The sequence below is a fragment of the Streptomyces sp. NPDC050806 genome, assembly GCF_055586425.1.
The window spans coordinates 303,166-359,815 of sequence record NZ_JBVJIF010000011.1 but is presented as its reverse complement, the minus strand read 5'-3'; the positions used below and the strand labels follow the sequence as shown (position 1 = coordinate 359,815).

Genomic DNA, 56,650 nt, shown 5'->3' with positions numbered 1-56,650 from the left:
GTCGACGGGCATGTTCGACGCCGCTCTGGAGGTCGCCGACCCGGCGCAGGTGGAGAAGGAGCTGTCCGAGGCGCTGCATCCGTACCAGCGCGCGGACGGCACGGTGTGGATGCCGAACGTCTTCCGCTATCTGATCGCCCGTACGCGCTGAGCGCGGCCCTTCCGCAAGGCCGGTGACGCGCCGGGCGCACCCTGTACCCAACGCCGGTTGCTCTGCCGACGCCGGTTGCCCTGCCGCAGCCGCGGAAGGGGGCGGGCGTCGTTCGCCGGGGCCCACGGCACGGCGCCGACGAGCAGCCGGGCCCTGCCCCGCCCTCGCGCGTACGCCACCTTTCCCGCCGCACACACTCGCGCGGGAAAACACCTTGGCAAAATCCAGAATCCTGGTTACTGTCATTTGCGTGAACAGTGTCGACGAGCGGTTCCTCACTCGCAACGGACTGGCTGCCCGGCAGCTCGCGGTCCTGCTGCTCAATCATGACGAGGACACCCGTCTTCCACGCGTCCGCGACTTCGCCGAGGAGCTCGGCGTGGGCAACGGCACGGTCCAGGCCGCCCTCCAGATGCTGGAGGAGGCCGGTGCGATCGAGACCGTCGCCCGCGGGCACCTCGGCACCTTCCTCGTGCGGGCCGACCGCAACATACTGTGGCGCCTGTCCGGACTGGGCACACTGCTCGCCGCCATGCCACTCCCCTATTCACGACGGTACGAGGGTCTGGCCACCGGGCTGCGCACCGCATTCGAAGGCGCCGGCGCCCCGTTCGCCATCACGTTCATGCGCGGTGCGGCCACCCGCGTCGAGGCCCTGCTGGCGAGCAAGGTCGACCTGGTGGTGCTCTCCCGGTTCGCCGCCGACCGGTTCCTCGACGAACTCCCGCTGGAGCTGGTCGCCGATCTCGGCCCGGCCACGTACGTCGGCGCGCACGGCCTGCTCCTGCGGCACGGCGTCGATCCGGAGACGCCGGGACTGCGCGTGGCGGTCGACTCCGCGTCCGAGGATCTCCGGATGCTGGCCGCGCGCGCGTTCGTAGGGCGCGACGACATCCAATGGGTGGAGTCCTCCTACATGCAGCTGCGGGACCTGTTCGCACGCGGCGAGGTGGACGCCACGGTATGGAATCTCGACGAGGCTCAGGACCACCTCGGGCCGGATGTCGACGTACAGCCGCTGGGCGATGAGATCACCCGCGATCTGGCGCTCCGCAACTCCAGCGCCGCACTCATAGGGCGTGCGCAGAGTGCGGGAGCCCTGAGCGCGGTGCGGGACGGGGTGGATCTCTCGCTCGTCACCGATCTGCAGAGGGAGGTACTGCGCGGCGAGCGCATGCCCTCGTACTGACCTCGGAGCGGCGGCACCACGGAGAAAACGGTTGCCGCCACCCCGCATCGGGCGTGGTCTCTGTCACTGCCACGCCCGACACCCACCGAACAAAGCGTCAACCAGAGCGAGCTTCACTCACTCATTCGAAAAAGAGCCCCCACGACTCTCGTCAATATCCAGAATCCTGGTTACTGTCGATAACGCGGACACCTCACGCATCGCGAGGAAAGGACGGCCCATGGAAGACAGACTCGCCCTCCGGATCCAGCTCTTCCGGGAGAGCGGACAGGCGCCTCAGCAGGTGACGCGCTTCGTCGAGGAGGAGCTGACCGCCCTGGCCGCCGAGGGACACACCGTCACCGAGGACACCGCAGGGATGCTGACCAGCCATCTCGTGATGGCCCTCACCCGGCTGCTGAACGGCGAACCCATCGAGCAGTTCCTCACCGACGAGGAGGTGGCGGCGGAGCTCGCCGGGCATCCCGACGCCGTCGAGCGCGCCCGGGCCATCTCCTTCCGCGCAGAGAAGGAGCTGGGTGCCACGCTGCCCGACTCCGAGATCAATTTCCTGGCGATGCATCTCGCCGTACTCCGCAAGAACGCCGTCAGAAGGGACGCGTCATGACGAAGATCCTCACCGGTGGTGTCGGCAAGGCCGACGTCGCCAAGACCGTGAAGCAGCTGGCCCTGGACGGCGTGGACGTCGTCGTCTCCAGCGACATGGACGCGGCGATGAAGCTGCGCGCCGGACAGGCCGACTACTACCTCGGCACCTGCCACACCGGCGCCGGAGCCTCGCTCGGTGTCCTGCTGGGTCTGATGGGCAGCGCCGCCTGCCACACATTCGGACGCTCCGTGCCCACCGAGGACGAGGTGGCGGCGCTCATCGGTGACGGGAAGAAGGTCTTCGGCTTCGGCATGGACCAGATCGACGTCGTCGCTCCCGTCATCGCCCGCGCCATCGCGGCCCACGGCGCCTGAACCGCACCCGGCATTGAGGAGTGAGCCGTGAGTGGGAATCTCGCCGCCGCAGCCGCCGGCAGCACAGACCTCAGCCTGTCTCTGCCGCAGCAGCTGACCGTCATCGTCCTCTGCGCGCTGACGGCCTTCATCTCGCATCTGGCCCTGGCCGTCTTCAATGACGGCGTACGCCCCTTCATGCTGGACTTCATCCAGGGGCGCACGACCCGCAGCGCCACCACGGCCGTGTCGTTCGGGCTCTCCGCGGGCTTCATCTTCGGGCTGGGCGCGCCGATGGCGCTGTCCACCGGGGTGCTGAACCCGTGGCTGGTCTTCCTGCCCACCGACATCCTCGGCATCCTCTCGCCGAAGAAGTGGCTGGCCCCGATCCTCGGCGCGGCCTGGGGCGCGGTCATCGTCTTCGGTCTGAACGGCGCCAACAGCCTCGCGCACGACCTCCCGGTCGACTTCCTCACCGCGATGCAGCAGATGTCGACGCCGATCCTCTTCCTCTTCACGCTCTTTCCGGTGCTGGCCATCACCAAGCAGTTCGGCAGGATGCGCGGCGCCATCGCGGGCGTCGTCGAACTGGTCCTGGTCGTCGCCACGATGAAGCTGTGGCCGAACGTCTTCGCCGGTGCCATCGCCATGGCGGTGGGCGTGCTGATGCTGATCGCGTTCGCCGTCTCGAAGGACCTGCGGGAGCGCAGGGCGGAGCGGGCCGAGCGGATCGCGAACGGCGACGACGCGGCGGAAGCGGTGTCGGGCGACGACGATCCGATGGCCTCGCTGTTCAGCGCGAGCGCGACCCGGCTCCGTAAGCACCTGCCGCTGTTCATGCTGCTGGGTGCCGGGGTCTGCCTGCTGGCCCAGATGCACATCTTCGGCGGCGGCGAGGCGACCAGCTTCCTGATCGCCAAGGGCGACTACAGCGGTGCGGCGCAGGTGGACTTCTACCGTGTCTTCGGCTTCGTTCCGCTGATCGCCACCACGGCGCTGGCCTCGGGCGCGTACGGCATCGCCGGCTTCACCCTGGTCTACCCGATCGGCTATCTCCTGCCGAACCCCTGGCTGGCACTGATATGCGGCGCCGTCGTCTTCGCCGTCGAGGTGCTGGCGCTGTCCTGGATCGGCCGGGTGCTGGGCAGGCTGCCGTCGGTCCGGGACTCCTCGGAGCACCTGCGCGGCGCGATCAGCGACTCCCTTCAGCTGGCCATCCTCTTCGGCTCGCTGATGGCGGCCAACGCCATGGGCGGCGGCCTCGGCATCCTCATCGTCGGCGGCCTCTACCTGCTGAACGAGGCGATGGGCCGGGTCGTGGTCCGCATGGCAGCGGCACCCGCAGCCGTGATCGTCGGCGGCATCGCCCTCAACGTCCTGTACTGGCTGGACCTGTTCACACCCGTCAAGGGCGGCTGACGCGGCCGGCACGCGGCTCGCGGGGGCGGCGGCATACGAGAAACGGGGCGGACCGGTCGTCCGGCCGAGGCCCCGGAGGCCAACGACCGGTCACCGGACCAATGGTCGGCCCTCAGACCAACGGCCAACCCCCAGACCAACGGTCGGCCCTTAGGCCAACGGTCGGTCCCCGCAGCCGGCACTCCGGCAGGAAGGAAGCAAGGCAGCACCATGCACGACATCCGGACCGTCACCGGTCCCCTCTCCCCCGCCGCCGTGCGGGGCCCCGCGCTCGCACACGAGCACCTGGCCCTCGACCTGCGCCGGGACGCCGACCGGGCAGCGGTGCTCGACGACGCCCACGCCGACGCGGTCACGCGCGAACTCACCGGGCTGCGCGAGGAGTACGGCCTCGCGCTGGTCGTCGAGCTGACCTGCCGGGGCATGGGCCGCGACGTGGCGGCACTGACCCGGATCGCCCACGGCTCCGGCGTGCCGGTCGTCGCGGCCACCGGCTGGTACTACGAGCCGTTCCACCCCTCGGAGGTCGGCGGCGCCGGCGTCGAGGAGCTGACCGGCACGCTGGTACGCGAGATCACCGAGGGCATCGGACCGGAGCGGGTGCTGCCCGGCGTCATAGGGGAGGTCGGGAGCCACGGGGAGCGGCCGAGCGAGCCGGAGGTCCGTACGCTCACGGCGGCCGCGCGGGCGGCGGTGTCCACCGGCCTGTCCGTGGTCACGCATGCGCAGCTCGGCCGGGGCGGCCCCGCCCAGCTGGCCCTGCTCACCGCCGAGGGCCTGCCGCCGCACCGCGTCTGCATCGGCCACCAGGATCTGCTGGACGACCCGGGCGTGCACCGGGAGCTGGCCAAGCAGGGCGCGTACGTCGCGTTCGACACGGTGGGCAAGGAGAGCTACCAGAGCGACGCGACCCGGCTGCGGCTGCTGCTCGCGCTGCTGGAGGCCGGGCACGCGGACCGGGCGCTGCTCAGCTGCGACGTCTCCCGCCACGGCTACTTGCGGGCCGAGGGCGGCCAGGGCTACGGCCATCTGTTCCGGTCCTTCCTGCCGCGGCTCAGGGCTGCGGGAGTGGACGACGACACGATCGACCTGATGACCCGCCGCAATCCGCTCCGCTTCCTGGCCGGCGCGCGCACCGAGGAGGTGGCCTGAGATGTCCGTGGAGGAACACCGGTTGCCGGAGACCTTCCCGCTGCCGACCGTGCCGCTGGAGGACGCCGTCGCCCGCCAGTACCGGCTGATGGAGTGCGTCGCGCGGCACTTCGAAGGGGAGCGGCTCTTCGAGGCGGACGCCGGAGTCGTCCCCGGACTCGGCCGGCCGCGTACGACCGCCAGGGTGGAGGCCGTGCTCGCCGACTTCTTCGGCGCCGAGGCCGCCGCCCTCGTGCAGGGCGCGGGCACCGGGGCGATCCGGGCCGCGCTGTCCTCGGTGCTCGGCGCGGGCGACCCGTTGCTCCTGCACAGCGCGCCGGTCTACCGCACCACCGCCGTCACGCTGCGGGGCCTGGGCGTGGCGGTGACCGAGGTGGACTTCAACGACCGTGCGGCGCTGGCGGAGGCGCTGGCGAGCGGGCGGTTCACCTGGGCCTACGTGCAGCACACCCGGCAGCGGCCGGCCGACTCCTACGACCCCGGCGAGGTGCTGGCGGCCTGCCGTGCGGCGGGTGTCCGTACGGTCGTCGACGACAACTACGCGGTCATGCGGGTTCCGCGGAGCGGGGTCGAGCTGGGCGCCGACGCCTCCTGCTTCTCGCTCTTCAAGCTGCACGGCCCGGAGGGCGTCGGGGTGGTGGTGGGCGCCGCCGACCTGGTGGCGCGCGTGCACGCGGACAACTACTCCGGGGGCGGCCAGGTGCAGGGGCACCAGGCACTCGACGCGCTGCGCGCTCTCACCCACGTGCCGGTGATGTGGTCGCTGCAGTCCGCGGTGGGCGCGGAGGTGGCCGAGCGGCTGGCGGCCGGCGAGGTCCCCGGCGTCGCCGAGGTCCGTATCGCCAACGCGCAGGACCGCTGTCTGCTGGTGCGACTGGACCGGCCGGTGGCGCGCGAACTGCCCGCCGTGGCGGCGCGGTACGGGGCGGCGCCCTACCCCGTCGGGTCCAACTCCCGTTACGAGATCGCCCCGTTGTTCTACCGCATGTCGAGCTCGTCCCTGGAGGCCGCGCCGGGGCTCGCGGAGTGGACCGTGCGGATCAATCCCATGCGCGCCGGCGCGGACCTCGTCCTGGACATCCTCCGCCGATCGCTGCACGACCTTCGTGAGACACACGACCTTCGTGAGACAGGGGACTGACCGTGTTCCTCGACGCTGTCCTGCACCGCAACCCCGAACTGGTCGCATTCGCGGCCGAGTTGCACGCATCCGGGGCCATCCCGCCGGACACGTACGTCATGGATCTCGACTCCGTCGAGTCCAACGCCGCGCTGCTGGCACGGGAGGCGGACCGGCTCGGACTGTCACTGTGGTTCGTGGTCAAGCAGATCGGCCGCAACCCGGAGCTGATCGAGGCCATCGCCCGGCACATCCCCCGGTTCGCGGCCATCGATCCACCCGAGGCCCGCATCCTGCACGCGGCGGGAGCCGAGGCCGGCAACCTGGGCCATCTCGTGCAGATCCCGGCGCGCGCGCTGCCCGAGATGCTGGCCTGGCGCCCGGAGACCGTCACGGTCTACGACCTCGCGAACGCCCGCGCCGTCTCGGACGCGGCCACCCGGCTCGGGTTCGTCCAGGACGTACTGATCCGGCTGGAGGGCGCGCCCGGATCCGTATATCCGGGCCAGGAGGGCGGGGTACGCCTGGAGGGCGGCGTGCGGCTGGACAACGGCGTACGGACGGAAGGCGGCGTACGGACGGAAGACGGCGGGCCGCCCGGCGGTGACGGACCTCTGGCCGGCGGTACCGGGCCGGACGGCGGCGGGTCGCTTACCGACGGCGTGCGGCCGGGCGGTGGCGGAGGGGGCGGACCACGCGCCGACGGCATGCGGCCCGATGGGGGCCTCCGGTTCGGCGGTGGCACACAACTCGGCACGGACGTAGGGCTCGACGCGGACGCAGGACTCGGCACGGCCGTAGGGCTCGACTCGGGCGTAGGGGTCGGCGCGAGCGTTGGACCCGGTGGGGATGCAGGGCTCGGCGCGGGCGTGGGGCTGGATGCGTTTCTCGACGAGGCCGAGCGGTTGCCGGGGATCCGGGTGGCCGGTGTGACGGCGTTCCCGTGCGTGCTGTGCGATCCGGAGACCGGGGCGCCGCAGCCGACGCCCAACTTCGCGCTGGCCCGCAGGGCCGTCGAGCGGCTCGCCGCCCGCGGCCATACGGACCTCAAGCTCAGCGCGCCCAGCGCCACGTCGATGGCCACCCTGCCGCTGCTGGCCCGGCTGGGCGCGACGCACGGCGAGCCCGGTCACGCCCTGACCGGCACGACCCCGTTGCACGCGATGGACCACGAGCAGCCGGAGCGGCCCGCGTACGTGTACGTCAGCGAGGTGGCCCACACCCTCGCCGACGGCCGGCCCGCGCTGTACGGAGGCGGCTTCTACGCACGGGGCGGCGCGCGGGAGGCGCTGATCCCGCGTACCGGGGCGCGGTTGCGGGTCGAGGACGCACCCGCGGCGAACATCGACTACTACCGGCTGCTCGCCCCGGGGGACGCGCGGGTGGGCGACACCGCCGTGCTGGCGTTCCGTACGCAGATCTTCGTCACCCGCAGCACCGTCGCGGTCGTCTCCGGACTGTCCTCGGGCAGGCCGAAGCTCAGCGGCCTCTACGACCCCCTGGGGAGGCCCTACTGACCGATCACCGGCACCGGCACCGAGATCGGGATCGACACCGGCAACGCCATCGCCAACACGACCGACACGACAGACAGCGGCACCGTCGGCGCCGTGACCGGCCGTCGGGCAGTCCGCTCGCTGCGACCGATCGCCTCGACCGGTCCGCTCCCCTCCCCGCCTGCCCATACAAGGCCCGTACAAGGCCCGTACAAGACTCTTCCCTCTCGGACGCCAGGAACCGCCATGAGCAAGATCGTCATCCTCGTCGTCGACGGCTTCGGCATCGGCGCGATGCCGGATGCCGGAGCGCTGCGCCCCGGCGACGCCGAAGCAGACACCCTCGGCCACCTCCTCGACCACCACCGTGCGGCGACCGGCCGCCCCCTGGAGCTGCCCTCGTTCGGTGCCCTCGGGCTGGGCACCGTCCATCCGCATCCGGACCTCGCGCCGCGCCCCTCGCTGCCGGTCGCGGCCGGCCGGGCGGCGCTGGGTTACCCGGGCGCGGACACGTACGCCGGGCATCAGACGATGATGGGCGCCGACTTCAGCCGGGTGACGGTGGCGCGGCTCGCCGAGCATCTGCCGGAGGTCACCGCTGCCCTGCGGGCCGCCGGGCACCGTACGGAACTGCTCGACGGCAAGCCGTTGGTCGTGGTCGACGGGCGGGTGCTGGTGCACGACAACCTGGAGGCCGACCCGGGCATCAACTGGAACGCCTCGGCGCGGCTGACGGAGGCGCCGTTCGCGCAGGTACTGGACGTGGCGCGCGTGGTCAGGACGGTCGCGCCGGTGGCGCGGGTGATCGCGGTGGGCGGGCACGCCGACGGGCCGCTGGCCGGGTTCGTACGGCACGGGGAGGCCGGCACGGTCGGGCTGGACACCCCCGCCAGCGGCTTCTACCGCAACGGCGGGCTGGAGGTGCAGCACCTCGGCGCGCCGCTGGACCACACCCGCCAGCTGCCGGAGGCCGCGGCCCGTGCGGGCGTCCCCGTCACCCTCGTCGGCAAGGCGGCCGACCTCCTCTCCTGCGAGGCGGCGGTACGGCGGCCGGCTGTGGACACCGGGGAGGTGCTGCGGCACACGGTGGACGCGGTCCGGGCGGCGGCCGGGCGGGACGGCGGATCCGGGCAGGACGGCGGACCCGGACAGGAGGGGGCGGTGCTGGTGGTCAGCAACGTGCAGGAGACCGACCTGGCCGGCCATGAGCAGGATCCGGAGCGTTACGCGGCGGTGCTGCGGCAGGTGGACAAGGGGATCGCGGAGCTGCTGCCGCTGCTCACCGCGCCCGGGGACCGGCTGATCGTCACCGGCGACCACGGCAACGACCCCACGATCGGGCACGCCTTCCACACGCGGGAGTACGTACCGGTGCTGATCCACCGTCCCGGCGCCGAAGCCGCCGAGCGCCTCCCGGACGCCGCGTCGCTGGCGGACGTGGGCGCCACCGCGGCCGTCGCGCTGGGGCTGAGCCCGGCCGGGCTCGCCAGCGGCGCACCGCTCCACGCGGAGCGGCCTATACGTGGCGCTGCCGCCTTCCCCTCCCCGCACGCCGCGCACTGACCGGGGCGCCCGCGGCGCGAAGCGCCCGCCCCGGGTACGTACACCACCCCGAGTACGTACACCGCTCCGTGGACGCGCATCGCTCCGGGTACGTACACCGCTCCGGGTACGCCGACGGCCCCGGCCGGAGGGTTCCGGACGGGGCCGTGGGGGTGGGAAGCCACTGTCTGCGGGCGTGCACCAGCCGCCTCAGCTGCGACAGCCCGATCGGCTGCCTCGGCTGCCTCGGCTGCCTCAGCCCATGAACTTCTTGAACTCCTCCGGGAGTTCGAAGTTCTTCGGGTCGTCCTGGCCGCCCTGCGGGAGGCCGAGCGGGTTGCCGTTCTGGGCGGCCTCGCGGCGCGCCGCAGCGGCTTCCTCATCGGCCTTGCGCTTCATGGGGTTGCCGCTGCGCTGCTTGCCCTTGGCCTTCTTCTGCTGCTTCTTCTTCTTGGCGCCGCCGCCCATGCCAGGCATCCCGGGCATGCCCGGCATCCCCGGCATGCCGCCGCCCTGGGCCATCTTCGACATCATCTTGCGGGCGTCGAAGAAGCGCTCCACCAGGCTCTTCACGGCGCTGACGTCGACACCCGAACCGCGCGCGATACGGGCGCGGCGGGAGCCGTTGATGATCGTCGGGTCCTGGCGCTCGCCCGGGGTCATCGACTTGATGATCGCGGCGGTGCGGTCGACGTCCCGCTCGTCCAGGTTGTTGATCTGGTCCTTCATCTGCGCCATGCCGGGCAGCATGCCGAGCAGCTTGGAGATGGAGCCCATCTTGCGGACCTGCTCCATCTGGGCCAGGAAGTCGTCGAGCGTGAACTCCTTCGGGCCCTTCTGCAGCTTGGCCGCCATCTTCTCGGCCTCGGCCTGGCTGAAGGTCTGCTCGGCCTTCTCGATGAGCGACAGCATGTCACCCATGCCGAGGATGCGGGACGCCATGCGGTCCGGGTGGAACGCGTCAAAGTCGTCCAGCTTCTCGCCGTTGGAGGCGAACATGATCTGCTTGCCGGTGACGTGCGCGATGGAGAGCGCGGCACCACCGCGGGCGTCGCCGTCGAGCTTGGAGAGCACGACGCCGTCGAAGCCGACGCCGTCGCGGAACGCCTCGGCGGTGTTGACCGCGTCCTGGCCGATCATGGCGTCGACGACGAAGAGGACCTCGTCGGGCTTGACCGCGTCCCGGATGTCCGCGGCCTGCTGCATCAGCTCCTGGTCGATGCCCAGGCGGCCGGCGGTGTCGACGAGCACGACGTCGTGCTGCTTGGCACGGGCGAACTCGATCGAGTCCTGGGCGACCTTGACCGGGTCGCCGACGCCGTTGCCCGGCTCCGGGGCGAAGATCGCGACGCCGGCGCGCTCGGCGACGACGGTGAGCTGGTTCACGGCGTTCGGACGCTGGAGGTCACAGGCGACCAGCAGCGGGGCGTGGCCCTGTGCCTTGAGCCAGCGGCCGAGCTTGCCGGCCAGCGTGGTCTTACCGGCACCCTGCAGACCGGCGAGCATGATGACCGTCGGCGGCTGCTTGGCGAAGCGCAGGCGACGGGTCTCGCCGCCGAGGATGCCGATGAGCTCCTCGTTGACGATCTTGATGACCTGCTGGGCGGGGTTCAGCGCCTGGGAGACCTCGGCGCCCAGCGCACGCTCCTTCACCTGCTTGATGAAGGCGCGGACGACGGGGAGCGCGACATCCGCTTCGAGCAGGGCGATACGGATCTCACGCGCGGTGGCGTCGATGTCCGCCTCGGAGAGGCGCCCCTTGCCCCGGAGATTTTTGAAAGTACTCGCCAGGCGGTCGGAAAGCGTATCGAACACGGCGGTCGTCGATCCTCGGGGTCGGGGGTGGAGTCAATCGGCTTCTAGAGTATCCGCCCCACGGTACAGAACGTCCCGGCCTACCCGAAGAGGCGGACGGGGGCGGTATCCGCAGGTGCGCGGGGTGCACCACGGCAGGCTTGCGGCGCCCGACGCGTCCGTCGTGCCTGACGCGTCCGTCGCGCCCACCCCATCCGTCGGGCCCGACGCGTCCGTCGCGCCCACCGCGTCCGTGGGGTCCCCGTCATGCCCTTCCTGCCCGGCCTGTCCGGCCTGTCCGGCCGCTGGAGCGGGCAGGGCGATCCGGTCACTTCAAGGCGCGCTCCACGGCCTGGGCCACCTCCGTCGCGGTGGCCGGCGGAAGGGGGGAGCCGTCGGCGTCGGTGACGTAGAAGGCGTCCACGGCGTTGGCACCCAGGGTGCTGACGTGGGCACTGCGCACGGTGACGCCGGCGTCCTCCAGGGCGCGGCCGATCCGGTACAGCAGGCCCTGGGCGTCCTGGGCGCGTACCTCGATCACGGTGGCGGACCGCGAGCCGCCGGGGGCCACCGTCACCCTGGGCGGCGGCGCCTGGAGGCCCCGCGAGCGCCGCGCGTAGGCCCGTTCGCGCTCGGCCAGGCGGGCGGGGATGTCGAGCGTGCCGTCCAGGGCCCGTACGAGGTCGGCGCGGAGCCGGACCGCCTGCGGCAGCGAGCCGTACTCGGCCGCCACCCGCCAGCTGAGAAGCAGCATCGGACGGCGGGTGACGGCACGCGGGGCGCCGGCCGCCACGCTGCCCCCCGTGCGGTCCTCCGCGGTGTCCCCCGCGCTGCCCTTCGCGCTGTCCTCCGTGCCGTACAAGCTCTCCGGCAGTGGCATGACGCGCAGGTCGGCGGCGCGGACGGTGAGGCGGTGCACGGCGAGTACGCCTGCCGTGGCGGGGAGGATGCCGGGTCTGTCCGGTACGGCGAGCAGGAGCTCGACGCCGACCGGTTCCGGATCTCCGGCGGTCTCCCGGCCCTCCCCGAGGCCCGGGTCTTCCGGAGAGGCGGGAGAAGCCGGAGAGCCCGGAGAGTCCGGGAAGGCCGAGGAGCCCCGAGAGGCCGGAGAGTTCGGGGAACCCGGGGTGGTCGCGGGCTGTGGGGCGGGGTGGGGCGGTTCGGCCCGGGTGTGCAGGGCCAGTACGGGTTCGCCCGTGCGCCAGGCCTCGACGGCGAGGCGTTCCTGTTCCGCGGTGGGCTCCCACGGAGTGGTCGTGGTCGCGTCCGGCTCCCCCGCGAGCAGTCCGCCGACCCGTCGGACCAGGTCGGCGACCAGCCCCTCGCGCCAGCGGCTCCAGGCGGCGGGCCCGGTGGCCAGGGCGTCGGCCTCGGTGAGCGCGTGCAGCAATTCCAGCGTGCCGGCCGTACCGACCGCTCGGGCGACCGAGGCGATCGTGGCCGGATCGTCCAGGTCGCGGCGGGTGGCGGTCTCGATGAGGAGGAGGTGGTGGCGGACCAGGGTGGCGACGACGTCCGTGTCCTTGGCGTCGAAGCCGAGACGGGCGGTCACGTCGCGGGCGATGGTCTCGCCGGAGACCGAGTGGTCGCCGGGCCAGCCCTTGCCGATGTCGTGCAGCAACGCGGCCATCAGGAGCAGGTCGGGGCGGTGGACGCGCCGGGTCAGGGCGGAGGCGCGTACGGCCGTCTCGACGAGGTGCCGGTCGACCGTCCAGCGGTGCACGGCGTTGCGCTGCGGCCGGCAGCGCACCCGCTCCCAGTCCGGCAGCAGCCGGGTGATGATCCCCTCGGCCTCCAGCGCCTCCCAGACGGGCACCGTGCGCGCACCCGCGCCCAGCAGGGTCAGCAGCTCCTCACGGGCCTCGGCGGGCCACGGCACCGGCAGCGGCCGGGCCGCCGATGCCAGCCGGCGCACGGCGTGCGGGGAGAGCGGCAGGCCGGCCTGGGCGGCGGCCGCCGCGGCTCTCAGCGGCAGGACGGCGTCGCGCTCGGGGCGGGCGGTGCGGGCCAGCACGACCTCGCCCTCGTGCTCGACGACGCCCTCTGCCAGCGGCGAGCGCTCGCCCCGGCCCGCTGTCCGCCCGCTCCGTCCACTCCGTCCGCTGATCAGCCCGCGCAGTGACGGCCGTACGGAGCGGGAGCGGAGCACCCTGCCGACCTCGCGCCAGGTGACGTCGCCGGCGTACGAGATCGTGCGGGCCGACTCGTAGACCTGGCGCAGCAGGGCGTCGGCGTCCAGGAGGCCGAGGGCCGCCGCGACCTGGTCCTGCTCCTGGAGCGCGAGCCGGTCGGTGGCCCGTCCGGTCACCAGGTGCAGGGCGTCGCGTACGTCCAGCAGGCGGCCGCGGGCCTCTTCCAGGCCGGCCCGGGGCGCGTCGGCGAGCCAGGACGCGGCGACCGCGCGCAGGGCCGTGACGTCGCGGAGGCCGCCTCTGGCCTCCTTGAGGTCGGGTTCGAGGAGGTACTGCAGTTCGCCCTGGCGGTCGGCCCGGTCCAGGCAGAGCGCGTGGAGTTCGGGGAGGCGTTTGGGGGCCGACTCGCGCCAGTCGGCGAAACTCGCGGTGCGCAGGGCGGCGGTGAGATCGGCGCTGCCCGCGAGGTGGCGGGCGTCGAGCAGGCCGAGCTGTGCCTTGAGGTCGTCGCGGGCGGTGCGGCGGGCCTCGGCGAGGGTGCGGACGGAGTGGTCCAGGTCCAGACCGAGGTCCCAGAGCGGGTACCAGAGGCGGTCGGCGAGGGCCGCGACCTCCTGGGCCGAGGCCTTGCCGTCGTGGAGGAGGAGCAGGTCGAGGTCGCTGCGGGGGGAGAGTTCGCCGCGGCCGTAGCCGCCGACGGCGACGAGCGCGGCACCGCCGACGCCGCTTCGCGCGGCGGCGCTCTCGAAGAGGTCGGCCAGCCACCGGTCGGTCAGCCGGGCGAGGGCGGTACGGCGGTCCGCACCCGTCACCGCGGCGTCCTGGAGCAACCGCAGCCGTGCGGCGGCGTAGCCGCCCTCGTCGGCGACCTCGCGGGAATCGGCCATGGCGTCATCGGACGTGGCCCCGTCACCGTCCGGCTCGGCCCTGTCGCGGCGGGACTTGGTTCCGTCTTCGTGGGCCTCACCCCCGTCGTCGTGGGGCTCACCCCCGTTGTCACGGGGGTCGGCCGCGTCACCGTGGGGCGTCGGCCCGGCAGCCGTAGCCTGCGCGCCGGCTACGGCTGGTGCCCGGCCGGACGCCGGGCCCTGGATGATCGTCAGTGCCTCACCGGACACCGGATTCCCGGTCGCGATCGGCGCCTCGCCGGAGACCGGACCCTCGGCCGCCGCCGGCGCCTCCTCGGACGTCGGACCCCCGGCCACCGTCCGTGCTTCATCGGCGGCCGGGCGCCCGGCCGCCGTCCCCGATGCGCCCGGGGCCGTGCCCGGCCCGCCGGGCGTCGCCGCTTCCTCCACGCTGTCCGTCACCTCAGGCGCTCCTCGGTCGTCTCGGTACTGCCCCCGGTGGTCGTGTCCGCCCCTCGTCCGGACAAGCTGCCCGCTTCCCGCCGGGACGGCCACGCGCCGCCCGCCCCTCACCCGTACGGGCCGGACGCTGCCCGCCGGTCGCCCGTACGCCGGCTCCGCCGCCCGGATCGCCGACGGCCGCCCACCGCAGCCACCGGTCACCGGCCGACGGTCGACGACCCACCCGAGCCCGCCCGACCCCGCCCGGCCCCCGCCGAACCGACCACTGTCCGCCGGAGATCCGGAGAGCGCGAGATCCGGAGAGCCGAAGATCCGGAGCACCGGCCGGCAGCCGACGCCGGGGCAGCCGAGCCACCCCTCACCAGCCACCCACCGCCGCCAGTCCCCCGGCCGCCCCAGCCACCGGCCGACCAGGCCACCCGGCCACCCGGCCACCCGGCCACCCGGCCACCCGGCCACCCAAAGCCTCAGCCCGGGCCGACCTTTCCCGACCCGGCCCGCCCCGCCCCACGAGCCCGCGTCCGCTCGCCCTCGTCCCCCGGGGCCGCGTACCGAGTCGAGAGACGGAGACAGCTCCCCAAGCCCCTCTCCAAGCGCGCCCGGCCCCGCCTCTCTCGAAGCGCGTCCGGCCCCGCTCCCCCTCAAAGCGCGTCCGGGCCCCGCTCCCCCGTCCGTACGCGGACCGCTTCTTCCACCGGGACGCTCCAGACCTTGCCGTCGCCGATCTTGCCGGTGCGGGCGGCCTTGACGACGACCTCGACCAGTTGTTCGGCGTCGGCGTCCTCGACCAGGACCTCGATGCGGATCTTGGGGACGAGGTCCACGGTGTACTCCGCGCCGCGGTACACCTCCGTGTGGCCGCGCTGCCGGCCGTAGCCGCTGGCCTCGGTGACGGTCAGGCCGTGCACGCCGAACGACTGCAGGGCCTCCTTCACCTCGTCCAGCCGGTGCGGCTTGATTACTGCCGTGATGAGCTTCACGCTTCCACCTTCTTCGCCTTGCCCGGAGTCCCGCCCTGGGCCCGATCCGATGATCCTGTCTGCGAGGCCGAGGCCGTGCCACCGGCCGCGCCGGAGGCCGGGGCGTCACCGGAAGCAGGCGCCGGTGCCGTCGTACGGGCCAGAGCCGAGCCGCCGCCGGTGCCGCCGTAGTCGTACGCCGTCTCCGCGTGGGCGGCCTGGTCCACGCCCGCCAGCTCCTCGTCCTCGCTGACCCGGAAGCCCATCACCAGGTCGATGACCTTGGCAAGGACGAACGAGACGACGAGGGAGTAGAGCAGCACGCTCACCACACCGACGGACTGCTTGCCGAGCTGGGCCAGGCCACCGCCGTAGAACAGGCCCTTGGCGTCGCTCTGCACGCCGCCGGTGGCGAAGAAGCCGATGAGCAGCGAGCCGACGACACCGCCGACCAGGTGGACGCCGACGACGTCGAGGGAGTCGTCGTAGCCGAACTTGTACTTCAGGCCGACGGCCATGGCGCACAGGACACCGGCGATCACGCCGATCGCGATGGCGCCGAGGGGGCTGACCGAGCCGCAGGCCGGGGTGATCGCGACCAGTCCCGCGACCGCGCCGGACGCGGCGCCCAGGGTGGTGAACGAGCCGTGCCGCAGCTTCTCGTAGGCGAGCCAGCCGAGCATCGCCGCTCCGGTGGCGACCTGCGTGTTCAGGAAGGCCACCGCGCCCACGCCGTCACCGTTGCCCAGCCAGGAGCCGGCGTTGAAGCCGAACCAGCCGAACCACAGCAGGCCGGCGCCGAGCATGACGAGCGGCAGGCTGTGCGGCCGCATGGGGTCCTTCTTGAAGCCGATCCGCTTGCCCACGACGAAGATCACGCCCAGCGCCGCGGCACCGGCGTTGATGTGGACGGCCGTACCGCCCGCGAAGTCGATCACGCCGAGTTCGAAGAGCCAGCCGCCGGCGCCCCAGACCCAGTGGGCCACCGGGAAGTACACGATCGTCGCCCACAGGACGACGAACAGCGCCCAGGCGGTGAACTTCACCCGGTCCGCGAGCGCACCGCTGATCAGGGCGGGGGTGAGGATGGCGAACATCAGCTGGAAGGCCGCGAAGACGTAGACCGGGATGGTGTAGCCGTCCCACAGCTCGGTGAGCCCGATGCCGCTGAGTCCTACGTAGTCGCCGCTGAAGCCGATGACGGAGCCGTGGTCGGTGCCGAAGGCGAGGCTGAAGCCGTACAGCACCCACAGCACGGTCACCAGGCCGAGGCTGATGAAGCTCATCATCAGCATGTTCAGAACGCTCTTCACGCGGACCATGCCGCCGTAGAAGAACGCGAGCGCGGGGGTCATCACCATCACCAGGGCGGTGGCGATCAGCATGAATCCGGTGTCGGCCGGGCTCAGCTCGGCCTTGTCTGCTGCGAGCGTCAGGATGCCTGGGGGCATCGGCGTCTCCTCGTCGTCGATGCGGCCCGTGCGGGGGTGGTGCTGATGGGCCGACTTTCGCCACGAGATTGACGCAGCGCCGTTTCCGGTGGAGCGCCCCGGTGTTTCGCCGCCGTGACGAAGGCGACGGCGGTGTTACGCCCGGATGAACGCCTGCGGAGGCCACGGAAACCGCGGACCGGCCGCGACCACTGCCCTCAGACCTGGCGATGGGGGAGCCGAGTCGGACTGTACGGGGCGTGGTCGCGGCCGGGGTCTTCGGCGGTACCGGCCGTGCGCGGGAGATGCCGCGTGGGCCGGGCCGCTGGGCGGCCTCCGTGCGGGGCCGGGCCTCTCTAGACGGCCTCCGCGGCGGTCTCCGGCAGATGGTGCTGCAGTTCCTCGGTGAGCTGAATGACCTCGGCGACGTCGGAGAACTCCCGGGCCGCGGTGTCGACGGTCTTGCGCAGCCGGGTGTTGACCCGCTCCGAGCGCACCTGCTTCGCGAACGGTATGGCCTTCTGGGCCATGTCCGCGCACTGCTCGGGCTCGCGCTGCAGCAGGTGGACCGTGGCCATGCCGATGAGGTTGAGGGCGTACGAGCGCTGGTGCTCCTGGTCCTTGCCGAACAGCTCGACGGCGCGCTCCATCACCGGGTGCGCCAGCGAGGCGTACGTGGGACTGCGCCCGGCGACGTAGGCGAGGTCACGGTAGGAATGGGCGTTCTCGGCGTTCAGCTCGGCCTCGGAGAAGAAGCGGATCCAGTCCGGTTCGAGCTGCGCGCCGGGCTCGACGTCGGCGTAGGTGTCCTCGGCCATCCGCACGGCCCGCTTGACCTTGCTGGGGTGGCCGATGCCGGCGTACGCGCGGGCCTCCATCGCATACAGCATGGCCTGCGTGCGCGGGGTGGCCATTTCCCGGCTGCCGTACTGCGCGAGGTGGATCAGCTCCAGGGCGTCCTCGGGGCGCCCGAGGTGGATCATCTGGCGGCTCATGCTGGAGAGGATGTAGGAGCCCAGGGGCTTGTCGCCGGCCTCCTTGGACGCGTGCAGCGCGAGGACGAAGTACTTCTGCGCCGTGGGCTGCAGACCGATGTCGTAGCTCATCCAGCCCGCCAGCTCGGCCAGTTCGGCGGCGACCTTGAAGAGCCGCTTGGAGACCGCTTCGGGATGCGACTCCTGGAGCAGGTCGGTGACTTCGTGGAGCTGCCCGACGACGGCCTTGCGGCGGAGCCCGCCGCCGCACTGGGCGTCCCACTGCCGGAACATCATGGTGGTGGACTCCAGCAGCTCCAGCTCGGGCTGCGAGAGCCGGCGTCCGCGGCGGCGTCCGCCGCCGTCGGATCCGGCCTCGCCCGCACCGCCGGCGGGCGTGGGGACCAGCCAGCGCTGCATGGGCTCGATGAGGGCGGGCCCGGCGGCCAGCGCCAGCGAGGTCCCGAGGAAGCCGCGCCGCGCCAGCATGAGGTCGCTGCGCGAGAACTCGCTGATGAGCGAGACCGTCTGGGGTCCGGCCCAGGGAAGGTCGACGCCGGAGACGGACGGGGACTGGTGAGCGCTGCGCAGGCCCAGGTCCTCGATGCCCACGACGCACCCGAAGCGCTCGGAGAACAGCTCGGAGAGGATCCGGGGGATCGGCTCGCGCGGCTGCTCGCCGTCCAGCCAGCGGCGGACCCGCGAGGTGTCGGTACTGATGTGGTGCGCGCCCAGCTGCCGGGCGCGGCGGTTGACCTGGCGGGCGAGTTCGCCCTTGGACCAGCCGCTGCGCACGAACCACGAGCCCAGTTGCTCGTTCGGGCGCTTGTCAGCGCACGTGCCGCCGTTGCCGCCCAACTCGAACGCCCCCATCCGGATCTGCCGCTCTGTCACGAACCTCCGACAGGATGCCGCTCCTTCGCGACGCCTGTCCTGGAGTGACCCCAGCCGACCACGGATTCCGGCCGCCGGAAAGCCGCCGGACGGTCACTCTCTTGCCTTTGGCATACCCGCTTGGCGGATACCCCTCCCGGTTCGTGCACCGAAAGTAATCCTACGATCACGCCTCCCGCGAGGCCGAGCCGGGAAACGCCACCATTCGCCACCCCTTCGAATGAACTCCTCCGCGGCTCATCGCGATTGACTTGACACAGGTCGCAAAGGGTTGGGCGGAGAGAAGCACTCAAGGGCGCGCGTGCCGTGCCGCACAACCCGAAGCACTACGTCACACCATCGACGGTGACGACTGTCGACGGAGCGTTACGGCAAAACTCCGGCACGTAACCACTGGCATGCAGGACCCGTTGGAGGGGGCATGGGCTTCACGATCGGCGGCATCCGGGAGTTCCGCGACATCCGCCATGGCACCAAGAGGCGCGCCCGCTCGGCCGAGGGCACCGCGGTGGCGGAGTACACCGGGCTCTGGGGCTGGGACGTGGTCCCCGGCGCCCGCGCGGCGCGGGGCGGCGACGGCCGCACGGCCTGCTCGTGCGGGACGGCGGACTGCGCGGCGCCCGGTGCGCACCCCCTCGCCTTCGCGGACGCCCTGCCCGCCGGCACCACGCTGGAGAAGGCGGCGGAGGTCTGGGCGGAGACGCCGGGCGCCGCCGTGCTGCTGCCGGTCGGCCGCACCTTCGACGTCCTGGACGTACCGGTCGCGGCGGGCCGCACGGCCCTGGTCCGGCTCGAACGGATGGGCCTGCCCCTGGGCCCGGTGGCCGCCGCCCCGACCGGGCGGGCGCTGTTCTTCGTGGCGCCGGGCGCCGCCGCCGGGCTGCCGACCCTGCTGTACCGCATGGGCTGGGACGACGCCTCGCTCGACCTGCGCTGCCTGGGCCCCGGCGATCACGTCGTCGCGCCGCCGTGCGACCTCGCGGGCCTGGGGCCGATGCGCTGGCTGCGGCCGCCGACGCTGGACAGCGCGGGCCATCCCCCGGAGGCGAAGCTGCTGCTGGGCACCCTGGCGTACGTCTGTCACCGGCTTTGCGCCTAAGCCGGCGCCGCTCTCGCGGAGGTGGTGGGGCGCCGTGGGGGTTGCTCAATTGATGGGTGCGGTCCGGGTGGGAAAACGATGCGGCGGGCGCGCCGTACGCATCCGCCCCCGGCCCGGCCTCGATTCAGCCGCCCCGGTTCAGCCGCCCCGGCTTCCCGGCGCCGCGTTCCGGCCGTCCGAGCGTGCCGCTCCCTCGCGCACCCGCCCGAAAACCATCGCCCCGCGTCCGGTCGCCGGGCGCGTCATCCCCGCGCTGCGCCGCCGGGCGCACGCACCGAGCCCCGCCGCACTTCGTGTGCGGCGGGGCTCGGTGTATCCGTATCGGTGCGGGTGCCCGGGTTAACCCGTTCACGCTCCGGTCAGTCGCCGATCAGGGCGTCGACGAACGCCTCGGGCTCGAACGGCGCCAGGTCGTCGGCGCCCTCGCCCAGGCCCACCAGCTTGACCGGGACGCCCAGTTCGCGCTGGACGGCGACGATGATGCCGCCCTTGGCCGTGCCGTCCAGCTTGGTGAGCACCACGCCGGTGATGTCCACGACCTCGGCGAAGACCCGGGCCTGGACCAGGCCGTTCTGGCCGGTGGTGGCGTCCAGGACGAGCAGCACCTCGCCGACCGGGCCGTGCTTCTCCACGACCCGCTTGACCTTGCCCAGCTCGTCCATGAGGCCGGTCTTGGTGTGCAGCCGGCCCGCGGTGTCGATCAGAACGACGTCCGCGCCCTCGGAGATACCTTCCTTCACCGAGTCGAAGGCGACCGAGGCGGGGTCGCCGGCCTCGGGGCCGCGCACGGTGCGGGCGCCGACCCGCTCGCCCCAGGTCTGGAGCTGGTCGGCGGCGGCGGCACGGAAGGTGTCGGCCGCGCCCAGTACGACGGACTTGCCGTCGGCGACCAGCACGCGGGCGAGCTTGCCGGTGGTCGTGGTCTTGCCGGTGCCGTTGACGCCGACGACCATGACGACGCCGGGGATCTCCTGGCCGTTGGTGCCCAGGCCGTTCGCGGTGTTCACGGCGCGGTCGGCCTCGGTACCGATGAGGTGGAGCAGCTCCTCGCGGAGCAGGCCGCGCAGCTCGTCGGGGGTGCGGGTGCCGAGCACCTTCACGCGCTCGCGCAGCCGCTCGACCAGCTCCTGCGTGGGCTGCACACCGACGTCGGCGGTGAGCAGGGTGTCCTCGATCTCCTCCCAGGTGTCCTCGTCCAGGTGTTCCCGGGAGAGCAGCGTGAGCAGGCCCTGACCCAGGGAGTTCTGCGAGCGGGAGAGCCGGGCGCGCAGCCGGACGAGCCGGCCGGCGGTCGGCTCCGGCACCTCGACCGCGGGCGCCGCGGGCGCCTCGGGCTCGGCGACGGGCGGTTCCTCGACGAGGGTGGCGCCGGAGTCCGGCAGACCGACCTCTTCGATGGTGCGACGTTCCTCGTCGCGGGGGGTCTCGGCGTCCTCACCGACCTGCGGTTCCGCAGGGGGCGCGGTGACGGACGGGGTGGTCGGCGGGGGCGGCGGCAGCTTCTTCTTCTTGCGGCTGCTGACGACGAGCCCGCTGATCGCGCCGAGCGCGACCACAGCGATGACTACAGCAAGGATGACGATTTCCATAACTCCCTCAGTATCGGGCACGCGGCGCCCGCGGGGTCGCACGCCACAGATTGCGAAGGCGTACCGCCCCGCGCCTCTATCCGGATGCGGACTGTCCAGGTTCTAATCCGGATGTGTACTATCCGGATTCACCCCCGCGGAACGCGCCACGGGGGCACTCGGAAGGAGAACCTGGATGTCGGACATCCTGATTGTGGGCGGCGGTTTCGCCGGGACGTGGGCCGCCGCCGGCGCCGCCCGCCTGCTGCGCGCCCATGACGCCTCCGCCACGGTCACGCTGCTCGCCCCGGGGCCCGATCTGGTGATCCGCCCCCGGCTCTACGAGGCGGACCCGGCGGCGTACCGGGTCCCGCTGGACCGCGTCCTCGGCCCCGTCGGCGTACGCCGCGTCGCGGCGACGGCGACCGGCATCGACACCGGCCGCCGGACCGTCACCGCCGAGGGCGCCGACGGCCGCACCAAGCACCGGTACGAGCGGCTGGTACTGGCCACCGGCAGCGCGCTGGTCCGCCCGCGCCTCCCCGGCGCCGAGCTGCTGCACGACGTCGACACGATGGCCGCCGCCGTCGGCCTGGAGGAGCACCTGCGGCTGCTGCCCGAGGCGCCCGAGGGGCCCGGGCGGTTCACGGCGGTGGTGGTCGGCGCCGGGTTCACCGGGGTGGAGATCGCGGCCGAGCTGGTGGGCCGGCTGCGGGCGGTCGCCGCGCCGCACGGCCTGGCGGACGAGGTCGAGGTCGTGCTGGTGGAGCGGGACGAAGTGGTCGGGCGCGGGCTCGGCGAGCCCGCGCGGCCGGTGATCGAGCGGGCGCTGGACGAGCTGGGAGTGGTGCGGCGGCTCGGCGTCACGGTCGAGCGCGTCGACGAGCGGGCCGTCCACCTCTCCGACGGCAGCGCGGTCCCGGCCCGTACGGCCGTCTGGACGGCCGGGGTACGGGCCGACGGCCTCACCGCGCAGATTCCCGCCGCGCGCGACGAGCTGGGGCGGCTGGCGGTCGACGAGTGGCTGCGGGTGCGCGGGGTGCCGGAGGTGTACGCGGCGGGCGACACCGCGGCCGCGCCCGCCGAGGACGGCCACACCGTGACGCAGTCCTGCCAGCACGCGACGCCGCAGGGAAAGTTCGCCGGGCACAACGCGGCGGCCGACCTGCTGGGGCTGGCGCCGGAGCCGTTCACCACCGACCCGTACGTCACCTGCCTCGACCTCGGCGGGGCGGGCGCGGTGCTGACCAAGGGCTTCGACCGGGCGCTGAACGACATCCCGGTCACCGAGGCCAAGGCCCGGAAGCGCGCGATCAACGAGACCTGGATCTATCCGCCGGTGGATGACGCGGAGGAGATCCTGTGCGCCGCCGACCACCGGGTGAGCCAGCGCGGGCCGGTGTCGGCACCGACCGGCTGACCAGGGCACCCGCCCGCCGGTTGGCCCCTCCGACGAGAAGTGTGACGCGCCCGACTCGTCGGAGGGTCCAATGGGGCTTACGGCGGGAAGTTGGTGCAAAGTACGATGGTGGATGGCCGCGCAACGCGCGTAGAGTCCTCGTCGGCCACCGCGCCGCCCCGCAGCCAGGCACCACCGCCGCTGCCGACTGCCCCCTGTGGGGGTGCCCTTGCCCCAGCGCACGAGAGACACCTGCACCATGGACACCACGGCCTCCTCCCCCGAGACCGAAGGCACCGTCGAGACCCGAGGCATCGAGCCTGTCCCCGACGACGAACGCCACGGCCGGGTCCGCGAGCTCTTCCCCACCTGGGTCGCCGCCAACATCAGCGTGCTGCTCCTGACCATGGGCGCTGCCCTGGTCGTCTTCAACGGCCTGAACTTCTGGCAGGTCCTCGTCGTCGCGCTGATCGCCGCGGCGGTCTCCTTCGGCCTCACCGGCCTGCTGTCGGTCACCGGCAAGTGGGGCGGCGCGCCCGGCCTGATGCTCTCGCGCGCCACCTTCGGCGTACGGGGCAACTACTTCCCCGGCATGATCTTGTGGGTCGCCCGCTTCGGCTGGGAGACGATCAACGCGGTCACCGGCGCGTTCGCGCTGCTCACGGTGTTGAAGCTGCTCTTCGGCATCGAGAGCAACAACTTCCTGACCGTGCTCACCCTGTTCGCCTTCGTGGCGACCACGTTCCTGGTCTCCGGCCTCGGCCGGAAGGCGCTGAACGTCTGCAACAAGTGGTCGACGTACCTCTTCGGCATCTTCAGCGTGCTGGTGCTCGTCTACCTGATCGCCAAGATGGACTGGCAGCAGGTCTTCTCCCAGAAGGCCGGCGACACGGCGATGATGATCGCGGGCATCGGCACCATAGCCGCCGGCGGCATCAGCTGGATCCCCTCGGGCCCGGACTTCACCCGGTACCTCCCGCACGCCGCGTCCGGCAGGAAGATCGTCGCCACCACCGTCTCGGGCGCCGGCCTGGTCATGGTGCCGATGGTGCTCATGGGCGCCGTGATGTCCTCCCGCACGCCCGACCTGGCCAAGGCGAGCGACCCGGTCGCGTTCCTCGGCGACGTCCTGCCGACCTGGCTGGCCGTGCCGTACCTGATCACCGCGCTGGTCGGCATGCTGCTGATCAACAGCCTGTCGATGTACTCCGCCGGCTTCACCGCGCAGACCATGGGCGTGAAGCTGCCCCGCCCGCTGGCGGTCAGCATCAACGCCGCCATCAGCCTGGTCGGCGGCGCGTTCATGATGCTGGTGGCGACCAGCTTCATCAGCCAGTTCATCGCCTTCCTGACGCTGCTCGCGGTCTCCTTCTCGGCCTGGGTCGGGGTGTACGCGATCGACATGCTGCGGCGCTCCCGGCGCACCGTCCGGTACGACGCCGAGGGCCTGATGGACACCTCGCGCACCGGCCGCTACTGGTACGCGGGCGGCTTCTGCTGGCAGGCGCTGACCGCCTGGGGCGTGGCCCTGGCCATCGGCCTGTGCCTGACCAAGGTCGAGTGGTTCGCGGGCCCGCTGGCCGGCACCTGGCTCGGCACCCACGGCCTGGGCTGGGCCGTCACGATCGTGATCGCCGCCGTGGTCTTCGCGGTGCTGCCCACGCCGCGCGAGAACGTCCCCGCGGAGGGCGGCGCGGCGCCGGAGCCGATACCGGCCGGGCGGTAGCGGACCCGGGCGGCCGCCCCGTACGCCCCCTCCACAACTGACGCAGCATCAGATAACGTCCCCTTCGCCACCTCCCGGCGAAGGGGACGCTGTCATGCCCGTCACGGTCCTGCGGTTCAACCTGGTCGATCCCGAGCCCACTCCGGAGGGCCTGGCGGCGCGCTATCAGGCGGCCGTCGCGATGGCCCGGTACGCCGACGACATGGGCCTCACGACGGTGCAGACCGAGGAGCACCACGCCACCGACAACGGCTGGATGCCCTCGCCGCTCGCCTTCGCCGGTGCCGTGCTCGGCGCCACCCGGCGGATCACCGTCACCGTCTCCGCGCTGATCACCCCGCTGCACGACCCGCTGCGGCTGGCCGAGGACCTGGCGGTACTGGACCTGCTCGGCGGCGGCCGGCTGGTGACCGTCGCGGGCCTGGGCTACCGGCCCGAGGAGTACGCGGCCCACGGCAAGGACTGGGAAGGGCGCGGCGCGCTCCAGGACGAGGTGCTGGAAACGCTGCTGCGCGCCTGGACCGGCGAGCCCTTCGAGTACCGGGGGCGCACGGTCCGCGTCACGCCTCGCCCGGCGACCCGGCCGCATCCGCTCCTGCTCGTGGGCGGCGCCTCGCGGCCCGCCGCGCGCCGGGCGGCCCGGCTCGGCCTGCCGCTCTTCCCCAGCGCCCACCTGCCGGACCTCACCGCGTACTACCACCAGCAGTGCGCCGAGCGGGGCCACGAGGGCTGGGTGATGGAGCCGCCGGCAAGCACGGCGCTGCTGCACGTCGCGGAGGACCCGGACCTGGCCTGGGACCGGTACGGGAAGCACTTCCTCTACGAGGCGCGGACGTACGCGGGCTGGCAGGCGGGGGCCGGCACGCACTCGGCCGTCCGCTCGGCGGCCAGGGACGTGGCGGCGCTGCGCGAGGAAGGGGTGTACCGGGTGCTGACGCCGGAGGAGTGCGTGGCGTACGCGGGCAAGGCGGAGGCGTCGGACTCGCTGATCCTGCACCCGCTGTGCGGCGGGATGCCGGTGGACGAGGCGTGGCGGTCGCTGCACCTCTTCGCCGAGCGGGTGCTGCCGCAATTGGCGTCTTGAGGACGCAGGTCGGGCCGGGCCGGATTGTCAGTGGCCCCCGGTACTGTGCTGAGCAGGGGGCCTGCGTCCCCCCATGGGGGGAGGGGGGGCGAAACGGTACGCCGGCCATGGGGGAAGAGGGGGCGAACGGTACGCCGGGCCCGGACATGCGGCTGCCCCGGCTCCATCGGGGAGCCGGGGCAGTTCCGTGGTGAGGAGAGAGGCTGGCGGGGGGGTTAGCCCATCTCCTCCAACGCCTTGCCCTTCGTCTCCTTCACGTACTTGAGCACGAAGGGGATCGAGAGCAGGGCGAAGATCGTGTAGATCACGTACGTGCCGGAGAGGTTCCAGTCCGACAGGCTCGGGAAGCTGGCCGTGATCGCCCAGTTGGCGATCCACTGGGCCGAGGCGGCGACGCCCAGGGCCGCGGCACGGATCTTGTTCGGGAACATCTCGCCGAGGAAGACCCAGACCACCACGCCCCAGGAGAGGGCGAAGAAGAGCACGAAGCCGTGGGCCGCGATCAGGGCCACGGTGCCTTCGGTGCTCGGCAGCGCGCCGCTCGCGGTCTTCGCGGAAAAGGCCCAGGCCTCCAGCGCGAGGGCGACGGCCATACCGGCGGAGCCGATCAGGGCCAGCGGACGGCGGCCGATCTTGTCCACGAAGATCATCGCGATCACGGTGCCGATGATGTTGATGATCGAGGTGGTGAAGCTGTAGAAGAACGAGCTGCTCGGGTCGATGCCGACGGACTGCCACAGCGTCGACGAGTAGTAGAACGCGACGTTGATGCCGACCAGCTGCTGGAAGACCGAGAGGCCGATGCCGACCCAGACGATCGGCAGGAAGCCCATCTTGCCGCCGAGCAGGTCCTTGAAGCTGGACTTGTGCTCGCGGTGCATCGCCTGCTCGATCTCGTCGACCCGCACATCCAGGTCCACGTTCTGGCCCTCGACCTCGGCGAGCACCTCCCTGGCCTTGTCGTGGCGGCCGACGCTGATCAGGAAGCGGGGCGACTCGGGGATGGCGAAGGAGAGCAGGCCGTAGAGGACGGCCGGGACGACCATGACGCCGAGCATCCACTGCCAGGCCTCCAGGCCGGCGAGCTCGCCGCGCTGGTCGCCGTCGGCGAGGTTCAGGATGCCCCAGTTGACCAGCTGGGAGACGGCGATGCCGATGACGATCGCGCCCTGCTGGAAGGAGCCGAGCCGGCCCCGGTACGCGGGCGGCGCGACCTCGGCGATGTAGGCGGGGCCGATGACCGAGGCCATGCCGATGCCGAAGCCGCCGACGATGCGCCAGATGGCCAGGTCCCAGATCGCGAACGGCAGCGCGGAGCCGATGGCGCTGACCGTGAACAGCACGGCCGCGATCTGCATGACGCGGATACGGCCGATGCGGTCGGCGATCCGGCCCGCGGTGGCGGCACCGATGGCGCAGCCGATCAGGGCGATCGCGATCACCTGGGCGAGGCCGGCGGAGCCGACGTCGTAGCGGTGCCGGATGGCCTCGACAGCACCGTTGATCACAGAGCTGTCGTAACCGAACAGGAAGCCGCCCATCGCGGCAGCCGCGGTGATGAAGATGACATGGCCGAGGTGGTCCGGATGGGCCTTGCGGCCTTCCGTCCCCGCCGGCTGCGCGGTGCTGGTCAACGTGTACTCCAGTGGCCCGGCTGCGCTGCCGGGCGTAGGGGGCTGGCTCTTCCAGTGGCGCATACGAACACGGCACCCACCACTTGAAGGTAAAAGCAACGTTGCAGAGACTATGCCTTCAAGTTTCTAAGTCAATAGGGGGTACTGAATTGATTCGAGCCGTCACTTACCGCAGCTGCGTTCAGGTTATGAACAATGCAGGTCGCTGCCTTGATCGCCTACGCGGTCGTCGCCTCAGTGCAGACGCTGGCTGATGACCTTGGATACCCCGTCGCCCTGCATCGACACGCCGTACAGCGCGTCGGCGACCTCCATCGTGCGCTTCTGGTGCGTGATCACGATGAGCTGCGAGCTCTCCTGCAGCTCCTCCATGATCCGGATCAGCCGCTGCAGGTTGGTGTCGTCCAGCGCCGCCTCGACCTCGTCCATCACGTAGAACGGGCTCGGCCGCGCCTTGAAGATCGAGACCAGCAGGGCCACCGCGGTCAGCGACCGCTCGCCGCCCGAGAGCAGCGAGAGCCGCTTGACCTTCTTGCCCGGCGGCCGCGCCTCCACGTCCACGCCGGTCGTCAGCATGTTGTCCGGGTCGGTGAGCACGAGACGGCCCTCGCCGCCCGGGAAGAGCCGCGAGAACACCCCCTCGAACTCCCGCGCCGTGTCCCAGTACGCCTCGGTGAAGACCTGCTCGACCCGCTCGTCGACCTCCTTGACGACCTGGAGGAGGTCCGCACGGGTCTTCTTCAAGTCTTCAAGCTGCTCGCTGAGGAACTTGTGCCGCTCCTCCAGCGCCGCGAACTCCTCCAGCGCCAGCGGGTTCACCTTCCCGAGCTGCTGATACGCCCGCTCGGCCGCCTTGAGCCGCTTCTCCTGCTCGGCCCGTACGAACGGCACCGGCTGGTTGCGCGGATGCTCCGGGTCGGCCGGCAACTCCTCGCCCTCGGCGGGCGGCGACGGAGGCACGAGCTGGTCCGGGCCGTACTCGGCGGCCAGCCCGGCCGGCTCCACGCCCAGCTCCTCCAGCGCCTTGGTCTCCAGCTGCTCGATCTTCATGCGCTTCTCGGCGCCCAGCACCTCGCCCCGGTGCACCGAGTCGGTCAGCTTGTCCAGCGCGTCCTTCAGCTCGCGGTCCCGCTCCCGCTCGGCGGCCAGCGCCTGTTCCCGCTCGGCCTTCGCCTGCTCGGCGGCGGCCCGTTCCTCCTCGGCGCGCACGAGCGAGACCTCGATGTGCGCGAGCAGCTGCCGCGCGCCCTCCGAGACCGCCGAAGCGACCCGCGCCTCGTGGCGCAGCCGGGCACGCCGCTGCTCGGCCCGCGCCCGCGCCTCACGCTCGGCTCGCGCCGCCCGGTCCAGCCCGTCCGCCCGCCCCGCGAGCCCCTTGACGCGCTCCTCGTGCGTACGGACCTGGAGGCGCGCCTCCATCTCGGTCTGCCGCGCGTTGGCCCCGTCGGCGGCGAGCCGGTCCCGTACGGAGGTGTCCGGCTCCTCCGAGCCCCCCTCACCCGACGTGGCTTCCTCCTCCGCCACCGCGAGACGTTCCGCCAGCTCCTCGGCCTCCTCGGTCGCGCGGGCCAGCGCCGCCTCGGCCTTGGCGACCGCGGCCGCCGACCGCTCCGCCTCGCCGACGGCGCCTCGCGCCTGTCCGCCGAGCCGCCCCAGCGCCTGCGCGACCTGCGACTTCTCGCGATCGGCCGCCCGCCGGCGCTCGCCCAGCTCCTCGACCGCCGCGGCCCGTTCGGCCCGCCGCTCGGTGGCCAGCCGCTGTTCCTCGGTCAGCTCCTCGCACCGTGCGGCCAGTTCCTCCAGCTCCGCCGCCGCCTCGTCGACGGAGGCCTGCACCTCCAGCAGGCTCGGCGCTCCGGCCGAGCCGCCCTGCGCGAAGTGCGCCCCCAGCAGGTCGCCCTCGGCGGTCACGGCGGTCACCCCGGGCCATGTGGCCACCAGGTCCTCGGCGTCCTCCAACGTGCTCACCACGACCACGTCCCGCAGCAGCCGCCGCACGGCCGGCAGCAACTCGGCGGGCCCGTCGACCAGTTCCGCGGCGGCGGGCGGGCCACCGGGCGTACGGGCAGCGGGCACCGACCCGAACGGCGCGCCACCGGCGTCCCCTTCCGCCCCGTCCGCCGCCCCGGGCCCACTGCGTGCACCGGGGATCGCGGGACCGTCGGCGGAGGAGCGGCCGCCCTCGGGGGTGGCGTCGCGGGCGGCGCCGCCCGGTACGCCGACGTCTTGGCCGGTACGGCCGGTACCCGGGGTCCCGTCCGCGCCGGGGGATCCGGCCGCTCCGCCGGCGTACGACACTTCGTCAGAACGCGCGGCCGCACCGGGACCCGACGCTCCGTCAGCACGCACGGTCCCACCGGTTCCCGACGCTCCGTCAGCACCTGCCCCGCCGCCGGCGCCCTCGGCGCCCGCCGTCGCCGTCCCGTCGTGCGGCACCGTCCCGGCGAGGGAACGTTCCCCCGCGGCGCCCGTCAGGGGATGTTCCGCCGGGGTCGCCGGGAGCATGACCGCGCGGCCCGCGTCCTGCTTGCGCAGCAGGCGGATGGCCTCCGCCGCCGTCGCGGGGTCCGCGACCGCGATCGCGTCGGCCGCCGCGCCCAGCGCCGCCGCGACCGGCACCTCGTACCCCGGCTGCACGGTCAGCAGCTCGGCGGCCGGGCCGAGCAGTCCGCCCAGCCGGTCGGCGGCGGCCAGCAGCGCACCCGTACCGTCCTTGCGGCGCAGCCCCAGCGCCAGCGCGTCGTGGCGCGCCGCGGTCGCCGCGCGCTTGCGTTCCGCCGCCGTCAGCGCCTCGCGGGCCGCGGTCAGCGCGCGCTCCGCGCCGGCCAGCTCCTCCTTGGCCCGCTCGTGCTGCTCCGCCAGCTCCTCGTCGCCCGCGTCCAGCCCGTCGACCTCGGCCTTGAGCTGCTCGTACTCCCGCTGAGCCGCCTCGGCGCGCTGCTGCGCCCCGTCCCGTGACTCGGTCAGCCGGTCGATCTCGGCCTGGGCGGAGGCGGCCCTGCCGTGCGCGGCGGTGACCTGCCCGTGCAGTCGGGCCAGGCCCTCGCGGCGGTCCGCGATGGCCCGTGCGGCGTCCCTTATGCGCCGCTCCTCGTCCTGCAGCTGCCGCTCCAGCCCCGAGCGGTGCTCGACCATGTCGTCCAGCGCCCGGGTCGCCGCCTCCAGCGCGGCCTCCAGCTCCGCCTCCTGCTCGCGGATCCGGGCCGCCTCGCGCTCCATCTCCTCGGGGTCGCGCCCGCGCCGCTCCTCGGGGGGCGCGGCCTGCGCGCTCTTCACCCGGGCGTCGGCCAGCGAGATCGTGCCGCGTACCCGCTCCGCCAGCTGCGACAGCTCGTACCAGGTCTGCTGGGCGCGCTGGAGCCGCGGCGCGAGCGTCCGCACCTCTTCCTCCAGCGCCGCCTCGCGCCGCAGCGCCTCCTTCAGCTGGGCCTCGGTGGCCTCCCTGCGCTGCTTGAGCGCGGCCTCGTCGGCGATCTCCGTACGGAGCGCCTCGCGCAGCGTCACGAGGTCGTCGGCGAGCAGCCGGAGCCGGGCGTCCCGCAGGTCGGCCTGGATGACGGCGGCCCGGCGGGCGACGGCGGCCTGCCGTCCGAGCGGCTTGAGCTGGCGGCGCAGCTCGTCGGTGAGGTCCTGGACTCGGGCGAGGTTGGCCTGCATCGCGTCCAGCTTCCGCAGCGCCTTCTCCTTGCGCTTGCGGTGCTTCAGGACGCCGGCCGCCTCCTCGATGAAGGCCCGGCGGCCCATCGGGTCGGCGTGCAGTACGCCGTCGAGCTGCCCCTGACCGACGATGACGTGCATCTCGCGGCCGATGCCGGAGTCCGACAGCAGCTCCTGGATGTCCAGCAGCCGGCAGGTGTCACCGTTGAGCTGGTACTCGCTGCCGCCGTTGCGGAACATGATCCGCGTGATGGTGACCTCGGCGTAGTCGATGGGCAGCGCGCCGTCGGAGTTGTCGATGGTGAGCGAGACCTCGGCGCGGCCCAGGGGCGGGCGGCCCGTGGTGCCGGCGAAGATGACGTCCTCCATCTTGCCGCCGCGCAGCGACTTCGCGCCCTGCTCGCCCATGACCCACGAGAGGGCGTCCACCACATTGGACTTGCCCGAGCCGTTGGGGCCCACGACGCAGGTGATGCCGGGCTCGAAGCGCAGCGTGGTGGCGGACGCGAAGGACTTGAATCCTCGCAGGGTCAGGCTCTTGAGGTGCACGCCGTTGGACTCTACCTTTCGAGTGCCTATGACCGTGCTCGTCCCGACCGGTCCTGGCGCGCCGCGGCGCCGCGCTCCGGCGGCGCCCGGTCACCGGCCCGCTGTCGTGTCCGGACCTTTTCGGTTTCGCCGCGGAACGTGCAGGGCACATCATGCGGTAAGAAGTCGCCGGGAAGCGGAGGCGTGAACGACGAAGGGACGCCGAAGCGTCCCTTGAATCTTCATAGAGCGGTGCCTCAAGTGGCTGTCGTTTCAGCCCGACCGGCCCTTGGGGCGATGGTCAGGTGAGCGCCGGCTCCGCCTGGGATACGTCGATGCTGTCGAGCAGCGAGTCGCCGTGACGTGCGGCAGCGGACAGAGCGTCGTTCTCGGCCTGAATCCTGATGATCTCGGATTCGAGGTCCTGGACGCGCTGCTGAAGCCGTCGCATCTCGGCGAGGACTCGGGGGTCGGAGCCGCCGACGTAACCGAGAAGCGCCTTTGCCATGATGGATGGTCCTCCACACTGAGTGACCGACCGAAGCGGTGGTGGGTCGTGAGGGAATCGCACCCGCGGTGTCTGTCATTCTCTGGTGTACGCAATGCCAAACAGCTAAGGTGCGCGGGGATTCCAGAGTCTCACCAAATGGATTGACGGTCAACACGATCACACCCCGTATCCGAGGGCTCGTGTGCGCGCACGGCGGCAGAAGGCTCGCGGCGACGCTCCGGAAACGAACCCGGGGGCGTGGAGATCATCCTTACTGCGGCAGCCTTCCACGGGTCGACGGAAATGGCAACCACCAGGCGATTTCTGCTCCCCGCCGGTGCCAGCGGCATGCCATGAGGCGGGTCGCCGGCGGCCCGGAAGGCCGGTCGGCGGCCCTTCGTCAGCGGATCGCGAAGCCCTCGTACCCGCCCCGCGGCGTGTCCCAAATCTCACTCACCCCGTCGACCCGCCCGGGCGTGTCCCCGGTCCGCAGCCACTCCAGGAGCTCCTCGCACCGCTCGCGGGGCCCCTCGGCCACCACCTGGACGCGCCCGTCCTCCCGGTTGATGGCGAAGCCGACGAGCCCTCCGATGCGCAGCGCGTTGGCCCGGGTGAACCAGCGGAAGCCGACACCTTGCACACGGCCCCGGACCCAGGCCGTCAGACGGACATCTTCGTTCATGCGTGCACGTTAACCGGCCAATTGCTTGCCGAGCACTTCGGCTCCGCACCCCGTGCCGTACAGTCACGCGACATCAGTGGTCACCCGTACGGGTGATTCAGATGTGGCGTTCGTGGACGCGAGTCCATGACGGTCGTGGACGGAAGGAAGTCACCGGATGGGCCGCCATCGACGCACCGCTCCCGTTGCCCCCGGAGCGCCGCCCGCCGACGCCACCACGGGCCGCCACCGCGGCGTCCGCCCCGCGGGAACCGCACGCCCCACCGCCCCCACCCGCACCGACAGCACCGCCGGCCCCCACGGGGCGCCGCGCCCCAACGCCCCCGCCCGCCCGGGCGGCTTCCTGCGGACCGCCCCCGTACGCACCGGCCTGCTCGGCGTGTCGGCGGCGCTGGCGATGGGGGCCGTGGCCGTCTCGGCGGGGCTGCTGCCGGGCACCGGCACGTACGAGCCCGGGGGCGCGGACGGCTCCGGAGGACGCGTCCGCACCGGCGCGCTGCCGGAGGTGACCAGCACCCAGGGCGCGCGCTCGCCGCTCCCCGCGGACCGCGGCACACCCCCGGCCGACCGCGGCGCCGCCCGCCCGGACGCGCCCGGCGCGAGCTCCTCGGCGGCCGACCGTTCCGCCGGCGACCGGGGCGGCAGGACCGGCGACAGCGGTACCGGGGACGACAGGCCGGGCAACGGCACCTCCGGCGACGGCCGCACGGGCTCCTCGTCCGACCGCGCCGGCGGCTCCGGTACTTCCGACGGCGCGTCCACCCCCGCCCCGGCCGACACCCGCGCGGCGGAACCGGCCCCCGCCGCCGGGGACGCCTCCGCCGCCGCCCGGGTCCTCACCCTGGTCAACAAGGAACGTGTCACCGCCGGCTGCGCCCCGCTCACCGCCGACGGCGGCCTCGCCGACCTCGCACAGGACTTCAGCGAGGACATGGCCCGCCGCGACTTCTTCGACCACACCGACCCGGACGGCGCCACCCCCTGGGACCGCGCGAAGACCGCCGGCATCGCCGACCTCGGCGGCGAGAACATCGCCCGCGGCCAGACCACCCCCGAAGCGGTCATGGACTCCTGGATGAACAGCCCCGGCCACCGCGCCAACATCCTCAACTGCGACTACCGCACCCTCGGCGTGGGCCTCCACCGCTCCCCCGGCGGCCCTTGGTGGACGCAGGACTTCGGCTTCTGACGTCCCTGTCGTCTCTGCCGCCTCCCTCGTCTCGCAGGACGAGCGCACCGCTTGCGGCACGCGCTCCCCGCACAGCTGTCGCGCCTCGCGCTGCGCACCGCTGCGCCCCTGACAGCGCCCTCCCGCCCGGCACGCGTCCGAGCTGACCCTCCGGTGCATGGGGGATGACAGCAGCATGTGCCAGAGCTGCCGCACGGCAGGTCCTGACGTGCAGGCACGCGAACTTGCCGGTCGTCGCGGCCTGCTCTGCGATACCTGCATGAAGTGGCCGGCCAACGTTCTCGCCGCTCTGGACGGCGCCACGGCCGCTCCGCCGGACGGGGCTGCTCCCCCGCTGGAGTGCGACTGCGGTGCCCCGCTCGTACCCATCCGCACGGACTACGGCCGCTGGGTGTATCTCACGGAAGGGGACCGCCCCGCAGAGCGGGTACGTGACCAGCGCTGGCGAGTGGTGACGCACCCGATCCACGGCCGGGTGGCCGTGCGCGTCTTCGACCCCCGCCCCGGGGAGCTCCTGCGCACGACGCACGAGGCCGTGTGTCCGCTTTCCGAAGCCGATCCGATCGGCTAGCGCGCCCGCGGCACCCGCTGGCACCTGGGGCAGTAATAGCTCGACCGGTTCATCCAGGAGCGGCGGCGGATCGGGGTGGTGCAGCGGCGGCAGGGTTCGTCCTCGCGGCCGTAGGCGTCCAGGGAGCGTTCGAAGTAGCCGGACTCGCCGTTGACGTTGACGTAGAGGCTGTCGAAGCTGGTGCCGCCGACGGCGAGCGCGGCGGTCATCACGTCGCGGACGTGGCCCAGCAGCTCGGTGGTGCGGGGGCGCGTGAGGGTGGCGGTGGGGCGGTCGTAGTGCAGCCGGCTGCGCCACAGCGCCTCGTCGGCGTAGATGTTGCCGACGCCGCTGATCAGGGACTGGTCCAGGAGCGCGCGCTTGATCGTCGTACGGCGGCGGCGCAGCGCCGCGTGGAACGCCGCGTCGTCGAAGTCCGCGTCGAGCGGGTCGCGGGCGATGTGGGCGATCACGTCGGGGAGACCGTCGGGGTCGCCGGGGACGGTGGGGTGGAGCGAGAGTCCGCCGAAGGTGCGCTGGTCGACGAAGCGGAGCTCGGTGCCGACCGTGTCCGCGGGGAGGTCGGCGGCGGGCGCGACACCGGGCGCCGCGGGCGCCGCGTCCGGGACGCTCGCCGCGTCCGTGAAGCGGATCCGGATGCGCAGGTGCTTCTCGTCCGGCGCGTCCTGCGGCTGGACCAGGAGCTGGCCGCTCATGCCGAGGTGCGCGAGGACGGAGAGGTCGTCGGAGAGCGGCAGCCAGAGGTACTTGCCGCGCCGGCGGGCCTCGCCCACGCGGTGGCCGGCCAGCCGCGCCGCGAAGTCCGCGCCGCCCGCGGTGTGGCGGCGCACCGACCGCGGGTGCAGGACGTCCACCGTGTCGATGGTCCGGCCGCTGACCCAGCGCTCCAGACCGCGCCGTACGACCTCGACCTCGGGCAGCTCGGGCAAGGGATCTCCTCGGGGAGGCGGATGGGTGCCGTGGGGGCGCCGTGGCGGAGCGGGTACCGGGCGCGGGGCGGAGGAAACCCCGTCCGGTGCCGGGGACGCGCCCCGGGCGCCGGAACGAGGAAACCCCGCCCGTCCCGCCCCGGTGAAGGGGCGGCCGGGCGGGGGCCGCGTGCGCGGGGCACGCGGGAAGGGCTCAGCTCGCGGGGCCGGTGGTGGCTTCCGTGGCGGCCTTGGCCGCCGCGTCCGCCGCCGCGCGGATCTCCCGCCAGGCGGACTCGGCCGCCTGCTGCTCGGCTTCCTTCTTGCTGCGGCCGGTGCCGGTGCCGTACGAGACACCACCGACGCGGGCGGCAGCAGTGAAGGTCTTCTCGTGGTCCGGACCGGTCTCGGTGACCAGGTACTCGGGGACCCCGAGTCCTTCTGTTGCGGTCAGTTCCTGGAGGCTGGTCTTCCAGTCCAGGCCGGCGCCCAGGCTGGAGGACTTCTCGATCAGCGGGTCGAACAGGCGGTGCACCAGTTCGGAGGCCGCGTCGAGGCCCTGGTCCAGGTAGACGGCGCCGATGACGGCTTCGAGCGTGTCGGCGAGGATGGACGCCTTGTCCCGGCCGCCCGTGCCTTCCTCGCCCCGGCCGAGCCGGATGAACGCACCGAGGTCGAGACCCCGGCCCACCTCGGCGAGCGCACGCGAGTTGACCACCGCGGCCCGCAGCTTGGCCAGCTGGCCTTCGGGCAGGTCGGGGTGGGTGCGGTACAGCGTGTCGGTGACCACCAGGCCCAGCACGGAGTCCCCGAGGAACTCCAGGCGCTCGTTGGTGGGCAGACCGCCGTTCTCGTATGCGTAACTGCGGTGCGTCAGCGCACGCACCAGAAGGGCGGACTCGAGCTGGTACCCGAGCCGCCCTTCCAGAAGCGTGTGGGACGAGGCCGTGTCCGCAGACGGAGTCTTCGAGGAGTTCTTCGACGAATCAGCGTCTGACATAGAGCCTGTCACCAGCCGATCAGACCTCGAGGACCTGGCGCTTGTTGTAGGTGCCGCAAGCGGGGCACGCGATGTGCTGCTGCTTGGGCTCGTGGCAGCGCTCGCACGCCACCAGGGTGGGGACCGCAGCCTTCCACTGCGACCGGCGGTGGCGCGTGTTGCTGCGCGACATCTTCCGCTTCGGAACAGCCACGGCTACTTCTCCTGCTTCTCGTCGACGCCCGCATCGGCGCCGCCCATGTTGTCCTTCTCGCCGTCCTGGATGGATTCAGCGAGTCCCTGCAGTGCCGCCCAACGGATGTCGACGGCATCGTGGTGGTGGTCCGGGTCGTCAGCGAGCCGGGCTCCGCACTCGGAGCACAGGCCCGGACAGTCGTCCTGGCACACCGGCTGCATCGGCAGTGCGAGCACCACCGCATCACGCAGCACGGGTTCGAGGTCGAACATGTCGTCCTCGAGGAAGAGGGTGTCCTCCTCGTCCTCGGCGTCGTCGTCCTGATCCGCTTCACGGACCCGGGCGTCGGCGTCGGGGTAGGAGAACATCTCCTGGAAGTCCGCTTCGAGCTCATGCCCGACCGGCTCCAGACACCTTACGCACTCCCCCTTCACGGATGCACGGGCGGTGCCTGTGACAAGCACCCCGTCCATGACCGACTCCAGGCGGAGGTCGAGCTCCGTCGGCGCGCCCTCGGGCACTCCGATGACCTCGTTGCCGAGGCTCGCGGGGGCCTCGACGGAGCGGGAGACCTTCTTCATCGCACCGGGACGCCGGCCCAGCTCGCGTGTGTCGAACACGAGAGGGGAGCGGTGGTCGAGGCGGGCGTTGATGGCTTCCTGCTTTCTACGGCGGTACGGTCCGCCCGCGCCGCCGTAGCGGCTGCCGGGCAGCACAGATCGCGGACGTATGCGCGACCGAACAGCCAGGATACTGGACGCGCCGCGATTGACCCAATCCGCGGCCGTCGCCCCCCGGGGAGGCGCGCCGACGGCCCTCGCGGGTCCCCGCCGGCGCCCCTGACCGTACGGTCAGCGCCCCTGCTCGTACTGCTGCTCGTACTGCCGCAGCTGGTCCAGGTCGATCATGCTGGTGTCGAAGAGGCTGGTCTCGTCCAGGGCGGCGGGCTGCTGGCCGTGGTGCTGCTGCGGCTCCTGGCCGGGCGGCATCTGCTGGGGCTGCGGGGGGAGGTACCCGCCGGCGTCGTACCCCTGCTGGGCGTGCTGCCCCTGCTGCCAGCCGTAGCCGTACGGGTCCTGCTGCTGAGCGTACTGCTGCGGCTGCTGATAGCCGTACGCGTCCTGGGTGTACCCCGCCGCGGCGTAGTAGTCCTGCTGCTGCGCGGCGGCCGCGGGCTGCACGTCCGGCGGCATGAGGGGCTGCGGCGGAAGCTCCGTACCGGGCTGCGCGACCGGCTGCGGGGCCGCCGCCTGCTGCTGGGCCGTGGCGAGGTCGGCGAGGTACTCGGCGTCGCCGGACTGCGGCAGCCCCGTCGCGGGGTCGGTGTGCGCCGCGAACTGCGCGCCCAGCTCGTCCGTGGGCTGCGCGCCCAGGAGCTTCTGGCGGCCGCGGCCGACCGCCTCCAGGGTCTTGGACAGCACGGCCTCGAAGGCACCGAACTTGGCGTCGACGTACGCGTCGGCCCGCTGCCGCAGCGTCTCCGGGTCCGCGCTGCGCTCGGGCGCCTCGGTGTCCGCGTACCCGTCCTGGTCCAGGCCCGGGCCGCGGCCGAGCAGCTTCTCGCGGCCGCGGTCCACGGAGCCGATGGTCTTGGTCAGCACGACCTCGAAGTTGGCGAGCTTGCTGTCGACGTAGTCGTCGGCCTCGGCGCGGATCTCCTCGGCCTCCCGGCGGGCCTCGGCCAGGATGCGGTCGGCCTCCTCCTGGGACTGCCGGGCGATCTGCGTCTCGGAGAGCAGCGAGCCGCGCTGGGCGTGCGCGCTCTCGATGATCCGCTCCGCCTCCGCGCGGGCCTCCTCGACCAGCTGCTCGCGCCCGCCGAGCAGCTCCTGCGCCTGCGCGAGGGACCCCGGGAGCGCGGCCCGCACCTCTTCGAGAAGTGCCAGCAGCTCGGCGCGGTTGACCACGCAGGAGGCCGACATGGGCATGGACCGGGCATGGCCGACGGTCTCGACGATCTCGTCGAGCTTCTTCTGCACGTCCACTGGGGGCTCGCCACTCTCTGGGGGATGAAACGACGGAACGGGACCGACTGTACGGCCACTCGCCCACGCGCCGACACCCACTGACGCCCCGTCAGCCGGACGGCCCTCCGCCGCTTCCGGCGTCACTTCTCCCCGAGACGCTCCGTGAGGGCTTCGAAGACGAAGTCCGGCACCAGGTGCGAGACATCGCCGCCCCAGGCCGCGACCTCCTTGACCAGGCTGGACGAGAGGAAGCTGTAGGTCGGGTTGGTCGGGACGAAGAGCGTCTCGACGCCGGAGAGGCCGTTGTTCATCTGGGCCATCTGCAGCTCGTAGTCGAAGTCGCTGACCGCGCGCAGGCCCTTCACGATGGCCGGAATGTCACGCTGCTTGCAGAAGTCGACGAGCAGGCCGTGGAACGCCTCGACCTCGACGTTCCCGTACTCGGCGGTCGCCCGGCGGATCAGGTCGATCCGCTCCTCGACCGTGAACAGGCCCTGCTTGGACTTGTTGATCATCACGGCGACGTGGACCACGTCGTAGAGCTTGGAGGCCCGGGCGATGATGTCCAGGTGCCCATTGGTGACGGGGTCGAACGACCCCGGACAGACGGCACGGCGCACTTCAGGTTCCTCGCTCTCCGATCCGGTCATGACTCGCTTGCCGACGTGGCGGGCCGCTCGTCCTTCTCGTCGTCCTCGCACGTCGAAGCGGCGCGACCGTACCAAAGCGTGGCCTCGCCGTAGCGGCGGGAACGCAGGCCCTCGAATCCCTCGGGCCAGCGGAACTCTCCGCCTCGGGTGCTGCGCTCCACGGTGGCGAGCGCGTCGCCCGTGATCCAGCCCTGCGAGCGGAGTGTGAGGAGTATCTCCCGAAGATCGTCGTCGCTCACCGCGTACGGCGGGTCCAGGAAGACGATGTCGTACGGCTCTCCGGAGACCGGCCCCGCGGCGACCTGTTCGGCCTTCGCGGCACGGAACTCGGCGCCCGGCAGCCCCAGGCTGCGGATGTTCTCCCGGATCGTCCGGGCGGCCCTCGCGTCGGCCTCGGCCAGCAGCACCGCGGCGGCGCCCCGGGAGAGCGCCTCCAGGCCGACCGCGCCGGACCCGCCGTACAGATCCAGCACCCGGGCCCCGGCCAGCGGGCCGTCCAGCGCCTCCCAGGTGGAGAACAGGCCCTCGCGCGCCCGGTCGGAGGTCGGGCGGGTGCCCGTGCCGGGCGGCACGGCCAGGCGCCGGCCGCCGGCCGTGCCGGCGATCACGCGGGTCATACGATCTTCGTCCTCGTCCTGTGCTGCCCATGCGGCCCATGGGCGGGGCGGGGCCGGGAACGGTCCCGCACCCCCACGATATGGCGTGCGCGCCTCACCTGCCGTCGGTCTCCTCGGCGCCGCCCACCAGCGCCGGTGAGGCGTACCGCGACCAGGACAGGCAGCCGTCCGGCGGGCAGTACTCCGGGCGGCGCGGGTCGTGGCCCAGCTCGCGGAGCTTCGTCCGTACCGAATCGGGCGTGCGGCCGAAGCGGGCGGCGATCCGCGCGATGGTCTCGCCCGCGTGGAACCGGCGGGTCAGGTCCTCCTCGTGCTGCGGCACCCAGGGGGCGCCGTGCCCGGGGAACAGCTCGCGCAGCACGTCCCGGTCCGGTATCGGCTCGGCCACGTCGGCCACCAGCGCGAGGGCGCGCAGGGCACGGTTCAGCGCGATCCGCAGGGCCGGTACCTCGGTCAGGGGCAGGGTGAGGGCGCCGGAGGCGAGGAGCGTCTCGGGCGCGTCCTCGTGCCAGCCGGTGAGGGTGAGGGTGACGGTCGCGTCGTCGTCGCTGGCGAGCTCGATGCGGAAGACCTTGTCGCCGAGCGGCAGTTCGTTCAGATGCCGGAATGCCATGAGAGGCCCCCCTGGTCCGCGCACGGCCGGCCACCGGAGAGAGAAGATCAGGACCGGCTCGTACGGAATTCAGTCTCCCAGGGGGCTCTGACAATCGGCCCGTACCGCCGGCGGCGGGGCCGGCACAACGGAGGCACGGCCGCCCCGGACCGGCGCCTCACCCCTTGTCCAGATAGCTCTCCCGCTCGGTGTCCAGCAGGGCGTCCAACGCGACCCGCAGCTCGGGGAGTCCGGCCAGCTCCGGGTCGTTCGCCACCGTCACCGTCGCCTCCTCGCGGGCCGCCTCGATGACGTCCTCGTCCTCGATGACCGCGAGCATCCGCAGGCTGGAACGCACCCCGGACTGCGCCTGCCCCAGCACGTCGCCCTCGCGCCGCTGCTCCAGGTCGATCCGGGACAGCTCGAAGCCGTCCAGGGTGCTCGCGACGGCGCCGAGCCGGGCCCGCGCCGGGCTTGCCTCGGACATCTCCGTCACCAGCAGGCACAGGCCGGGCGCCGAGCCACGGCCGACCCGGCCGCGCAGCTGGTGCAGCTGCGAGACGCCGAACCGGTCCGCGTCCATGATCACCATGGCGGTGGCGTTCGGGACGTTCACCCCGACCTCGATGACGGTCGTCGCGACCAGGACGTCCACCTCACCGGCGGCGAACCGGCGCATCACGTCGTCCTTGTCGTCCGGCTGCATCCGGCCGTGCAGCACCTCCACGCGAAGCCCGGACAGGGGGCCCTTCGCCAGCTGCTCGGCAACCTCCAGCACCGCCAGCGGCGGCCGCTTCTCCGCCTCCTCCGCCGCGGCCTCCTCCTCGGCGTCCCTGCCCTTCTTCTTCGCGCCCTTCGGCTCCTCCTCGTCCCCGATCCGCGGACACACCACATACGCCTGATGCCCGCCCTCGACCTCCTCGCGCACCCGATCCCAGGCGCGCGCGAGGAAGTGCGGCTTGTCCTTGGCCGGCACCACATGGCTCGCGATCGGCGACCGCCCGGCCGGCAACTGGTCCAGTACGGAGGTCTCCAGATCGCCGAAGACCGTCATCGCGACCGTGCGCGGGATCGGCGTGGCGGTCATCACCAGGAGGTGCGGCGGCTGCTTCCCCTTGGAACGCAGCGCGTCCCGCTGCTCCACCCCGAACCGGTGCTGCTCGTCGACCACGACCAGGCCCAGATCGAGGAACTGCACCTTGTCCTCGATCAGCGCATGCGTACCGATCACGATCCCGGCCTCACCCGTGACGAGATCCAGCAGCGCCTGCTTCCGCGCGGCAACCCCCATGGACCCGGTCAACAGCACGACCTTCGTCCCGTGCTCCGCTCCCCCGAGCATGCCCCCCTCGGCCAGCTCCCCCATCATCTCCGTGACCGACCGATGATGCTGCTGAGCCAGCACCTCCGTGGGCGCCAGCATGGCCGCCTGCCCGCCGCTGTCGACCACGGAGAGCATGGCGCGCAGGGCGACCATCGTTTTCCCGGAACCAACTTCTCCCTGCAGCAGCCGGTGCATCGGGTGGTCCGTGGCGAGGTCGTCGAAGATCTCGCGGCTGACCTTCTGCTGGCCGTCGGTGAGGGTGAAGGGGAGGCGGGCGTCGAAGGCGTCCAGGAGGCCGTTCTCGGTCAACGGGCGGGGGACGGCGGGGAGCTGGGTCTCGGCGAAGCGGCGGCGGGCCAGCGCGACCTGGAGGACGAAGGCCTCGTCCCACTTCAGGCGGGCCCGGGCGTCCTCGATGTCGGCCCGGGTGGCGGGGCGGTGGATCTTGAGCAGTGCCTCGGGCAGCGGGACCAGGCCGCGGCCCTCGCGGAGCGCGGGCGGGAGCGGGTCGACCGCGTCGCGGGCGTTGGGCAGGACGGCGTCGACGGCCTTGGCGACCTTCCAGGACGGCATCTTCTGGGCCGCCGGATAGATCGGCAGGAGCTGGTTGGCGAACGCGTCCACGGCCTCCTCGCCGCCCTCGCCCGCGAGGAGTTCGTACTCGGGGTGGGCGAGCTGGAGCTTGCGGTTGAAGACCGAGACCTTGCCCGCGAACATCGCGCGGCGGCCCGGGAGCAGGTCGTGCCGCGGCTTGTGGATGCCCTTGCCGAAGAAGACCAGCTGGAGCCGGCCGCTGCCGTCGGTGAGGGTGACCTCCAGGCGCTGGCCCCGGCCGTGGTTGAAGGTGTGCACGCGGGCGTCCGCGACCCGGGCGACGACCGTGACGTGCTCGTCCAGCGGGAGGTCGGCGAGGGTGGTCAGCTCGCCGCGCTCGGCGTACCGGCGGGGGTAGTGGTGCAGCAGATCGCCGACCGTGTGCAGGCCGAGGTGCTCGGCCAGCACCTTCGCGGTGGTGCCGCCGAGGATCTTCTTCAGGGGTTCATCCAGCACGGGTCCATTGCACACCACGCCACTGACAAGCGGCGGGAGGACCGGGATTCGAGTGGCGCGAAGGGGCGCGGGACGCCGGCCGGGGCCGGCTACTCCACGCCGATCAGCAGCAGCGGGGCCTGCCGGCCGCCCTCGTACACGACCGTGTCCACGGCCAGGTGGCGCTCGCGTACGTGGCGTTCGAGCCGGTCGGCCAGGTTCTGGGGGAAGCCCTCGCCCAGCACGAGGGTGACCATCTCGCCGCCCGCCGACAGCATCCGGTCCAGTACGTCGGCCGCGACGGCGACCGGGTCCGCGCCGATCACCGCGACGTCGCCGTCCACCAGCCCCAGCACGTCACCGGCCTGGCAGACCCCGGCCATGGTCCAGGACTGGCGTTCGGCGACGGCCAGCTCGCCGTACCGGGTGGCGCCCGCGGCCGAGGTCATGGCCACCACGTCCTCGTCGAACGAGCGGCCGGGCTCGTGGACGGCCAGCGCCGCGATGCCCTGGACCGCGGCGCGGGTGGGGATCACGGCGACCCGTACGCCCTCGGTACGGGCCTGCCCGGCCGCCGCGGCGGCCGTGTGCCGCAGCTCGGCGTCGTTCGGCAGCAGCACCACCTCGCGGGCGTGCGCCTGCCGGATCGCCTGGACCAGCTCGCCGCTGGCGGGCGGCTCACCGGGCCGTACGGAGACCACGCACGCGCCGGCCTCCGTGCACAGCCCGGCCAGCCCGTCCCCGGCCACCACCGCGACCACGGCCCGCTCCACCCGCTCGGGGGCCGGCCCCCGGGCGGAGCCGGAGCTCCCGAAGTGTGTGACACGGATCCGGTACGGGCGGCCCGCCTCGATACCGGCCTCGACGGCCGCGCCCGCGTCGTCCACGTGCACATGGACGTGGAACAGTCCGTCCCCGCCGACCACGACCAGGGAGTCACCGAGCCCGTCCAGGCGGGTGCGGAGCCGGGCCACGGCGTCGTCGGCGGCCTCCAGGAGGTAGATCACCTCGAAGGCGGGCCCGTCGGCGGCGGCGTGCTCGTCGGCGCCGCAGCCGCCCGCGTCGGCGACGACCGCGACGGGATCGGTGCCGGCCCTTACTGCGGGCGCGCCCACCGCGATACGTACGCCGCCGGCCGCGGCCGTGCGCTCTCCGGAGAGCGCGTCGGCGAGCGCCCCGAGGACGGCGACCAGGCCGCAGCCGCCCGCGTCGACCACACCGGCCCTGCCGAGCACGGCGAGCTGTCCCGGGGTGGCCTCCAGCGCCTTCCCCGCGCCTTCGTGGGCCGCGCGCGCCACGGCCACCACGTCGCCGTCCGGCGCCACGCCCGCGGCGGCGTCCGCCGCCGCGGTCGCCACGGTGAGGACCGTGCCCTCCACGGGGTGCGCCACCGCTTCGTACGTGGACGCGGCGGCCCGCCGCAGCGCTCTTCCGAGGGCGTCGGCCGTACCGTGCTCCGCGTCACACCCCTGCGCCGTACCGGGGGCCGCCGCCAGCACCTCCGTCATGCCGCGCAGGAGCTGCGCGAGGATCGTGCCGGAGTTGCCGCGGGCCCCGATGAGCGCGCCGTGCGCCATGGCGCCGATGGCGTCGGCGAGGCCGGGGGCCGTGCCGGAGGCCGCGTGCCCTTCGAAGGCGGCGTCGACGGCGCGGGCCGCGGACTCCATGGTCAGGTAGAGGTTGGTGCCGGTGTCACCGTCCGCGACGGGATAGACGTTGATCGCGTCGATCCGCTCGCGGTCCCGGCCGAGCGCCTCCAGGGCCAGCCCGCACCATGCGTGTACCGCGGCGGCGTCGAGCGTGTGGGGCACGGATGTCCTCCTCGGTCGGGGCCGTGCACCGCAGGGTAGCCGCGGACGGAGCGGGTGCTCGGGGCGGGGCCCCGCGCGGTCATGGTAGTTTCGTAGGGCGGGAGCGGTCGTTGTATGCTGCTCCGGTTGCCCGATGCGAATCGGGCCATTCCCCCTCCCGGCACCGCTTGTCGTTCAATGCACTCGGCGCGCTGGGAATTACCGTAAGTGCATCTGAAGTCTTTGGAGTGACCCGTGGCTGCCAACTGCGACGTCTGCGGCAAGGGGCCGGGCTTCGGCAAGAGCGTTTCTCACTCGCACCGCCGCACCAACCGTCGTTGGAACCCCAACATCCAGACGGTGCGCGCTGTGATCGGGCGCACGCCGAAGCGGCTCAACGTCTGCACCTCGTGCATCAAGGCCGGCAAGGTCGCGCGCTGACGTTACGTCGTGGCGCAGCCTGCCGGTTGCCTTGAAGCCGGTCCACCTCAGGGTGGGCCGGCTTTTTTGCTGTTCCGGGGGTGCCCGCACCGGGGTGCGGCCGCCCCCGGCATGCCTCAGCGCAGCCGCCAGCCGTGATCGACCGGGCCGATGCCCTCGCCCAGCCGGAAGCCGTGCGCGATCGCGCCCGTGACGTACTCCTTCGCCGCCGCCACGGCCTCCGGAACGGTGTCGCCGTGCGCCAGCCGCGCGGCGATCGCGCCGGCGAGCGTGCAGCCCGTGCCGTGCGTGTGGCGGTTGTCGTGGCGCGGGGCGCGCAGCCAGTGCTCCCGGTCGCCGTCGGTGAGCAGGTCCGCGGCGTCGCCCGGCAGGTGCCCGCCCTTGATCAGGGCCCAGCGCGGGCCGAACTCCAGGACGGCCGCTGCGGCCCGCCGCATGTCGCCCTCCTCGTGCACCTGTACGCCCGTGAGCTGGGCGACCTCGTCGAGGTTGGGGGTGGCGACGGTCGCCGTCGGCAGCAGCTTCGTACGGACCGCGTCCAGGGCCGTGGCGGCGAGCAGCGCGTCGCCGTGCTTGGAGACGCCCACCGGGTCGACGACCACGGGGGCGGTGACCTCGGCGAGCAGGGCGGCGACGGTCTCGACGAGTTCGGGTGAGGAGAGCATCCCGGTCTTGACGGCCTGGACGCCGATGTCGTCCACGACGCTGCGGAACTGGGCGCGTACGGCCTCGGCGGGCAGCTCCCACGCGCCCTGCACGCCCAGGGAGTTCTGGGCGGTGACGGCGGTCAGCACGCTCATGCCGTGCGTACCGAGCGCGAGCATCGTCTTCAGGTCCGCCTGGATCCCCGCGCCGCCGCCGGAGTCGGAGCCGGCGACGGTCAGGACGCGTGGTGGTGTGTACATGCTCCGAATCTAAACGACGCCGGCCGGGTCCGGTCGGGGCCGGTCGGCCGGCCCCGGTCGACGCAGGTCAGCCGACCACGTCGTCGTCCCCGAAGTGGTCCCAGCCGCCCTTGGTCCAGGGCGCGCCGTCCACCGTGACCTGGGGCAGCGCGGAGGGGTTGAGGACCTCACCGATGACCTTCCAGCGGGCCGGCAGCTTCACGTCCGGCGGGAAGGTCGCCACGATGGCGTGGTCCTCACCGCCGCTGAGCACCCACTGCAGCGGGTCCACGCCGCAGGCGGTACCGATGTCGGCCATCTGCGAGGGCACGTCGATCTTCTGGGACTGCAGGTCGATGCGGACCTTGCTGGCCTCGGCGATGTGCCCGAGGTCGGCGACCAGGCCGTCGCTGACGTCGGTCATCGCGGTGGCGCCGAGCCCGGCGGCCGCGGGGCCCGCGTGGTACGGCGGCTCCGGCCTGCGGTGCGCCTCCACGAAGGCGCGCGGGGAGCGGAAGCCGCGGGTGAGGACGGCGTGCCCGGCGGCGGACCAGCCGAGCCAGCCGGTGACCGCGACGACGTCGCCGGGCTGGGCTCCGCCGCGGGTGACCGGCTCGACGTTGCGCAGGTCGCCGAGGGCGGTGATGGCGACGGTGATGATCTCGCCGCGCACGACGTCGCCGCCGACCACGGCGGCGCCGGCGACCTGGCACTCGTCCCGCAGTCCGTCCATCAGCTCGGTGACCCAGGTGGCGGGGAGTTCGGCGGGGACCACGAGGCCGAGCAGGATGGCGGTGGGGACCGCGCCCATGGCGGCGATGTCGGCGAGGTTCTGGGCGGCGGCCTTCCGGCCGACGTCGTAGGCGGTGGACCAGTCGCGGCGGAAGTGCCGCCCTTCGAGGAGTACGTCGGTACTGGCCACGACCCGGCGGTCCGGCGCGGTGACCACGGCGGCGTCGTCGCCGGGGCCGATGCGTACGGCCGGGGTGGAGGTGAGCCGCGAGGTCAGCTCTCTGATGAGGCCGAACTCCCCCAACTCGCCCACGGTGCCCTTCATGCTGTTGCCCTTCCCATGCGTACGGACCTTCCGTACTCCACTGACGCGTCGCGCACGGCCGGCGCCGCCCTCCCGGACGGCCGCGCTCCGGGTGACGCGATCCGCGCCGGCCGCCGCGAACTGTTGGCCGCGTCGGCCGCGCGGGTCTCCCCGCTCCGCTCGGCGACGCGGTACCGTGGCGTCCCTTCTTCCCACATGATCCTCGAAGCCGCCCTGGAGGTCCCGTGGTACAGGCCTACATCCTGATCCAGACCGAGGTCGGCAAGGCCTCCGCGGTCGCCGAAGTGATCGCCAAGCTGCCCGGCGTGGTCCAGGCCGAGGACGTGACCGGTCCCTACGACGTGATCGTGCGTGCCCAGGCTGACACGGTCGATGATCTGGGCCGCATGGTGGTCGCCAAAGTCCAGCAGGTGGACGGGATCACGCGCACCCTGACCTGCCCCGTCGTCCATATCTAGCCCCCCGTATGCTCGGCCGGGTGAAATTCTCGCCCCGCCGGTCGCTCCCTCTGCCCCTGCTCGCCGTGCTGATCACCGCGGTGGGCTGTGCCCCGTCCGACGATTCGGCGAGCGTGGCGGTTCCCGCCCCGAAGGGTGAGGCCGCCCGGCTCTGCCGGGCACTGCACGGGGAACTGCCCGGCACGGTGGACGGTCTGAAGCGGCGGACCGCCGATCCCGTCTCCGACTTCACCGCCGTATGGGGGTCGCCCGCCGTGCGCCTGCGGTGCGGCGTGCCGAAGCCCGAGGTGCTGCAGCGCGGTAATGAACATTACAACCCGCTGCAGGACGCCGCGAAAATCAACGGCGTCGAGTGGGTCTTCGAGAAGCAGGACGACGGCTACCGCTTCACGACCGTGCTGCGCAGGGCGTACGTCGAGGTGACGGTGCCGGGGAAGTACGCACCCGAGGTCGACGTGCTCACCGACCTGGCGTCGGCCGTACGGAAGACCGTTCCGGTCGGGGTCGTGTAGGCACGCAAGACCGTTCCGGTCGGGGTCGCGCAGGAGCGTAAGGCCGTTCCGGTCGGGGTCGTGCGGGGCACGCCCCGACCGGGGACGCCGCGGGCTCAGCGCAGGCCCGTGGAGCGGTGCAGCGCCGCCTGGATGAGCCGGTCGACCAGCTCGGCGTAGCTCACGCCGGACTCCTGCCACATCCGCGGGTACATCGAGATGGGCGTGAAGCCGGGCAGGGTGTTGATCTCGTTGATGACGAACTCGCCGTTGTCCTGCAGGAAGAAGTCGGCCCGCACCAGGCCCTCGCAGGACGCCGCCTCGAAGGCCTGCACGGCCAGTTCCTGGACGCGCGCGGTCTGCTCCTCGGTGAGCGGCGCGGGCACCAGTCCGGTGGCCGAGTCGATGTACTTGGCCTCGAAGTCGTAGAAGTCGTGGGCGGTGACCGGGGGGATCTCGGCAGGCACGCTGGCCCGCGGACCGTCCTCGAACTCCAGTACGCCGCACTCGATCTCGCGGCCGCTCAGCAGCGCCTCAACGATGATCTTCGGGTCGTGGCGGCGGGCCTCCTCGACGGCCTCGTCCAGCCCGGCGAGGCCGTCCACCTTGGAGATGCCCATGGAGGAGCCGGCCCGGGCGGGCTTCACGAACAGCGGCCAGCCGTGCTCGGCGGCGAAGTCCACGATCTTCTTGCGGGCGGCGGAAGGATCCTGCTCCCACTCGCGCGGGCGGATGACCTCGTACGGGCCGACCGGCAGCCCGAAGGAGGCGAACACCCGCTTCATGTAGTCCTTGTCCTGGCCGACGGCCGAGGCGAGCACGCCGGAGCCCACGTAGGGCACCCCGGACAGCTCCAGGAGGCCCTGGAGGGTGCCGTCCTCGCCGTACGGGCCGTGCAGCACGGGGAAGACCACGTCGACGTCGCCGAGCGCCTTCGGGACCTGGCCGGGCTCGCTGTAGACGACCTCACGGCTGGTGGGGTCGACCGGCAGGACGACGGCGCCGTCCGCGGACTCGGCCAGCTCCGCGACGCTCGGCAGCTTCCGGTCCGTGATGGCCATCCGCTCCGGGGCGTCGGCGGTCAGCGCCCAGCGGCCGTCCGACGTGATGCCGATCGGCAGCACGTCGTACTTCTCGCGGTCGATGGCGCTCAGGACGGCGCCCGCGGTGACCACCGAGATGGCGTGCTCGGAGCTGCGCCCGCCGAACACGACGGCGACGCGGGGCTTCTGGGAGGAGGTCTCGCTGCTCATATCGGACCGAGACTACCTGTTGGTACGGCCGATGCGAATGTCCTGGGCGGCGTGGGGTGCTTCTATGGGCCATGTCCCCCGCTCCGTGGCAGGGCCCCTCCCTCTCCCCGGTCCAGCGGGCTCTCCCCAGTCCAACAGAAGACCCCCCGTCCCCATGGCCAAGGCCCCTCCCCCACCTCCACCACGCACAAGGCGAAGTTAGCCCGCACGCCCCGCGGCCGTGAGGGCCTGTGGACAACGGCTCATGGCAGGCGGGACGGCCTGTGGACAACCACCGGCTCAGTGCCGCTCCGACTTGGCCGACCGCGACATCAGTTCCTTCAGCGCCACCAGCGGCGGCTTGGCGTCGTGGACGATGTTCACCACCGTTTCGGTGATGGGCATCTCCACACCGTGCCGGCGGGACAGATCCAGCACCGATTCGCAGGACTTCACGCCCTCCGCGGTCTGCTTGGTGACGGCGATGGTCTCTTCGAGGGTCATGCCGCGGCCGAGGTTGGTGCCGAAGGTGTGGTTGCGGGAGAGCGGCGAGGAGCAGGTGGCGACCAGGTCGCCCATGCCCGCCAGCCCCGCGAACGTGGCCGGGTCCGCCCCCAGCGCGAGGCCCAGCCGGCTGGTCTCGGCGAGGCCCCGGGTGATCAGGGACGCCTTGGCGTTGTCGCCCAGGCCCATGCCGTCCGCGATGCCCACCGCGAGCCCGATGACGTTCTTCACCGCGCCGCCCAGCTCCGCGCCGACCACGTCGGTGTTGGTGTACGGGCGGAAGTACGGGGTGTGGCAGGCGGCCTGCAGGCGGGTGGCGACGGCCTCGTCGGCGCAGGCGACGACCGCGGCGGCGGGCTGCCGGGCGGCGATCTCCTTGGCGAGGTTCGGGCCGCTGAGCACGGCCACCTGCTCGGAGGGCACCTTCGCGACCTCTTCGATGACCTCGCTCATCCGCTTGGCCGTACCGAGCTCGATGCCCTTCATCAGGGACACCAGGACGGTGTCGGCGGGCAGCAGCGGCGCCCATTCGGCGAGGTTGGCGCGGAGCGTCTGGGAGGGCACGGCCAGGACGGTGAACTCCGCGCCCTCGGCGGCCTCGGCGGGGTCGGTGGTGGCCCGTACGGTCTGCGGCAGCTCCACGCCCGGGAGGTAGTCGGGGTTGGTGCGGGTCGTGTTGATGGCCTCGGCGAGCTCCGCGCGGCGGCCCCACAGGGTCACCTCGCAGCCCGCGTCGGCCAGCACCATCGCGAATGCGGTGCCCCACGACCCCGTGCCGTAGACGGCGCAGCGCGTCACTTGCCTTCATCCTCCTGAGTGCGGCCGGACGCCTCGTCCTGCCGTCGCATCTGCTGGGTCTTCCGGCGCTGTTCGGCGCGGGCCTTGCGGTGGTCGTACGGCTCGGCGGGCGCGGGCTCGTCGCGGACCTCGGCCAGGATCGCGGTCACTGCCGTCATGATGCGGTCGGTGACGGCGCGCAGCACCTCGGCGGTGGGCTCCTGGCCGTAGAACTCGTCCAGGTCGACGGGCGGGCCCGCCTTCACGCGCAGGGTCTTGCGCGGGAAGAGGTTGAGCTTCTTGTCCTTGGCGTACGGCGGCATCGCCTCGTTGGCGCCCCACTGGGCGACGGGGATGACGGGTGCCTTGGTGAGCAGGGCGACGCGGGCCGCTCCGGTCTTGCCCTGCATGGGCCACATGTCGGGGTCCCTGGTGAGGGTGCCTTCGGGGTAGAAGGCGACGCATTCGCCCCTGTTGATGGCGTCCACTGCGGCCCGGAATGCGGTGGCCGCGTCGGTGGACTCGCGGTAGACCGGGATCTGTCCTGTGCCGCGCATGACCGCGCCGACGAAGCCGCCCTTGAAGAGGCCGGCCTTGGCGAGGAATCGCGGGACCCGTCCGCTGTTGTACTGATAGTGCGCGTAGGAGAGCGGGTCGAGATACGAGTTGTGGTTGACCGCGGTGATGAATCCGCCCTCGGCCGGAATGTTCTCCATTCCCTGCCAGTCCCGCTTGAACAGCACCACGAGCGGCGGTTTTGCGATGACCGCTGCGAGGCGGTACCAGAAGCCGATTCTGTGGCGGGACACTCGGACACCCTCCTTGTGGGACCTGCTGAGCTGCGGCGACCCGGCAGCCGCACAAGTGTCGCCCCCGGTACCCGGTCTGTCGAGGACACCGTATCCCCGCGCCCTGCTGCGGGCGGCGGCAGCGGGTGACAATGCTGCCGATGCGAGAGGAAGGAGCGGTCGCGGTGTGGAGCCTGGTGGTGCCCCTGAAACCGCTGGTGCGGGCCAAGAGCAGGCTGTCGGCCGCGGCGGATGCCCGGTTCCGGCCCCGGTTGGCACTGGCGTTCGCACTGGACACCGTGGCCGCGGTACTGGCGTGCCCGGTGGTACGGGATGTGGCGGTTGTCACGGATGATCCGCTGGCCGGTGAGGGGCTCGCGGCCCTGGGTGCGCGCATTGTGGCCGACACTCCGGCGGCCGGGCTGAATCCGGCGATCGCGTACGGCGCGGAGGCCGTACGGGCGTGCCGTCCCGATGCCGCGGTGGCGGCGTTGAACGCGGATCTTCCCGCGCTGCGCCCGGCGGAACTGGAACGGGTGCTCTCGGCTGCCGCGCAATTTCCGCGTGCATTTCTCGCGGATGCGGCGGAAATCGGTACGACGCTGCTGACCGCGGCGCCGGGGGTGGAATTGGCGCCGGCTTTCGGCGGCGCCTCGCGTGCCCGGCACAGGGCGTCGGGGGCGCGGGAGATCGCGCTGTCCGGTGTGCGGTCGGTGCGGCAGGACGTGGACACCCCGGAGGACCTCAGGGCGGCGCTGGAGCTGGGTGTGGGGGCGCGGACGGCCCGGCACACGGCGGCCATTTCGGCGCGTATCGCGGCGCTGGGGGTCCAGGGGGCCTGAGGGAGCCGGGGGTGGCCCGCAGGGCGTCCGGAGGGTGGTTCAGAACGTCTGGAGCGTGATGAGGGTGATCCGGCGGTTCTCGCCGTCGCCCGTCACGTCGATGCGGACGCGCTGGCCGGGCCGGAGGAGCCGCAGGGCGCCGGCGTCGAAGGCGGCGGCGTCGAAGGGCAGCGGGGTGCCGTCGTCGAGCAGCACGCTGCCGGTGCGGCTGTCGGCGTCGTAGGTGTATGCGGTGGCCTGCATGGTCAGAGCCTAATCGGGTGGGGCGCGGACAACACACCGCGGGCCGGGCTCCTCAGGGGAGCCCGGCCCGTCGCGAGGGTCCGCAGGAAGGTCAGCGCTTGCGCGCGGTGGTCTTCTTGGCGGTGGTCTTGCGGGCGGTGGTCTTCTTGGCCGGGGCCTTCTTCGCCGTGGTCTTCTTGGCCGGGGCGGTCTTCTTGGCGGTGGCGGTCTTCTTCGCCGGGGTCGCCTTCTTGGCGGTGGTGGCCTTCTTGGCCGTGGTGGCCTTCTTCGCCGGGGTCGCCTTCTTGGCGGTGGTGGCCTTCTTCGCCGCGGTCTTCTTCGCCGGCGTCGCCTTCTTCGCGGCGGTGGCCTTCTTCGCGGCCGTGGTGGTCTTCTTCGCCGCCGACTTCTTGGCGGTGGCCTTCTTGGCCGCGGCCTTGGCGGTCGTACGGGTGGAAGAGCCGCCGGAAAGGCTGCCCTTCGGGGCCTTCTTGACGGCCACGTCGTTCTTGGGGAGCTTCTTGGAGCCGCTGACCAGGTCCTTGAAGCCCTGTCCGGCGCGGAATCGCGGCACGGAGGTCTTCTTCACCCGCACTCGCTCACCCGTCTGCGGGTTGCGGGCGTAGCGAGCCGGGCGGTCGACCTTCTCGAACGAGCCGAATCCGGTGACCGAAACGCGGTCGCCGCCGACCACGGCACGGACGATGGCGTCCAGGACCGCGTCGACCGCGTCTGCGGCGTTCTGACGTCCGCCGAGCTTGTCGGCAATGGCTTCTACGAGCTGCGCCTTGTTCACGTCTTCCCCTTCGGAGACATTGCTGGAACGAATGTGTTCAAGCTTTTTCGCACGTTAGGCAGATATATACCGCAAATCAAACACGAAACGGGCTAATCACCCTTGTGCCGCAACGAACTCGACCGTCACGGAGTTCCGTCGGCATCCACATCTTCGGGATAACGGCCTTCGTCGAGGTCGTTCATGAACCGCTCCAGACGCCGTGCCGCGCCGGCGAGATCGTGTTTTGCCGCAGCCGTGATGACGAGCAGCTTCCGGGTCAGCGCCATCCGTACGCCCTCCGGGACTTGCAGTGTCCGCACTCTTGTGTGTGCGGCCTTGAGGCGGTCGGCGACGAGACCGTAGAGCTCCAGTTGGCCGTCGCGTTCCATGCGCTAATTGTGCCATCTGCGGTGAGTTGTCGCTTCACGGGGCCTCAACACGCCACTCAACAAGACGAAGCGCCCCTTGCCAAGTAGCAAGGAGCGCATCGTATGCAAGATGTCTTTCAGCCAGAAAATCCCGAGGTCAGGCCACTACCGTCTCCGGCTTGAAGGACGGCCGCTTCGCCTCGTAAGCGGCGATCGACTCCTCCTCCCGAAGGGTGAGGCTGATGTCGTCCAGCCCCTCCAGCAGCCGCCAACGCGCGTTCTCGTCCAGCTCGAAGCCGGCCTTGACGCCCTCGGCCCGCACCTCGCGGTTGACCAGGTCGACCGTCACCTCGGCGGTGGGGTCGGCCTCGGCCAGCTGCTGCAGCGCCTCCACGGTCTCCTGCGGCAGGACGACGGTCAGCAGACCGTTCTTGAGGGAGTTACCGCGGAAGATGTCGGCGAAACGCGAGGAGATGACGGCCTTGAAGCCGTAGTTCTGGAGCGCCCAGACGGCGTGCTCACGGGAGGAGCCGGTACCGAAGTCCGGACCCGCCACCAGGACGGTGGCGCCCTGGTACACGTCCTGGTTCAGCACAAAGTCGGGCTGCTTGCGCCAGGCCTCGAAGAGACCGTCCTCGAAGCCGTCCCGGGTGACCTTCTTCAGCCAGTGGGCAGGGATGATCTGGTCGGTGTCGACGTTGCTGCGGCGCAGCGGGACGGCCCGGCCGGTGTGGGTGGTGAAAGCTTCCATCGTTCTCAGACTCCAGCGGGCGCGGGGACGGCGGCGTCGGACAGGTCGGCCGGGGACGCCAGGTGGCCGAGAACCGCCGTCGCGGCGGCGACCTGAGGCGAGACCAGGTGGGTGCGGCCACCCTTGCCCTGCCGGCCCTCGAAGTTGCGGTTGGAGGTCGAGGCGGAGCGCTCGCCCGGGGCCAGCTGGTCCGGGTTCATGCCCAGGCACATGGAGCAGCCCGCGTGCCGCCACTCGGCGCCGGCCGCGGTGAAGACCTTGTCCAGGCCCTCCTCGACGGCCTGCAGCGCCACCCGGACGGACCCGGGGACGATGAGCATGCGTACGCCGTCGGCGACCTTGCGGCCTTCCAGGAGGGCGGCGGCGGAGCGCAGGTCCTCGATGCGGCCGTTGGTGCACGAACCTACGAAGACGGTGTCCACCTTGATGTCCCGCAGCGGCTGACCGGCCGTCAACCCCATGTATTCCAGGGCCTTTTCGGCGGCGTACCGCTCCGAAGCGTCCTCGTAGGACGCCGGGTCCGGGACGCGCTCGGACAGCGGCGCGCCCTGGCCGGGGTTGGTGCCCCAGGTCACGAACGGCGCCAGCTCGGAGGCGTTGATGACGACCTCGTGGTCGAATACCGCGTCCTCGTCCGTGCGCAGCGTCTTCCAGTACTCGACCGCGGCGTCCCAGTCCGCACCCTTCGGGGCGTGGTCGCGGCCCTGGAGGTAGGCGAAGGTGGTCTCGTCCGGGGCGATCATGCCCGCGCGGGCGCCCGCCTCGATGGACATGTTGCAGATGGTCATCCGGGCCTCCATCGAGAGTTTCTCGATGGCGGAACCGCGGTACTCGATCACATAGCCCTGGCCGCCGCCGGTGCCGATCTTCGCGATGATGGCGAGGATCAGGTCCTTGGCGGTGACGCTGTCGGGCAGCTCGCCGTCGACCGTGATGGCCATGGTCCTGAACGGGGACAACGGCAGCGTCTGGGTGGCCAGCACGTGCTCGACCTGGCTGGTGCCGATGCCGAAGGCCAGCGCGCCGAAGGCGCCGTGGGTGGAGGTGTGCGAGTCACCGCAGACCACGGTGGTGCCCGGCTGGGTCAGTCCCAACTGCGGTCCCACGACGTGGACGACGCCCTGCTCGACGTCGCCCAGCGGGTGCAGCCGGACGCCGAACTCCGCGCAGTTCTTGCGCAGCGTCTCCAGCTGGGTGCGCGAGACCGGGTCGGCGATGGGCTTGTCGATGTCCAGCGTGGGGGTGTTGTGGTCCTCGGTGGCGAGGGTGAGGTCCGTACGGCGCACCGTTCGGCCGGCCTTGCGCAGGCCGTCGAAGGCCTGCGGGCTGGTCACCTCGTGCAGCAGGTGCAGATCGATGAAGAGGAGGTCCGGCTCGCCTTCCACGCGCTTGACGACGTGGTCGTCCCAGACCTTCTCCGCGAGTGTCCGTCCCATCGCTGTCCCTCCGGCCGGCCGCTTCGCCGGCCCAACTCGTCCGATTGCGCGCCGCTCGTACCCCTCGTACCGGGCGGTACACAGGCCCCTGGTCCAGGACCTCGCTTCAAGAGTGGCGACTTCCGCAGAAAATTGAACTTGCGTTTCACAGTGTGAGACGCGAGTATCGTTGCATGGACAACTCTAGCGGCGTCGGCGTTCTCGACAAGGCGGCTCTGGTATTGAGCGCTCTGGAGTCCGGTCCGGCCACTCTCGCCGGGCTGGTCGGAGCGACCGGGCTCGCGCGCCCCACGGCGCACCGGCTTGCGGTAGCACTGGAACACCACCGGATGGTGGCGAGGGACATGCAGGGCCGGTTCATCCTCGGACCACGGCTGTCGGAGCTGGCCGCGGCGGCCGGCGAGGACCGCCTGCTGGCCACGGCCGGTCCGGTGCTCACGCACCTGCGCGATGTGACGGGCGAGAGCGCCCAGCTCTATCGCCGGCAGGGCGACATGCGGATCTGCGTGGCCGCGGCCGAGCGGCTCTCCGGCCTGCGGGACACCGTCCCGGTGGGCTCCACGCTCCCGATGAAGGCGGGCTCCTCCGCGCAGATCCTGATGGCCTGGGAGGAGCCGGAGCGGCTGCACCGCGGCCTTCAGGGCGCGCGCTTCACCGCGACCGCGCTCTCGGGCGTACGGCGCCGTGGCTGGGCCCAGTCGATCGGCGAGCGGGAGCCGGGCGTGGCCTCGGTCTCCGCGCCCGTACGCGGCCCCTCGAACCGTGTGGTGGCCTCCGTGTCGGTCTCCGGGCCGATCGAGCGCCTGACGCGTCACCCGGGCCGGATGCACGCCCAGGCCGTCATCGACGCGGCCGCGCGCCTCAGCGAGGCCCTGCGCCGTACGAGCTGACCTCCGCCGTACGAGCCGACCGCTCCCCCGGGCCTGCCGTCGCCAACGCCGCCGGCGGCGGGCCGGGGCTCTTTTCGCTCTTTTCGCTCTTTTCTCTTGACACATACGCCTCTCCCAGGAAACCACGGCACTTGCGTGTCGGAGAGGTGGGAGAAGTGCGCGAGACGGGAGATCTGCGCGGGATACGAAAAAGGCCCTTCACCGAAGTGAAGGGCCTTTCTTCTGTACCCCCGACCGGATTCGAACCGGCGCTACCGCCTTGAGAGGGCGGCGTGCTAGGCCGCTACACAACGGGGGCTGGCCTGCTGCCATCAGCAGGAGGTGCAGTTCACCTGCTCAACTGCGCTGGCCTACCAGGACTCGAACCTAGACTAACTGAACCAGAATCAGTCGTGCTGCCAATTACACCATAGGCCATGGTGGTGTAGACCAATCCAGGACCGGTCCACCAGTACCCCCGACCGGATTCGAACCGGCGCTACCGCCTTGAGAGGGCGGCGTGCTAGGCCGCTACACAACGGGGGCCCTAGCGATCCTCGCCATCACCG

At 72.2% G+C, this 56,650-nt stretch carries 50 protein-coding genes and 3 tRNA genes (1 of these 53 cut by a window edge); 20 read left to right on the top strand and 33 right to left on the bottom strand.

Going from position 1 to position 56,650, the window contains the following annotated elements:
• From ACZ6WH_RS33235 to ACZ6WH_RS33195, 9 genes are all read left to right on the top strand, one after another.
• Nucleotides 1-151, top strand: the final stretch of a protein-coding gene (locus ACZ6WH_RS33235) for a class I SAM-dependent methyltransferase (RefSeq protein ID WP_469733133.1). It extends 746 nt beyond the left edge of the window; only the last 151 of its 897 coding nucleotides appear in the window; its start codon lies beyond the left edge, outside the window; it ends in the stop codon at nt 149-151.
• Between the two features lie 250 nt (nt 152-401).
• Complete coding sequence (gene yhfZ / locus ACZ6WH_RS33230) at nt 402-1,340, top strand: GntR family transcriptional regulator YhfZ (RefSeq protein WP_469733131.1); 939 nt, start codon at nt 402-404, stop codon at nt 1,338-1,340.
• Between the two features lie 220 nt (nt 1,341-1,560).
• Nucleotides 1,561-1,947: a PRD domain-containing protein gene (locus ACZ6WH_RS33225; RefSeq protein WP_469733129.1), complete on the top strand. Its 387-nt coding sequence runs from the start codon at nt 1,561-1,563 to the stop codon at nt 1,945-1,947.
• The gene (locus tag ACZ6WH_RS33220) at nt 1,944-2,303 is read left to right on the top strand and encodes a DUF2620 domain-containing protein (protein WP_432859173.1); all 360 of its coding nucleotides are present in this window, start codon (nt 1,944-1,946) and stop codon (nt 2,301-2,303) included. The genes ACZ6WH_RS33225 and ACZ6WH_RS33220 overlap by 4 nt, the downstream gene beginning before the upstream one ends.
• Before the next feature lie 27 nt (nt 2,304-2,330).
• On the top strand, nt 2,331-3,701 hold the full coding sequence (locus tag ACZ6WH_RS33215) for a YhfT family protein (protein WP_469733124.1): 1,371 nt from the start codon (nt 2,331-2,333) through the stop codon (nt 3,699-3,701).
• A gap of 210 nt (nt 3,702-3,911) precedes the next feature.
• The gene (locus ACZ6WH_RS33210; RefSeq protein ID WP_469733122.1) at nt 3,912-4,853 is read left to right on the top strand and encodes a phosphotriesterase family protein; all 942 of its coding nucleotides are present in this window, start codon (nt 3,912-3,914) and stop codon (nt 4,851-4,853) included.
• Nucleotide 4,854: 1 nt separating this feature from the next.
• Nucleotides 4,855-5,994, top strand: coding sequence for an aminotransferase class V-fold PLP-dependent enzyme (locus ACZ6WH_RS33205; RefSeq protein ID WP_469733120.1), 1,140 nt, complete (start codon nt 4,855-4,857; stop codon nt 5,992-5,994).
• A gap of 2 nt (nt 5,995-5,996) precedes the next feature.
• Complete coding sequence (locus ACZ6WH_RS33200; RefSeq protein WP_469733118.1) at nt 5,997-7,490, top strand: alanine racemase; 1,494 nt, start codon at nt 5,997-5,999, stop codon at nt 7,488-7,490.
• Between the two features lie 225 nt (nt 7,491-7,715).
• Nucleotides 7,716-9,032: a phosphopentomutase gene (locus tag ACZ6WH_RS33195; protein ID WP_469733116.1), complete on the top strand. Its 1,317-nt coding sequence runs from the start codon at nt 7,716-7,718 to the stop codon at nt 9,030-9,032.
• 234 nt (nt 9,033-9,266) lie between these two features.
• Here ACZ6WH_RS33195 and ffh read toward each other — a convergent pair whose 3' ends face one another.
• The 5 genes from ffh to nsdA all read right to left on the bottom strand — a co-directional run bounded on the left by ffh (nt 9,267) and on the right by nsdA (nt 18,483).
• Nucleotides 9,267-10,826, bottom strand: a complete 1,560-nt coding sequence (ffh, locus tag ACZ6WH_RS33190) for a signal recognition particle protein (protein ID WP_432859161.1) — start codon at nt 10,824-10,826, stop codon at nt 9,267-9,269.
• A 307-nt stretch (nt 10,827-11,133) separates the two neighbouring features.
• Entirely contained in the window at nt 11,134-13,824 is a 2,691-nt protein-coding gene (locus ACZ6WH_RS33185) for a [protein-PII] uridylyltransferase (RefSeq protein WP_469733231.1), read from the bottom strand.
• A gap of 1,064 nt (nt 13,825-14,888) precedes the next feature.
• Nucleotides 14,889-15,227 carry a P-II family nitrogen regulator gene (locus ACZ6WH_RS33180; protein WP_361556198.1) on the bottom strand — a complete coding sequence of 113 codons (339 nt, stop codon included), beginning with the start codon at nt 15,225-15,227 and terminating at the stop codon, nt 14,889-14,891.
• On the bottom strand, nt 15,224-16,657 hold the full coding sequence (locus ACZ6WH_RS33175; protein WP_469733114.1) for an ammonium transporter: 1,434 nt from the start codon (nt 16,655-16,657) through the stop codon (nt 15,224-15,226). The genes ACZ6WH_RS33180 and ACZ6WH_RS33175 overlap by 4 nt, the downstream gene beginning before the upstream one ends.
• 335 nt (nt 16,658-16,992) lie before the next feature.
• Nucleotides 16,993-18,483, bottom strand: coding sequence for a transcriptional repressor NsdA (gene nsdA, locus ACZ6WH_RS33170; RefSeq protein WP_469733229.1), 1,491 nt, complete (start codon nt 18,481-18,483; stop codon nt 16,993-16,995).
• Between the two features lie 442 nt (nt 18,484-18,925).
• Between nsdA and ACZ6WH_RS33165 the strand changes: the two genes are divergently transcribed.
• Nucleotides 18,926-19,603, top strand: a complete 678-nt coding sequence (locus ACZ6WH_RS33165) for a bifunctional DNA primase/polymerase (protein WP_469733112.1) — start codon at nt 18,926-18,928, stop codon at nt 19,601-19,603.
• Nucleotides 19,604-19,962: 359 nt separating this feature from the next.
• On the opposite strand, the gene ftsY is transcribed toward ACZ6WH_RS33165, so the two are convergent.
• Entirely contained in the window at nt 19,963-21,192 is a 1,230-nt protein-coding gene (gene ftsY / locus ACZ6WH_RS33160; RefSeq protein WP_469733110.1) for a signal recognition particle-docking protein FtsY, read from the bottom strand.
• Nucleotides 21,193-21,367: 175 nt separating this feature from the next.
• On the opposite strand from ftsY, the gene ACZ6WH_RS33155 reads away from it, so the two are divergent.
• From ACZ6WH_RS33155 to ACZ6WH_RS33145, 3 genes are all read left to right on the top strand, one after another.
• On the top strand, nt 21,368-22,591 hold the full coding sequence (locus tag ACZ6WH_RS33155) for an NAD(P)/FAD-dependent oxidoreductase (protein ID WP_469733108.1): 1,224 nt from the start codon (nt 21,368-21,370) through the stop codon (nt 22,589-22,591).
• Nucleotides 22,592-22,829: 238 nt separating this feature from the next.
• Entirely contained in the window at nt 22,830-24,296 is a 1,467-nt protein-coding gene (locus ACZ6WH_RS33150; protein ID WP_432859151.1) for a purine-cytosine permease family protein, read from the top strand.
• 94 nt (nt 24,297-24,390) lie between these two features.
• Nucleotides 24,391-25,380 carry an LLM class flavin-dependent oxidoreductase gene (locus tag ACZ6WH_RS33145; RefSeq protein WP_469733105.1) on the top strand — a complete coding sequence of 330 codons (990 nt, stop codon included), beginning with the start codon at nt 24,391-24,393 and terminating at the stop codon, nt 25,378-25,380.
• A 215-nt stretch (nt 25,381-25,595) separates the two neighbouring features.
• Here ACZ6WH_RS33145 and ACZ6WH_RS33140 read toward each other — a convergent pair whose 3' ends face one another.
• The 4 genes from ACZ6WH_RS33140 to ACZ6WH_RS33125 form a co-directional block, all read right to left on the bottom strand.
• The gene (locus ACZ6WH_RS33140) at nt 25,596-27,014 is read right to left on the bottom strand and encodes a sugar porter family MFS transporter (protein WP_469733103.1); all 1,419 of its coding nucleotides are present in this window, start codon (nt 27,012-27,014) and stop codon (nt 25,596-25,598) included.
• 234 nt (nt 27,015-27,248) lie between these two features.
• Nucleotides 27,249-31,220 carry an AAA family ATPase gene (locus ACZ6WH_RS33135; RefSeq protein WP_469733101.1) on the bottom strand — a complete coding sequence of 1,324 codons (3,972 nt, stop codon included), beginning with the start codon at nt 31,218-31,220 and terminating at the stop codon, nt 27,249-27,251.
• Between the two features lie 280 nt (nt 31,221-31,500).
• The gene (locus ACZ6WH_RS33130; protein WP_030623651.1) at nt 31,501-31,707 is read right to left on the bottom strand and encodes a hypothetical protein; all 207 of its coding nucleotides are present in this window, start codon (nt 31,705-31,707) and stop codon (nt 31,501-31,503) included.
• A 382-nt stretch (nt 31,708-32,089) separates the two neighbouring features.
• Nucleotides 32,090-32,371: an acylphosphatase gene (locus tag ACZ6WH_RS33125; protein WP_432859145.1), complete on the bottom strand. Its 282-nt coding sequence runs from the start codon at nt 32,369-32,371 to the stop codon at nt 32,090-32,092.
• Between the two features lie 157 nt (nt 32,372-32,528).
• Here ACZ6WH_RS33125 and ACZ6WH_RS33120 point away from each other — a divergent pair, with 157 nt between their 5' ends.
• A complete protein-coding gene (locus ACZ6WH_RS33120; RefSeq protein WP_469733099.1) occupies nt 32,529-33,560 on the top strand; it encodes a CAP domain-containing protein in 1,032 nt (343 codons plus the stop codon).
• 259 nt (nt 33,561-33,819) lie between these two features.
• A complete protein-coding gene (locus ACZ6WH_RS33115) occupies nt 33,820-34,131 on the top strand; it encodes a hypothetical protein (RefSeq protein WP_469733097.1) in 312 nt (103 codons plus the stop codon).
• Here ACZ6WH_RS33115 and mutM read toward each other — a convergent pair.
• The 10 genes from mutM to ACZ6WH_RS33065 form a co-directional block, all read right to left on the bottom strand.
• A complete protein-coding gene (gene mutM, locus ACZ6WH_RS33110; protein ID WP_469733095.1) occupies nt 34,128-35,060 on the bottom strand; it encodes a bifunctional DNA-formamidopyrimidine glycosylase/DNA-(apurinic or apyrimidinic site) lyase in 933 nt (310 codons plus the stop codon). The two genes, ACZ6WH_RS33115 and mutM, sit on opposite strands and share 4 nt — an antisense overlap.
• Before the next feature lie 193 nt (nt 35,061-35,253).
• On the bottom strand, nt 35,254-36,039 hold the full coding sequence (rnc, locus tag ACZ6WH_RS33105; RefSeq protein ID WP_432859137.1) for a ribonuclease III: 786 nt from the start codon (nt 36,037-36,039) through the stop codon (nt 35,254-35,256).
• A 19-nt stretch (nt 36,040-36,058) separates the two neighbouring features.
• On the bottom strand, nt 36,059-36,232 hold the full coding sequence (rpmF, locus tag ACZ6WH_RS33100; RefSeq protein ID WP_028802425.1) for a 50S ribosomal protein L32: 174 nt from the start codon (nt 36,230-36,232) through the stop codon (nt 36,059-36,061).
• Between the two features lie 2 nt (nt 36,233-36,234).
• Nucleotides 36,235-36,834, bottom strand: coding sequence for a YceD family protein (locus tag ACZ6WH_RS33095; protein ID WP_432864742.1), 600 nt, complete (start codon nt 36,832-36,834; stop codon nt 36,235-36,237).
• Nucleotides 36,835-37,065: 231 nt separating this feature from the next.
• Entirely contained in the window at nt 37,066-38,199 is a 1,134-nt protein-coding gene (locus ACZ6WH_RS33090; protein WP_469733092.1) for an ATP synthase F0 subunit B, read from the bottom strand.
• Nucleotides 38,200-38,321: 122 nt separating this feature from the next.
• Nucleotides 38,322-38,831 carry a pantetheine-phosphate adenylyltransferase gene (coaD, locus tag ACZ6WH_RS33085; protein ID WP_361556157.1) on the bottom strand — a complete coding sequence of 170 codons (510 nt, stop codon included), beginning with the start codon at nt 38,829-38,831 and terminating at the stop codon, nt 38,322-38,324.
• A complete protein-coding gene (gene rsmD / locus ACZ6WH_RS33080) occupies nt 38,828-39,448 on the bottom strand; it encodes a 16S rRNA (guanine(966)-N(2))-methyltransferase RsmD (protein WP_432859134.1) in 621 nt (206 codons plus the stop codon). The genes coaD and rsmD overlap by 4 nt, the downstream gene beginning before the upstream one ends.
• A 94-nt stretch (nt 39,449-39,542) precedes the next feature.
• Nucleotides 39,543-40,061, bottom strand: a complete 519-nt coding sequence (locus ACZ6WH_RS33075) for a hypothetical protein (RefSeq protein ID WP_432859132.1) — start codon at nt 40,059-40,061, stop codon at nt 39,543-39,545.
• Between the two features lie 157 nt (nt 40,062-40,218).
• Nucleotides 40,219-42,414 carry an ATP-dependent DNA helicase RecG gene (gene recG / locus ACZ6WH_RS33070; protein WP_469733090.1) on the bottom strand — a complete coding sequence of 732 codons (2,196 nt, stop codon included), beginning with the start codon at nt 42,412-42,414 and terminating at the stop codon, nt 40,219-40,221.
• An 89-nt stretch (nt 42,415-42,503) separates the two neighbouring features.
• Nucleotides 42,504-44,204 carry a DAK2 domain-containing protein gene (locus tag ACZ6WH_RS33065; RefSeq protein ID WP_469733088.1) on the bottom strand — a complete coding sequence of 567 codons (1,701 nt, stop codon included), beginning with the start codon at nt 44,202-44,204 and terminating at the stop codon, nt 42,504-42,506.
• A 234-nt stretch (nt 44,205-44,438) separates the two neighbouring features.
• Here ACZ6WH_RS33065 and rpmB point away from each other — a divergent pair, with 234 nt between their 5' ends.
• Entirely contained in the window at nt 44,439-44,624 is a 186-nt protein-coding gene (gene rpmB, locus ACZ6WH_RS33060) for a 50S ribosomal protein L28 (protein WP_030267048.1), read from the top strand.
• Between the two features lie 116 nt (nt 44,625-44,740).
• On the opposite strand, the gene thiD is transcribed toward rpmB, so the two are convergent.
• Complete coding sequence (thiD, locus tag ACZ6WH_RS33055) at nt 44,741-45,529, bottom strand: bifunctional hydroxymethylpyrimidine kinase/phosphomethylpyrimidine kinase (RefSeq protein ID WP_469733085.1); 789 nt, start codon at nt 45,527-45,529, stop codon at nt 44,741-44,743.
• A gap of 67 nt (nt 45,530-45,596) precedes the next feature.
• Nucleotides 45,597-46,565 (bottom strand): thiamine-phosphate kinase, encoded by a 969-nt coding sequence (locus ACZ6WH_RS33050; RefSeq protein ID WP_469733084.1) that lies wholly within the window; start codon nt 46,563-46,565, stop codon nt 45,597-45,599.
• A gap of 224 nt (nt 46,566-46,789) precedes the next feature.
• On the opposite strand from ACZ6WH_RS33050, the gene ACZ6WH_RS33045 reads away from it, so the two are divergent.
• Nucleotides 46,790-47,023 (top strand): Lrp/AsnC family transcriptional regulator, encoded by a 234-nt coding sequence (locus tag ACZ6WH_RS33045; RefSeq protein ID WP_469733083.1) that lies wholly within the window; start codon nt 46,790-46,792, stop codon nt 47,021-47,023.
• Nucleotides 47,024-47,031: 8 nt separating this feature from the next.
• Nucleotides 47,032-47,535, top strand: a complete 504-nt coding sequence (locus ACZ6WH_RS33040) for a DUF3515 domain-containing protein (protein ID WP_432859122.1) — start codon at nt 47,032-47,034, stop codon at nt 47,533-47,535.
• Between the two features lie 95 nt (nt 47,536-47,630).
• Here the strand turns inward: ACZ6WH_RS33040 and ACZ6WH_RS33035 are convergent, their stop codons facing one another.
• The 3 genes from ACZ6WH_RS33035 to ACZ6WH_RS33025 form a co-directional block, all read right to left on the bottom strand.
• The gene (locus ACZ6WH_RS33035) at nt 47,631-48,767 is read right to left on the bottom strand and encodes a D-alanine--D-alanine ligase family protein (protein ID WP_469733081.1); all 1,137 of its coding nucleotides are present in this window, start codon (nt 48,765-48,767) and stop codon (nt 47,631-47,633) included.
• A gap of 279 nt (nt 48,768-49,046) precedes the next feature.
• Nucleotides 49,047-50,048 carry an NAD(P)H-dependent glycerol-3-phosphate dehydrogenase gene (locus tag ACZ6WH_RS33030; protein WP_469733079.1) on the bottom strand — a complete coding sequence of 334 codons (1,002 nt, stop codon included), beginning with the start codon at nt 50,046-50,048 and terminating at the stop codon, nt 49,047-49,049.
• On the bottom strand, nt 50,045-50,836 hold the full coding sequence (locus ACZ6WH_RS33025) for a lysophospholipid acyltransferase family protein (RefSeq protein WP_469733077.1): 792 nt from the start codon (nt 50,834-50,836) through the stop codon (nt 50,045-50,047). Before ACZ6WH_RS33025 ends, ACZ6WH_RS33030 begins: the two co-directional genes overlap by 4 nt.
• A gap of 140 nt (nt 50,837-50,976) precedes the next feature.
• Between ACZ6WH_RS33025 and cofC the strand changes: the two genes are divergently transcribed.
• Nucleotides 50,977-51,657 (top strand): 2-phospho-L-lactate guanylyltransferase, encoded by a 681-nt coding sequence (gene cofC / locus ACZ6WH_RS33020; RefSeq protein WP_469733226.1) that lies wholly within the window; start codon nt 50,977-50,979, stop codon nt 51,655-51,657.
• Between the two features lie 39 nt (nt 51,658-51,696).
• Here the strand turns inward: cofC and ACZ6WH_RS33015 are convergent, their stop codons facing one another.
• From ACZ6WH_RS33015 to leuC, 5 genes are all read right to left on the bottom strand, one after another.
• Nucleotides 51,697-51,900, bottom strand: a complete 204-nt coding sequence (locus ACZ6WH_RS33015) for a hypothetical protein (RefSeq protein ID WP_361556119.1) — start codon at nt 51,898-51,900, stop codon at nt 51,697-51,699.
• Nucleotides 51,901-51,991: 91 nt separating this feature from the next.
• On the bottom strand, nt 51,992-52,675 hold the full coding sequence (locus ACZ6WH_RS33010; protein ID WP_432859111.1) for an HU family DNA-binding protein: 684 nt from the start codon (nt 52,673-52,675) through the stop codon (nt 51,992-51,994).
• A 125-nt stretch (nt 52,676-52,800) separates the two neighbouring features.
• Nucleotides 52,801-53,046: an SCO5555 family protein gene (locus tag ACZ6WH_RS33005; protein WP_030267010.1), complete on the bottom strand. Its 246-nt coding sequence runs from the start codon at nt 53,044-53,046 to the stop codon at nt 52,801-52,803.
• A 136-nt stretch (nt 53,047-53,182) separates the two neighbouring features.
• Complete coding sequence (gene leuD / locus ACZ6WH_RS33000; protein ID WP_399710685.1) at nt 53,183-53,776, bottom strand: 3-isopropylmalate dehydratase small subunit; 594 nt, start codon at nt 53,774-53,776, stop codon at nt 53,183-53,185.
• Nucleotides 53,777-53,781: 5 nt separating this feature from the next.
• Nucleotides 53,782-55,212 (bottom strand): 3-isopropylmalate dehydratase large subunit, encoded by a 1,431-nt coding sequence (gene leuC / locus ACZ6WH_RS32995; RefSeq protein WP_432859109.1) that lies wholly within the window; start codon nt 55,210-55,212, stop codon nt 53,782-53,784.
• 173 nt (nt 55,213-55,385) lie between these two features.
• Between leuC and ndgR the strand changes: the two genes are divergently transcribed.
• Nucleotides 55,386-56,102: an IclR family transcriptional regulator NdgR gene (ndgR, locus tag ACZ6WH_RS32990; RefSeq protein WP_030624314.1), complete on the top strand. Its 717-nt coding sequence runs from the start codon at nt 55,386-55,388 to the stop codon at nt 56,100-56,102.
• 225 nt (nt 56,103-56,327) lie between these two features.
• On the opposite strand, the gene ACZ6WH_RS32985 is transcribed toward ndgR, so the two are convergent.
• The 3 genes from ACZ6WH_RS32985 to ACZ6WH_RS32975 all read right to left on the bottom strand — a co-directional run bounded on the left by ACZ6WH_RS32985 (nt 56,328) and on the right by ACZ6WH_RS32975 (nt 56,627).
• Nucleotides 56,328-56,400: transfer RNA gene (locus tag ACZ6WH_RS32985), tRNA-Glu, on the bottom strand.
• A 47-nt stretch (nt 56,401-56,447) separates the two neighbouring features.
• Nucleotides 56,448-56,519: transfer RNA gene (locus tag ACZ6WH_RS32980), tRNA-Gln, on the bottom strand.
• 35 nt (nt 56,520-56,554) lie between these two features.
• A tRNA-Glu gene (locus ACZ6WH_RS32975) sits at nt 56,555-56,627 on the bottom strand.
• Nucleotides 56,628-56,650 lie beyond the last annotated feature (23 nt).

Excerpts from the sequence above, each read along its gene's own strand:
- ndgR (WP_030624314.1), top strand. The coding sequence starts at position 55,386 with ATGGACAACTCTAGCGGCGTCGGCGTTCTCGACAAGGCGGCTCTGGTA.
- ACZ6WH_RS33050 (WP_469733084.1), bottom strand. The coding sequence starts at position 46,565 with ATGAAGGGCACCGTGGGCGAGTTGGGGGAGTTCGGCCTCATCAGAGAG.
- ftsY (WP_469733110.1), bottom strand. The coding sequence starts at position 21,192 with ATGGAAATCGTCATCCTTGCTGTAGTCATCGCTGTGGTCGCGCTCGGC.
- thiD (WP_469733085.1), bottom strand. The coding sequence starts at position 45,529 with ATGTACACACCACCACGCGTCCTGACCGTCGCCGGCTCCGACTCCGGC.
- ACZ6WH_RS33165 (WP_469733112.1), top strand. The coding sequence starts at position 18,926 with ATGGGCTTCACGATCGGCGGCATCCGGGAGTTCCGCGACATCCGCCAT.
- ACZ6WH_RS33225 (WP_469733129.1), top strand. The coding sequence starts at position 1,561 with ATGGAAGACAGACTCGCCCTCCGGATCCAGCTCTTCCGGGAGAGCGGA.
- rsmD (WP_432859134.1), bottom strand. The coding sequence starts at position 39,448 with ATGACCCGCGTGATCGCCGGCACGGCCGGCGGCCGGCGCCTGGCCGTG.
- ACZ6WH_RS33150 (WP_432859151.1), top strand. The coding sequence starts at position 22,830 with ATGGACACCACGGCCTCCTCCCCCGAGACCGAAGGCACCGTCGAGACC.
- ACZ6WH_RS33195 (WP_469733116.1), top strand. The coding sequence starts at position 7,716 with ATGAGCAAGATCGTCATCCTCGTCGTCGACGGCTTCGGCATCGGCGCG.
- ACZ6WH_RS33015 (WP_361556119.1), bottom strand. The coding sequence starts at position 51,900 with ATGCAGGCCACCGCATACACCTACGACGCCGACAGCCGCACCGGCAGC.
- ACZ6WH_RS33155 (WP_469733108.1), top strand. The coding sequence starts at position 21,368 with ATGTCGGACATCCTGATTGTGGGCGGCGGTTTCGCCGGGACGTGGGCC.
- ACZ6WH_RS33120 (WP_469733099.1), top strand. The coding sequence starts at position 32,529 with ATGGGCCGCCATCGACGCACCGCTCCCGTTGCCCCCGGAGCGCCGCCC.
- leuD (WP_399710685.1), bottom strand. The coding sequence starts at position 53,776 with ATGGAAGCTTTCACCACCCACACCGGCCGGGCCGTCCCGCTGCGCCGC.
- ACZ6WH_RS33175 (WP_469733114.1), bottom strand. The coding sequence starts at position 16,657 with ATGCCCCCAGGCATCCTGACGCTCGCAGCAGACAAGGCCGAGCTGAGC.
- ACZ6WH_RS33035 (WP_469733081.1), bottom strand. The coding sequence starts at position 48,767 with ATGAGCAGCGAGACCTCCTCCCAGAAGCCCCGCGTCGCCGTCGTGTTC.
- coaD (WP_361556157.1), bottom strand. The coding sequence starts at position 38,831 with ATGACCGGATCGGAGAGCGAGGAACCTGAAGTGCGCCGTGCCGTCTGT.
- ACZ6WH_RS33115 (WP_469733097.1), top strand. The coding sequence starts at position 33,820 with ATGAAGTGGCCGGCCAACGTTCTCGCCGCTCTGGACGGCGCCACGGCC.
- ACZ6WH_RS33210 (WP_469733122.1), top strand. The coding sequence starts at position 3,912 with ATGCACGACATCCGGACCGTCACCGGTCCCCTCTCCCCCGCCGCCGTG.
- rnc (WP_432859137.1), bottom strand. The coding sequence starts at position 36,039 with ATGTCAGACGCTGATTCGTCGAAGAACTCCTCGAAGACTCCGTCTGCG.
- ACZ6WH_RS33145 (WP_469733105.1), top strand. The coding sequence starts at position 24,391 with ATGCCCGTCACGGTCCTGCGGTTCAACCTGGTCGATCCCGAGCCCACT.
- ACZ6WH_RS33005 (WP_030267010.1), bottom strand. The coding sequence starts at position 53,046 with ATGGAACGCGACGGCCAACTGGAGCTCTACGGTCTCGTCGCCGACCGC.
- ACZ6WH_RS33130 (WP_030623651.1), bottom strand. The coding sequence starts at position 31,707 with ATGGCAAAGGCGCTTCTCGGTTACGTCGGCGGCTCCGACCCCCGAGTC.
- nsdA (WP_469733229.1), bottom strand. The coding sequence starts at position 18,483 with ATGGGGGCGTTCGAGTTGGGCGGCAACGGCGGCACGTGCGCTGACAAG.
- cofC (WP_469733226.1), top strand. The coding sequence starts at position 50,977 with ATGCGAGAGGAAGGAGCGGTCGCGGTGTGGAGCCTGGTGGTGCCCCTG.
- ACZ6WH_RS33075 (WP_432859132.1), bottom strand. The coding sequence starts at position 40,061 with ATGGCATTCCGGCATCTGAACGAACTGCCGCTCGGCGACAAGGTCTTC.
- ACZ6WH_RS33220 (WP_432859173.1), top strand. The coding sequence starts at position 1,944 with ATGACGAAGATCCTCACCGGTGGTGTCGGCAAGGCCGACGTCGCCAAG.
- leuC (WP_432859109.1), bottom strand. The coding sequence starts at position 55,212 with ATGGGACGGACACTCGCGGAGAAGGTCTGGGACGACCACGTCGTCAAG.
- ACZ6WH_RS33185 (WP_469733231.1), bottom strand. The coding sequence starts at position 13,824 with ATGGCCGATTCCCGCGAGGTCGCCGACGAGGGCGGCTACGCCGCCGCA.
- ACZ6WH_RS33040 (WP_432859122.1), top strand. The coding sequence starts at position 47,032 with ATGCTCGGCCGGGTGAAATTCTCGCCCCGCCGGTCGCTCCCTCTGCCC.
- ACZ6WH_RS33205 (WP_469733120.1), top strand. The coding sequence starts at position 4,855 with ATGTCCGTGGAGGAACACCGGTTGCCGGAGACCTTCCCGCTGCCGACC.
- ACZ6WH_RS33125 (WP_432859145.1), bottom strand. The coding sequence starts at position 32,371 with ATGAACGAAGATGTCCGTCTGACGGCCTGGGTCCGGGGCCGTGTGCAA.